This window comes from Lentibacillus salicampi (assembly GCF_004565465.1).
GTDB lineage: Bacteria > Bacillota > Bacilli > Bacillales > Amphibacillaceae > Lentibacillus > Lentibacillus salicampi.
In genome coordinates this window covers 1-55707 of sequence record NZ_SRHY01000019.1, presented here as the reverse complement: position 1 = coordinate 55707, position 55707 = coordinate 1, and the positions used below count along the sequence as shown (strand labels likewise).

59 protein-coding genes, 1 rRNA gene, 1 pseudogene and 1 other annotated feature are annotated in these 55707 nt (G+C 42.6%); of the genes and pseudogenes, 45 read left to right on the top strand and 16 right to left on the bottom strand.

Going from position 1 to position 55707, the window contains the following annotated elements; genetic code table 11:
- The first annotated feature begins 219 nt into the window (after positions 1–219).
- Positions 220–335: ribosomal RNA gene (gene rrf / locus E4U82_RS11720) — 5S ribosomal RNA — on the top strand.
- Between the two features lie 242 nt (positions 336–577).
- Here rrf and E4U82_RS11715 read toward each other — a convergent pair.
- Positions 578–760 carry a hypothetical protein gene (locus E4U82_RS11715; RefSeq protein ID WP_135110373.1) on the bottom strand — a complete coding sequence of 61 codons (183 nt, stop codon included), beginning with the start codon at positions 758–760 and terminating at the stop codon, positions 578–580.
- A gap of 78 nt (positions 761–838) precedes the next feature.
- The gene (locus E4U82_RS11710; RefSeq protein WP_135110372.1) at positions 839–2110 is read right to left on the bottom strand and encodes a BaiN/RdsA family NAD(P)/FAD-dependent oxidoreductase; all 1272 of its coding nucleotides are present in this window, start codon (positions 2108–2110) and stop codon (positions 839–841) included.
- Positions 2111–2248: 138 nt separating this feature from the next.
- On the opposite strand from E4U82_RS11710, the gene E4U82_RS11705 reads away from it, so the two are divergent.
- Together E4U82_RS11705 and E4U82_RS11700 are read left to right on the top strand one after the other, a co-directional pair.
- Positions 2249–3871, top strand: coding sequence for a putative polysaccharide biosynthesis protein (locus tag E4U82_RS11705; protein WP_135110371.1), 1623 nt, complete (start codon positions 2249–2251; stop codon positions 3869–3871).
- A 12-nt stretch (positions 3872–3883) separates the two neighbouring features.
- The gene (locus E4U82_RS11700) at positions 3884–4609 is read left to right on the top strand and encodes a pseudouridine synthase (protein WP_135110370.1); all 726 of its coding nucleotides are present in this window, start codon (positions 3884–3886) and stop codon (positions 4607–4609) included.
- 31 nt (positions 4610–4640) lie between these two features.
- Here E4U82_RS11700 and E4U82_RS11695 read toward each other — a convergent pair whose 3' ends face one another.
- Complete coding sequence (locus tag E4U82_RS11695; RefSeq protein WP_425339523.1) at positions 4641–4838, bottom strand: DeoR family transcriptional regulator; 198 nt, start codon at positions 4836–4838, stop codon at positions 4641–4643.
- A 191-nt stretch (positions 4839–5029) separates the two neighbouring features.
- On the opposite strand from E4U82_RS11695, the gene thpR reads away from it, so the two are divergent.
- From thpR to E4U82_RS11680, 3 genes are all read left to right on the top strand, one after another.
- Positions 5030–5608, top strand: a complete 579-nt coding sequence (gene thpR / locus E4U82_RS11690) for an RNA 2',3'-cyclic phosphodiesterase (RefSeq protein WP_135110368.1) — start codon at positions 5030–5032, stop codon at positions 5606–5608.
- On the top strand, positions 5592–6521 hold the full coding sequence (locus tag E4U82_RS11685; RefSeq protein ID WP_135110367.1) for an NERD domain-containing protein: 930 nt from the start codon (positions 5592–5594) through the stop codon (positions 6519–6521). The genes thpR and E4U82_RS11685 overlap by 17 nt, the downstream gene beginning before the upstream one ends.
- Before the next feature lie 297 nt (positions 6522–6818).
- Complete coding sequence (locus E4U82_RS11680; RefSeq protein WP_135110366.1) at positions 6819–7634, top strand: phosphotransferase family protein; 816 nt, start codon at positions 6819–6821, stop codon at positions 7632–7634.
- On the opposite strand, the gene E4U82_RS11675 is transcribed toward E4U82_RS11680, so the two are convergent.
- Complete coding sequence (locus E4U82_RS11675) at positions 7621–7908, bottom strand: YtzH-like family protein (protein ID WP_135110365.1); 288 nt, start codon at positions 7906–7908, stop codon at positions 7621–7623. The genes E4U82_RS11680 and E4U82_RS11675 overlap by 14 nt on opposite strands.
- A 71-nt stretch (positions 7909–7979) precedes the next feature.
- Between E4U82_RS11675 and trmB the strand changes: the two genes are divergently transcribed.
- Positions 7980–8633: a tRNA (guanosine(46)-N7)-methyltransferase TrmB gene (gene trmB, locus E4U82_RS11670; RefSeq protein ID WP_135110364.1), complete on the top strand. Its 654-nt coding sequence runs from the start codon at positions 7980–7982 to the stop codon at positions 8631–8633.
- Between the two features lie 789 nt (positions 8634–9422).
- Entirely contained in the window at positions 9423–10277 is an 855-nt protein-coding gene (locus E4U82_RS11665) for a YtnP family quorum-quenching lactonase (RefSeq protein ID WP_135110363.1), read from the top strand.
- 33 nt (positions 10278–10310) lie between these two features.
- Here the strand turns inward: E4U82_RS11665 and E4U82_RS11660 are convergent, their stop codons facing one another.
- Positions 10311–10625: a PepSY domain-containing protein gene (locus E4U82_RS11660; protein ID WP_135110362.1), complete on the bottom strand. Its 315-nt coding sequence runs from the start codon at positions 10623–10625 to the stop codon at positions 10311–10313.
- Positions 10626–10779: 154 nt separating this feature from the next.
- Here E4U82_RS11660 and E4U82_RS11655 point away from each other — a divergent pair, with 154 nt between their 5' ends.
- Positions 10780–11844, top strand: coding sequence for a M42 family metallopeptidase (locus E4U82_RS11655; protein ID WP_135110361.1), 1065 nt, complete (start codon positions 10780–10782; stop codon positions 11842–11844).
- Positions 11845–11852: 8 nt separating this feature from the next.
- Complete coding sequence (locus tag E4U82_RS11650; RefSeq protein ID WP_135110360.1) at positions 11853–12359, top strand: DUF84 family protein; 507 nt, start codon at positions 11853–11855, stop codon at positions 12357–12359.
- A 30-nt stretch (positions 12360–12389) separates the two neighbouring features.
- Here the strand turns inward: E4U82_RS11650 and E4U82_RS11645 are convergent, their stop codons facing one another.
- Positions 12390–12830: a YtoQ family protein gene (locus tag E4U82_RS11645; protein ID WP_135110359.1), complete on the bottom strand. Its 441-nt coding sequence runs from the start codon at positions 12828–12830 to the stop codon at positions 12390–12392.
- Between the two features lie 193 nt (positions 12831–13023).
- Between E4U82_RS11645 and E4U82_RS11640 the strand changes: the two genes are divergently transcribed.
- From E4U82_RS11640 to motS, 12 genes are all read left to right on the top strand, one after another.
- Entirely contained in the window at positions 13024–13338 is a 315-nt protein-coding gene (locus tag E4U82_RS11640; RefSeq protein ID WP_135110358.1) for a thioredoxin family protein, read from the top strand.
- A gap of 19 nt (positions 13339–13357) precedes the next feature.
- Positions 13358–14164 carry a DUF1444 domain-containing protein gene (locus tag E4U82_RS11635; protein WP_135110357.1) on the top strand — a complete coding sequence of 269 codons (807 nt, stop codon included), beginning with the start codon at positions 13358–13360 and terminating at the stop codon, positions 14162–14164.
- A 15-nt stretch (positions 14165–14179) separates the two neighbouring features.
- Positions 14180–14782, top strand: coding sequence for a YtpR family tRNA-binding protein (ytpR, locus tag E4U82_RS11630; RefSeq protein ID WP_135110356.1), 603 nt, complete (start codon positions 14180–14182; stop codon positions 14780–14782).
- Positions 14783–14985: 203 nt separating this feature from the next.
- Positions 14986–17241, top strand: a complete 2256-nt coding sequence (locus E4U82_RS11625; protein WP_135110355.1) for a DNA translocase FtsK — start codon at positions 14986–14988, stop codon at positions 17239–17241.
- A gap of 176 nt (positions 17242–17417) precedes the next feature.
- The gene (locus tag E4U82_RS11620; protein ID WP_135110354.1) at positions 17418–17621 is read left to right on the top strand and encodes a hypothetical protein; all 204 of its coding nucleotides are present in this window, start codon (positions 17418–17420) and stop codon (positions 17619–17621) included.
- A 99-nt stretch (positions 17622–17720) separates the two neighbouring features.
- Positions 17721–19046 carry a UDP-N-acetylmuramate--L-alanine ligase gene (murC, locus tag E4U82_RS11615; RefSeq protein WP_135110353.1) on the top strand — a complete coding sequence of 442 codons (1326 nt, stop codon included), beginning with the start codon at positions 17721–17723 and terminating at the stop codon, positions 19044–19046.
- Between the two features lie 477 nt (positions 19047–19523).
- Complete coding sequence (locus E4U82_RS11610; protein WP_135110352.1) at positions 19524–19928, top strand: DUF948 domain-containing protein; 405 nt, start codon at positions 19524–19526, stop codon at positions 19926–19928.
- A gap of 24 nt (positions 19929–19952) precedes the next feature.
- On the top strand, positions 19953–20399 hold the full coding sequence (locus E4U82_RS11605; RefSeq protein WP_135110351.1) for a YtxH domain-containing protein: 447 nt from the start codon (positions 19953–19955) through the stop codon (positions 20397–20399).
- Between the two features lie 153 nt (positions 20400–20552).
- Positions 20553–21635 carry a bifunctional 3-deoxy-7-phosphoheptulonate synthase/chorismate mutase gene (locus E4U82_RS11600; protein ID WP_425339522.1) on the top strand — a complete coding sequence of 361 codons (1083 nt, stop codon included), beginning with the start codon at positions 20553–20555 and terminating at the stop codon, positions 21633–21635.
- Between the two features lie 173 nt (positions 21636–21808).
- A complete protein-coding gene (ccpA, locus tag E4U82_RS11595; RefSeq protein ID WP_135110349.1) occupies positions 21809–22804 on the top strand; it encodes a catabolite control protein A in 996 nt (331 codons plus the stop codon).
- Between the two features lie 45 nt (positions 22805–22849).
- Entirely contained in the window at positions 22850–23665 is an 816-nt protein-coding gene (gene motP, locus E4U82_RS11590; protein WP_135110348.1) for a flagellar motor protein MotP, read from the top strand.
- The gene (motS, locus tag E4U82_RS11585) at positions 23655–24449 is read left to right on the top strand and encodes a flagellar motor protein MotS (protein ID WP_135110347.1); all 795 of its coding nucleotides are present in this window, start codon (positions 23655–23657) and stop codon (positions 24447–24449) included. The genes motP and motS overlap by 11 nt, the downstream gene beginning before the upstream one ends.
- Positions 24450–24512: 63 nt before the next feature.
- Here the strand turns inward: motS and E4U82_RS11580 are convergent, their stop codons facing one another.
- From E4U82_RS11580 to E4U82_RS11565, 4 genes are all read right to left on the bottom strand, one after another.
- Positions 24513–25679 carry an acetoin utilization protein AcuC gene (locus E4U82_RS11580; protein ID WP_135110346.1) on the bottom strand — a complete coding sequence of 389 codons (1167 nt, stop codon included), beginning with the start codon at positions 25677–25679 and terminating at the stop codon, positions 24513–24515.
- A complete protein-coding gene (locus tag E4U82_RS11575) occupies positions 25676–26326 on the bottom strand; it encodes an acetoin utilization AcuB family protein (RefSeq protein WP_135110345.1) in 651 nt (216 codons plus the stop codon). Before E4U82_RS11575 ends, E4U82_RS11580 begins: the two co-directional genes overlap by 4 nt.
- Positions 26326–26979 carry a GNAT family N-acetyltransferase gene (locus E4U82_RS11570; protein ID WP_135110344.1) on the bottom strand — a complete coding sequence of 218 codons (654 nt, stop codon included), beginning with the start codon at positions 26977–26979 and terminating at the stop codon, positions 26326–26328. Before E4U82_RS11570 ends, E4U82_RS11575 begins: the two co-directional genes overlap by 1 nt.
- Before the next feature lie 360 nt (positions 26980–27339).
- The gene (locus E4U82_RS11565) at positions 27340–30390 is read right to left on the bottom strand and encodes a transglycosylase domain-containing protein (protein WP_135110343.1); all 3051 of its coding nucleotides are present in this window, start codon (positions 30388–30390) and stop codon (positions 27340–27342) included.
- Between the two features lie 124 nt (positions 30391–30514).
- Positions 30515–30718, top strand: a binding site (T-box leader).
- Positions 30719–30768: 50 nt separating this feature from the next.
- Between E4U82_RS11565 and tyrS the strand changes: the two genes are divergently transcribed.
- From tyrS to sda, 8 genes and pseudogenes are all read left to right on the top strand, one after another.
- Complete coding sequence (gene tyrS, locus E4U82_RS11560; RefSeq protein ID WP_135110342.1) at positions 30769–32040, top strand: tyrosine--tRNA ligase; 1272 nt, start codon at positions 30769–30771, stop codon at positions 32038–32040.
- 451 nt (positions 32041–32491) lie between these two features.
- Positions 32492–32892 (top strand): annotated as a pseudogene (locus E4U82_RS20310) (SAM-dependent methyltransferase); the annotation flags it as partial.
- A gap of 519 nt (positions 32893–33411) precedes the next feature.
- Positions 33412–34098, top strand: a complete 687-nt coding sequence (locus E4U82_RS11550) for a response regulator transcription factor (RefSeq protein ID WP_135110340.1) — start codon at positions 33412–33414, stop codon at positions 34096–34098.
- Positions 34095–35894 (top strand): sensor histidine kinase, encoded by a 1800-nt coding sequence (locus E4U82_RS11545; protein ID WP_135110339.1) that lies wholly within the window; start codon positions 34095–34097, stop codon positions 35892–35894. The genes E4U82_RS11550 and E4U82_RS11545 overlap by 4 nt, the downstream gene beginning before the upstream one ends.
- Positions 35895–36095: 201 nt before the next feature.
- Positions 36096–36833: an N-acetylmuramoyl-L-alanine amidase family protein gene (locus E4U82_RS11540; RefSeq protein WP_135110338.1), complete on the top strand. Its 738-nt coding sequence runs from the start codon at positions 36096–36098 to the stop codon at positions 36831–36833.
- A gap of 191 nt (positions 36834–37024) precedes the next feature.
- Complete coding sequence (locus E4U82_RS11535; RefSeq protein ID WP_135110337.1) at positions 37025–37834, top strand: polysaccharide deacetylase family protein; 810 nt, start codon at positions 37025–37027, stop codon at positions 37832–37834.
- 504 nt (positions 37835–38338) lie between these two features.
- A complete protein-coding gene (locus E4U82_RS19895; RefSeq protein WP_167751394.1) occupies positions 38339–38488 on the top strand; it encodes a hypothetical protein in 150 nt (49 codons plus the stop codon).
- A 17-nt stretch (positions 38489–38505) separates the two neighbouring features.
- Positions 38506–38661, top strand: coding sequence for a sporulation histidine kinase inhibitor Sda (gene sda, locus E4U82_RS11530; RefSeq protein WP_245183566.1), 156 nt, complete (start codon positions 38506–38508; stop codon positions 38659–38661).
- Between the two features lie 459 nt (positions 38662–39120).
- On the opposite strand, the gene E4U82_RS11525 is transcribed toward sda, so the two are convergent.
- A complete protein-coding gene (locus E4U82_RS11525) occupies positions 39121–39435 on the bottom strand; it encodes a hypothetical protein (RefSeq protein ID WP_135110336.1) in 315 nt (104 codons plus the stop codon).
- 226 nt (positions 39436–39661) lie between these two features.
- Here E4U82_RS11525 and E4U82_RS11520 point away from each other — a divergent pair, with 226 nt between their 5' ends.
- On the top strand, positions 39662–40039 hold the full coding sequence (locus E4U82_RS11520; protein WP_135110335.1) for a hotdog domain-containing protein: 378 nt from the start codon (positions 39662–39664) through the stop codon (positions 40037–40039).
- Positions 40040–40129: 90 nt separating this feature from the next.
- On the opposite strand, the gene E4U82_RS11515 is transcribed toward E4U82_RS11520, so the two are convergent.
- Positions 40130–40543 (bottom strand): GlcG/HbpS family heme-binding protein, encoded by a 414-nt coding sequence (locus E4U82_RS11515; RefSeq protein ID WP_209300567.1) that lies wholly within the window; start codon positions 40541–40543, stop codon positions 40130–40132.
- Between the two features lie 150 nt (positions 40544–40693).
- On the opposite strand from E4U82_RS11515, the gene E4U82_RS11510 reads away from it, so the two are divergent.
- Complete coding sequence (locus E4U82_RS11510) at positions 40694–41011, top strand: hypothetical protein (RefSeq protein ID WP_135110333.1); 318 nt, start codon at positions 40694–40696, stop codon at positions 41009–41011.
- 113 nt (positions 41012–41124) lie between these two features.
- On the opposite strand, the gene rpsD is transcribed toward E4U82_RS11510, so the two are convergent.
- Together rpsD and E4U82_RS11500 are read right to left on the bottom strand one after the other, a co-directional pair.
- Positions 41125–41727 (bottom strand): 30S ribosomal protein S4, encoded by a 603-nt coding sequence (rpsD, locus tag E4U82_RS11505; RefSeq protein WP_135110332.1) that lies wholly within the window; start codon positions 41725–41727, stop codon positions 41125–41127.
- A gap of 396 nt (positions 41728–42123) precedes the next feature.
- Positions 42124–42606: a GAF domain-containing protein gene (locus tag E4U82_RS11500; protein ID WP_135110374.1), complete on the bottom strand. Its 483-nt coding sequence runs from the start codon at positions 42604–42606 to the stop codon at positions 42124–42126.
- Between the two features lie 165 nt (positions 42607–42771).
- On the opposite strand from E4U82_RS11500, the gene refZ reads away from it, so the two are divergent.
- The 6 genes from refZ to E4U82_RS11470 all read left to right on the top strand — a co-directional run bounded on the left by refZ (position 42772) and on the right by E4U82_RS11470 (position 48306).
- Positions 42772–43395: a forespore capture DNA-binding protein RefZ gene (gene refZ / locus E4U82_RS11495; protein ID WP_135110331.1), complete on the top strand. Its 624-nt coding sequence runs from the start codon at positions 42772–42774 to the stop codon at positions 43393–43395.
- Positions 43396–43603: 208 nt separating this feature from the next.
- Positions 43604–45295: a septation ring formation regulator EzrA gene (gene ezrA / locus E4U82_RS11490; protein WP_135110330.1), complete on the top strand. Its 1692-nt coding sequence runs from the start codon at positions 43604–43606 to the stop codon at positions 45293–45295.
- 1 nt (position 45296) lies between these two features.
- Positions 45297–45608: a hypothetical protein gene (locus tag E4U82_RS11485; RefSeq protein WP_135110329.1), complete on the top strand. Its 312-nt coding sequence runs from the start codon at positions 45297–45299 to the stop codon at positions 45606–45608.
- A 63-nt stretch (positions 45609–45671) separates the two neighbouring features.
- Complete coding sequence (locus tag E4U82_RS11480) at positions 45672–46811, top strand: cysteine desulfurase family protein (RefSeq protein ID WP_135110328.1); 1140 nt, start codon at positions 45672–45674, stop codon at positions 46809–46811.
- A gap of 6 nt (positions 46812–46817) precedes the next feature.
- Positions 46818–48020 carry a tRNA uracil 4-sulfurtransferase ThiI gene (gene thiI, locus E4U82_RS11475; protein WP_135110327.1) on the top strand — a complete coding sequence of 401 codons (1203 nt, stop codon included), beginning with the start codon at positions 46818–46820 and terminating at the stop codon, positions 48018–48020.
- 79 nt (positions 48021–48099) lie between these two features.
- Positions 48100–48306, top strand: a complete 207-nt coding sequence (locus E4U82_RS11470; RefSeq protein ID WP_090081903.1) for an alpha/beta-type small acid-soluble spore protein — start codon at positions 48100–48102, stop codon at positions 48304–48306.
- 107 nt (positions 48307–48413) lie between these two features.
- Here the strand turns inward: E4U82_RS11470 and E4U82_RS11465 are convergent, their stop codons facing one another.
- Positions 48414–49214, bottom strand: a complete 801-nt coding sequence (locus tag E4U82_RS11465; RefSeq protein ID WP_135110326.1) for an NAD kinase — start codon at positions 49212–49214, stop codon at positions 48414–48416.
- Between the two features lie 766 nt (positions 49215–49980).
- Here E4U82_RS11465 and E4U82_RS11460 point away from each other — a divergent pair.
- The 6 genes from E4U82_RS11460 to E4U82_RS11435 all read left to right on the top strand — a co-directional run bounded on the left by E4U82_RS11460 (position 49981) and on the right by E4U82_RS11435 (position 54571).
- Positions 49981–50556, top strand: coding sequence for a DUF2953 domain-containing protein (locus E4U82_RS11460; RefSeq protein ID WP_135110325.1), 576 nt, complete (start codon positions 49981–49983; stop codon positions 50554–50556).
- Positions 50557–50573: 17 nt separating this feature from the next.
- Entirely contained in the window at positions 50574–51128 is a 555-nt protein-coding gene (gene ytfJ, locus E4U82_RS11455; protein ID WP_135110324.1) for a GerW family sporulation protein, read from the top strand.
- Positions 51129–51234: 106 nt separating this feature from the next.
- Entirely contained in the window at positions 51235–51735 is a 501-nt protein-coding gene (gene tpx, locus E4U82_RS11450) for a thiol peroxidase (RefSeq protein ID WP_135110323.1), read from the top strand.
- A 117-nt stretch (positions 51736–51852) separates the two neighbouring features.
- On the top strand, positions 51853–52830 hold the full coding sequence (locus E4U82_RS11445) for a class I SAM-dependent methyltransferase (protein ID WP_135110322.1): 978 nt from the start codon (positions 51853–51855) through the stop codon (positions 52828–52830).
- 23 nt (positions 52831–52853) lie between these two features.
- On the top strand, positions 52854–54044 hold the full coding sequence (locus E4U82_RS11440) for an acetate kinase (RefSeq protein ID WP_135110321.1): 1191 nt from the start codon (positions 52854–52856) through the stop codon (positions 54042–54044).
- A 14-nt stretch (positions 54045–54058) separates the two neighbouring features.
- Positions 54059–54571 (top strand): MogA/MoaB family molybdenum cofactor biosynthesis protein, encoded by a 513-nt coding sequence (locus tag E4U82_RS11435; protein WP_135110320.1) that lies wholly within the window; start codon positions 54059–54061, stop codon positions 54569–54571.
- A 145-nt stretch (positions 54572–54716) separates the two neighbouring features.
- Here E4U82_RS11435 and E4U82_RS11430 read toward each other — a convergent pair whose 3' ends face one another.
- A complete protein-coding gene (locus E4U82_RS11430) occupies positions 54717–55151 on the bottom strand; it encodes a universal stress protein (RefSeq protein WP_135110319.1) in 435 nt (144 codons plus the stop codon).
- 215 nt (positions 55152–55366) lie between these two features.
- Between E4U82_RS11430 and E4U82_RS11425 the strand changes: the two genes are divergently transcribed.
- Positions 55367–55519: a hypothetical protein gene (locus E4U82_RS11425; protein WP_167751393.1), complete on the top strand. Its 153-nt coding sequence runs from the start codon at positions 55367–55369 to the stop codon at positions 55517–55519.
- The last annotated feature ends 188 nt before the right edge of the window (positions 55520–55707 follow it).

Genomic DNA, 55707 nt, shown 5'->3' with positions numbered 1-55707 from the left:
TGAGGTGGATAGGTCCGAGGTGGAAGCGTGGTGACACGTGAAGCTGACGGATACTAATCGATCGAGGACTTAACTAACGTTTGGCCGTTGAATGGCTCTCTTATTTAGTTTTTAGGGTACAAATGATGAAAAATCCCTTGCATTTTTCATCAAAAATGCCTATAATAATGCTTGTCTATAAAAATAATACGTTCTGTAGATAGCGCAGAACAATATAGGTCTGGCAGTAATAGCGGAGAGGACACACCTGTTCCCATGCCGAACACAGCAGTTAAGCTCTCCAGCGCCGATGGTAGTTGGGGTTTTACCCCTGCAAGAGTAGGACGCCGCCAGGCATAATAAAGGAGGCTGATCCAAGAAATTGGATTAGCCTCTTTATTTTTACCCGGAGATTTATAGAACAAAATAATGTTCACCTTATCAGCCACGTCCACCTCCAATCATAGAGCTGCAGCAGATGGAGACGAGCCCTTGACGCAGTCCAAGACGCCTCGACTACGATAAGCGAGCATCGTAAGTAAGAGATGGTTCGGGTAAAGAAAAGCGCACCCCTGTCAGAGTGCGCTTTTTATGGTGCCTAGCTCATGCCATTTGCTCCCGGGCTTTGCTGAGGTCCGCCATTCATTTGGGAAACAATCGGGACCATTTGCTGCATGGCTTGTCCAAAGTTACGGTTATTTCTTGTCATGCTATAGTATGTTGCTGCTCCGACGCCAACAGATGCAATTAACGGAAGCCACATATTGTTGTTTTTTTGCATGATCACTCAGTCCTTTCTAAATAATACATCTCCAGACATTATTAGAGTGGAATAAAACGTATTGAAATATGTTAGGTATCAAATGCCAGTTTTTTGCATGGCTTCATTGGCGGCGTTCATACCTGCAATCCTTCCTGTAACTAAAGCGGACGTTATATTGTAGCCGCCAGTATACCCGTGGATGTCCAGAATTTCACCACAAAAATACAGTCCGTGCATTTGTTTTGATTGCATAGTCTTTGGAGCAATTTCTTTTATTGAAATTCCCCCGCCTGTAACAAACGCCTTTTTAAGTGGTAATGAGCCGTTGACTGTGAATCGAAAATGCTTCAGGTGATGTATGACTGTCCGAATGGTTTCCGTTGCGACTGTTGCTGCTTTTTGCTCTGCATTAATTTTATGTGACGTCAGCATGAAGTCGAGAAATCTTTCAGGTATAATGCCTTTTAAAGTATTTTTGATGGATTTCTTTGGGTTTTCCTCCATTGTCTTTAAAATGGATTGTACCAACTGTTCCTCGTGTTTATATGGCAGCACATCGAGCAACATAGATACTTCTTCACGGCCTTTAATCAGTTCTTTTACGACAAATTGTGAACAACGTAGAACAGCAGGGCCTGAGATGCCAAAATGTGTAAAGATCATATCCATTTGATGGGTGATCATTGGCTTACCCTTTTTATTTAGAACGGACAGGGCGACATCCCTTAATGATAATCCCTGCAGGCTTTTATTCTGAATAAATGTTTCCCCGGAAGTAAGCGCAACTTCTGTTGGATATAATTCTGTGACGGTATGGCCTGCTTTTTTGGCCCAGGCATAGCCATCACCGGTTGAACCTGTGTGTGGGACAGCTTTTCCCCCGACCGCAATGACAAGTGAAGCCGTATTTACTTTTGAGCCGTCTTCCAGCATAACGGTATGTTCTGTATCATCATAGTGAACGGCTTTTACCGGGGTCTTCATCCGAACTTCCACCCCTAGTTCAGCTAGCTTATCAATTAATGCGTTGACAACCGTTTTGGCTGAATTTGTGACTGGAAACATGCGCCCGTGGTCTTCTTCTTTTAAACCGACTCCCATTCCTTCAAAAAAATCGATGATATCGTAATTATTAAAAACGGAGAAGGGGCTGTATAAAAATTTTCCATTTCCGGGGATATGTTTAATCACTTCATCTTCGGGCAGGCGGTTTGTCACATTACAGCGGCCGCCCCCGGATATAGCCAGCTTTGTTCCTAATTTCCTGCCTTTTTCAAACAGTATTGTTTTGGCACCATTTTCGGCTGCGGCAATGGCTGCCATTAATCCTGACGGCCCGCCACCGATGATAACGACATCATATGACATTTGGCTTCATCCCTTTCGATAGTAGCATATCACGTTTGGATTCATGACAAAAACAGTTCCTTTGATAAAAATGTGAGGTGCATCGCGATGATCTGTGATAAAATGACACTAAGTTCTATTTAAAATGCAGGTGAAACAATGTCGAATATTGTCAGAAGCACCATGCTGCTTACTGGTGCAACATTTTTATCCAAATTCCTGGGAATGATTTATGTCATCCCGTTTAATGAATTAGTCGGGGAAACAGGAGTAACCCTATTCTCCTTGGCTTATACACCGTACAGTATTTTAATCAGCATTTCTACAATTGGCGTACCTTTGGCTGTTTCAAAGTTTGTTTCCAAATATAACGCGTTACATGATTATGAAACCGGGATGCGGATATTTAAAGCGGGAATCATGCTTATGGCTGTAACAGGGTTCCTTGCTTTTTTAACGTTATTTTTTAGTGCGGAATTACTGGCTGGCTATATGATTACCAACCAGGCTGAAGGCAGCATTGATGTAGCAGATGTTACGATGGTTATTCGGATGGTGAGCTTTGCTTTATTGATCATACCGTCAATGAGCATCGTCAGGGGCTTCTTTCAGGGCTATCAGTCGATGGGCCCTACTGCTGTTTCACAGGTGATTGAACAAATTGTTCGAATCGGGTTTATTTTGATCAGTGTGTTTATCGTCGTGGAAGTGGTCGGCGCATCGATACCCACGGCAGTCGGATTTGCTACGTTTGCTGCATTTGTAGGGGCTTTTGCATCGGCAATAGTGCTGCTTTTTTATTGGCGCAAGCGGAAGAAAAACATCGAAATGCAAATACAACAGCAATCGTACACATATGATATACCCACAAAGGAATTGCTTTCTGAATTATTCCGTTATGCGGGCCCGTTCATCCTAATTGGTATTGCTGTCCCACTGTATCATCTGGTGGATCAGTTTACGCTTGAACGCGCGCTGACGGCGATCGGTCAAAAAGAATTATTTGATACTGCTTATGCGGCGATTAATTTTAATGGGCATAAATTAGTGATTATTCCGGTCACGATAGCAACGGGAATGTCCCTGGCTATTATACCGGCTTTAACGAAAACATTCACACAGCAAAATCACACATTACTTTACCAGCAGATTAATCAGGCACTGCAGATTGTCCTGGTGCTTGTTGTGCCAGCTGCCGTTGGGCTGTCAACACTTTCCGATGAAGCATATGGAGCACTTTTCGGTGGTATGGAAAACATTGAAACCACTGGAACGCTGCTTGGCTGGTATGCCCCGGTTGGGTTGCTTTTTGCGTTATTCACGGTATCTGCGAACATTCTGCAGGGGATTGAACAACAGCAATTTGCGATTATCAGTTTATCTGCCGGTGTGCTGGTCAAAGTATTATTGAATATTCAATTAATCCATACTTTTGGTCCAAAAGGGGCAATCTTTGGCACAGCCCTTGCAGCTGGGATAGCTGTGGCATTAAATCTATGGCGGATTCAATCATCCATTGAATTTTCATTTAGACAAACGTTTAAACGTTTTCTACTGATTTGTATTTTCTCTGTGTTTATGGTGATTACGATTTTCATAACCAAAGTGGTCTTTGGAACGTTTCTGGACTACGAGACATCACGCGGATCGGCCGTGATCATGCTTGCTGCCGGTGTCTTAATCGGTGGTAGTGTCTATTTATGGTTCAGTTACCATTCAACACTGCTTGAACGTGTATTGGGTGACCGGGTCAGGGTTCTGGACCGGCTATTTCACAGGTAACGGAGGATAGCAATGCGACTGGATAAATTGTTGGCGAACACTGGATATGGGAGCCGAAAAGATGTCAAGGCGCTGATTAAGAAAAAGCATGTGACCATCAATGATCATATCGTTAAAAACAGCGCTTCCCAGGTTAATCCGGAAAAAGATAGTGTGAAAGTCAATCATAAAACATTACACTACCGGGAGTATATTTATATCATGCTGAATAAGCCTTCTGGTTATGTTTCGGCGACAGTTGATGACCGGGATAAGACAGTGATCGATCTCCTGTCTTCTGACTATCGGTTATTTAACCCGTTTCCGGTCGGCAGGCTTGATAAAGATACGGAAGGGCTTCTTTTGATTACGAATGATGGCAAATTGGGGCATCAGCTGACATCGCCAACAAAAGCGATCGAAAAGACCTATTATGCTGAGATCAACGGGGACGTAACAGAAGCGGATATCGCGCAGTTTTGGCTTGGTGTTCAGTTGGATGACGGGTATACAGCAAAACCGGCAACGTTAGATATTCTGCAAGCCGGGGCAAGGTCCCACGTGCATGTAACAGTTACGGAAGGGAAGTTCCATCAAGTTAAACGGATGTTTGAAGCCGTCGAGAAACAAGTTGTTTTTTTAAAACGAATCCAAATGGGGAACCTCGTGCTGGATGATCAGCTCAAGCCCGGGCATTACCGTGAACTAACCGGCACTGAAGTTGAGAATTTAAACATTTTGTTCCAAAAAAAGAGCTGACAGACAGGTGTCAGCTGTAACTTCCTGATAATCAGGAAATGTTGACTGGTTTAGCTGTGGTCTTCCATTTCCCCCGTACTGGGCTTTTCACCAAGCCATTATATGTCAAAATATTCAGGTCCCGTTGTACGGTCCGGTCGGTTGTTCCGAATTCTTCAGCAATTTCCTGAGTTGAGACTGTCCCTTTTTCCCTTATGTAAAGGTAGACAGCTTTCACTCTTGTCAGCATACGAGATGTTGCATGATTCAAAAAACCACTCCCTGAGGAATATCTTTTTCTGTGTTGCAACTAACGGTGCTGTTAATCTAATTTTACAGCTAATTTGGCTCGGATAAAAGTGAAAAGTCATTTTGTTGTGAAAATGGGACCACATTTACTAAAAGTATACGGTATCAATCGGTCAAAAATGAGGGATATATATGAATTTGCCGCATTATTTTATAGCTCTTCCGCTTCCGGATTTTCTTAAGGAGCAGTACGCCAGCTGGCAGCGTGCGCTAAAAGATAAACTGCCTTATAAGCAATGGACACATCCGGAAGATTTACATATCACGCTGAAATTTCTCGGAGCAGTTGAAGAGAAACAGTTCCAAACGTTGAAGCAGTCAATAAAGACCATTGAAAATGTTCATGCCTTTCCATTGACGGCGGAGCCTTTAGGGACTTTTGGTCATCCTGAAAAGCCGCGCGTTTTATGGGCGGGTGTGGAACGAAAACATGAACTGATTCGCTTACAGAAAACTATTGAAGAAATCGCTGTAAAGGTAGGGTTACAGCAGGAAAAGAGAGCCTATTTACCACATATCACATTAGCAAAAAAATGGACAGGCGGGGCTCAGGACCTGTCCGGATTGAAACAAAACTATACAGGGCGGCAAACGTTTAAGGTGAAACAAGTCGTCATTTACCGGATTCATCCAGGAAAAAGTCCAACGTATCAAGTTGTGGCCGCTTATGATTTGACAAGGGGAGGAGACGTCAATGGCACAGCTAATTAAGCTGGAAGACTATATATCGCGCTATGAGTGGAATATCTATCGGTACCCAAGTCAATTTATCCGCATGAAGCAGGATCATTGGAAAAAACTTCATGATATGTGGCTAAACGGGGAAATACTGCATGAAGCGGTGCAGGAGGAGCCACCTGTTTCTGTGTTCTCCAGATGGAAGTCATTTTTGACACCAGGCCGTTCGAAAATGGAACCTGTACCCCAAGACGAAAATTATGTCCCAGAGACCGAAACTGACTTAAAGCATTATTTTCTTGATAAATTATTCCCACAGCAATTGAAATGGGCGTCATCAACGGTCACAGATGTTTCGTTTATGGCTGAAAACTATTATGAAAATGACCGGTTGAAATATTATCTCCAGCGTTTTCCCGATACGTATTTACTAATGTACTATCCTATTTTCACGATTAAAAAAGCGCCGGTTGACGGGGAAATTATTTTAATCAGTCCGATCGGCATTGACATTATTTATATGGTTGAAAAAACGCCCGGTGCAGTCATCACAGCTGAGGGGAAACGTTCCTGGCTTATAAAGGAAAGAAAGGAAAGAACAGAAGGAGAGTCAAAAATGCTTAGCCCGATACTTGCTTTAAAACGGACAGAGCAAATCGTCAAAAGTGTCCTGAACCAGGAGAATATTGAATTCCCAATTAAAAAAGTGGTGTTATCCCGGACAAATGATATCGTATCTCATGCCGAACCTTATAACACAAAACTTATCGGCAAACATGACTATAAGGACTGGCTCACTGAAAAACGGAAACTTCATTCTCCCTTGAAAAATCTTCAGCTGAAAGCAGCAGAGGGATTATTGAAAAATTGTCAAATAACCGCTGTTAAACGACCGGAATGGGAAGACGATGACGATCACACATTCACCGATAGCGGTGGAAGCTGAATGTTAAGTATTGGGATGTATGGGGGCCCTTTAGGGTGAAAATGAGTTCTTGCGAGAGTAATCCATCGGTTATTTTTTAAAACAAAACGGGTCTATCAACAGCATGGGAATATAAGTTTCGGTTGAAAATAAAACGAATTTCCGATAGTCTAATCTCATCTCTGTTTTTTACAACGTCAGAAAGTATAAATTATGGTTGACCTTATAAGAAAAACTTCGGCACTCGCTATAAGACGAGGCGAATGCCGAGTTTTTCTAAAATGAAGATGAATTTAATGATGATTTGGGGTATTTACAGTGAATTGGCTTCAACAAGCAGTCGGGAAAGAATGGACGATTACCCCTGCAGGTGGATTAACAGGCGATGCCTATATAGCCAGTAAAGAGGACAGGCGCTTGTTTTTAAAACGAAATTCTTCGCCGTTTCTGGCAGTCTTGTCAGCAGAGGGAATCGTACCAAAGCTCGTATTAACAAAACGAATGGAAAATGGTGATGTCATTACGGCCCAGGAGTGGCTTGACGGCCGGGAGTTGAAAGCAGAAGAAATGCAACATCACCGAGTAGCCGATTTGCTCCGTAAAATACACGGATCATCTGAGCTTCTCCATATGCTGATGCGTTTAGGTAAAAAACCGTTCACACCGGATGAGCAGTTTGGGGACATCACAGCCCGGCTTGAAGCAAACAGTTTGCTGGGTGAGTATGGTGAGGTTCAGGCTACCATGACTCAACTGCAACGCCTTCTTCCGGATGTCCGCAATCAGCAGCAAGCCGTGTGCCACTGTGATTTGAACCATAACAATATTATTTTGACCACAAAGAGCCAGCTTTACCTGATTGATTGGGATAATGCCATGATAGCAGATCCTGCAAGGGATTTTGGCTTTTTATTGAAATGGTATGTACCCAAGGGAGACTGGGATGAGTGGCTGAACCGATATGGTGCTGCCGGCAATAACCATTTATTTGAACGGATATACTGGTATTTAATCATGGACGCCCTGTATGAGCTATCCTGGTATTACGAGCGCCATGAATTGACGAAGGTCGAAAGTCGATTAGCTGATTTGCGCAATTTAAATCATGATGTCGGAAATGTTATTCTGCGTTAGTCTGCTGAATGGCATTTACCCATGCTTCGATATTTGTCCGATTTGAGAGAATGTGTTCTTCGTCATTGTGAGCAATTTCGCCCTGGCGTCCATAATTGTATATTTCAGGCAGCAGCTGCAGCAGTTGCTCGTCCGAGATACTGTTGTTGGCCATCATGGCCTGGACAAGGCGTTTGATTTGCTGATACTCGGAAATCTCACCACAGCAATCTTCCGTCTGTTCTGTTAAAATATCATGCAGTAATTGTAATTGATTGTGTATTGTCAACGTCATTTAAATCACCTCAATTAACAGTTTTGACCAATATGATTAATTATATGCTTCAGGATAAAGGAGAAGAAAGAATGCGACAGCGTCATAAGCCGTGGGCAGATGATTTTCTAAAAGAGAATACACACGTGATCATACCGAATGCGGCGGAGAAAAAGGGAAAGTGGCAGGCATTGTTTGGAAATGACCATCCGATTCATGTTGAAATCGGTACAGGGAAAGGCCAGTTTATTTCAGGAATGGCTGAACAGTACCCGGATATCAATTTCATTGGCATTGAACTTGCTAAAAGTATTATCGTGATGGCCGGCAGCAAAGTGAAGGAGGCGGGGCTGGATAACGTCTCGCTTGTCTACCAGGATGCCGCTGATTTACACGAACTGTTTGCTGAAAATGAGATTTCGGTTATCTATTTAAATTTTTCCGATCCATGGCCCAAAAAACGCCATGCTAAAAGACGTCTGACCTTCCATACATTTTTGGAACAGTATCAGCACATTTTGCGTCCGGATGGTGAAATCGTGCTTAAAACGGATAATCAGGGATTGTTTGAATACTCTCTCGTCAGTTTTTCCCAATTTGGTCTTAAACTGAAAGAGGTTAATCTCGACCTTCACGATATAGAAGACCCTGAAAATGTCATGACCGAATATGAAGAAAAATTCTCAGCCAAAGGACAGCCGATATACCGTTGTCGGGCACAATTTTCCCGGGGCCCTGTTGATTAAGAAGCGGCCGGATAATCCCGGAAATTGGCCGTATTCCAACCAAAAATACCGTAATCTGTCACGATGAAATTGGCCTTCAAAAAAGGGAGAATTGATCGAGAGAAGGCTTGTCACGATGAAATTGCCCTTCAAAAAAGGGAGAATTGATCGAGAGAAGGCTTGTCACGATGAAATTGCCCTTCAAAACGGCGAGAATTGATCGAGAGAGGTCTTGTCACGATGAAATTGCCCTTCAAAACGGCGAGAATCGATCGAGAGAGAGCTTGTCACGATGAAATTGGCCTTCAAAAAAGGGAGAATTGATCGAGAGAAGGCTTGTCACGATGAAATTGCCCTTCAAAACGGCGAGAATTGATCGAGAGAAGGCTCGTCACGATGAAATTGCCCTTCAAAACGGCGAGAATTGATCGAGAGAAGGCTTGTCACGATGAAATTGCCCTTCAAAACGGCGAGAATTGATCGAGAGAAGGCTCGTCACGATGAAATTGCCCTTCAAAACGGCGAGAATTGATCGAGAGAGGTCTTGTCACGATGAAATTGCCCTTCAAAAATAGGGGAATCGATCGAGAGAAGGTCTGTCACGATGAAATTGCCTTTCAAAACGGGGAGAATTGATCGAGAGAAGGCTGGTCCTCTTCAAAACCGTTAGAATCCACAGAGAGAAGAGCTGTCACTGCCAAAACCTGAGTCGGGTTGGTGCGGTTCTCTTTTTCACATTTTCTGATGCAATCGTTTACATGATGGACAGGATTCGCTAAACTTAGAACAGAGGCAAAGGAGGAATCGTAATTGGAAACACTGCAGATTGGCCGGGCAAAACTGACGTGGCTGAACGGCGGCGTGAATTTTCTTGACGGCGGAGCCATGTTTGGTGTTGTTCCGAAAGCGCTATGGGGAAGAAAATATCCATACAATGATAAAAATCAGATCGAATTGCGGACAGATCCCATATTGCTGCAAATCGACGGCAAAAATTATTTAATCGAATCGGGTATGGGGAACGGCAAATTAACGGACAAGCAAATCCGAAATTTCGGTGTAAAGGAAGAATCGTCAGTTGACGGGTCACTTGCTGAACTGGGTCTAACCCCGGATAATATTGACGTTGTCCTGATGACACATTTGCACTTTGATCATGCATGCGGACTGACGAAACCTGCTGGCGATGGCTATGTGTCTGTTTTCAAAAACGCCGCGATTTATGTTTCGCAGGTGGAATGGGATGAGATGCGCCATCCGAATATCCGTTCAGCCAATACATATTGGGAAATGAATTGGCAGCCCATACAGGAGCAGGTCAATCCGTTTCAAGAAGAGCTAACGGTGACAGACGGCTTAAAAATGATCCACACCGGCGGGCACAGTGACGGGCATTCAATCCTTGTGTTTGAAGAAGGTGACACTACGTGGATCCATATGGCTGACAACATGCCAACACATGCCCATCAGAATAAACTGTGGGTGCTTGCCTATGATGATTATCCGGTCACATCTGTCCATCAAAAGGAAAAGTGGATGGATTACGGCTATCGGAAACAGGCATGGTATACGTTTTATCACGATGCGTATTACCGGGCGATCAAGTTTGATGAATCCGGCCATAAAATAGATGAAGTTGAACGCAAAAGATATGAATATGAATAAAAGCCATCTGCAATAGATGGCTTTTTACTGTCATTACGCTGTTTCAACCGAATCAATCACGGCGCCGGAGTCAACGTCGATGTAAAATTCATATTGTTTGTTTTCACCGTCGATCGAACGTGTGACACCGCCGCGGTAGGCGTTATACATCAAGCCGTTTCGCTCGACTTCCTCGGGTTTCATGTAAATCCAGGAACCGCTGATCGGGCCCTGCTTTTTGAATGTTTCTTTTGCCTGTTTTAAAGCCTTCTCAGGAGTGATGTTCTGATAGCGGTCAAGTTGCTGTTTTACTAAAAATCCTGCCGCGAGTCCTGCCCCGGCAGCAATAACTGCATTTCTGGCTTTCATAATGGGTCACCTCTAAGTAAATTATTGAACGCTTACGTTATTATATCTACTATTATAACGGAAACAATCCAAAATAAAAACCGATACACTGGTGGAAAGTGTCACATATTTTCCGTTATACTGAAACTATACCATATACTTGGAGGGAATACATATGAATCAGGAAACGATGGATTTATTTAAAAACCTGACCGAACTGCAAGGCGCGTCCGGGAATGAACGAGACGTCCGTAATTTTATGCGTGGCGAACTCAAAAAATATGCTGATGAGGTGATCCAGGATAATCTGGGTGGAGTTTTTGGCGTCAGAAATGGTGATGGGCCGCGTGTCATGGTCGCCGGTCATATGGATGAAGTCGGCTTTATGGTCACCCAGGTGACAACAAATGGTATGATCCGCTTCCAGACATTGGGTGGCTGGTGGAACCAAGTGCTGTTGGCCCAGCGTGTACAGGTGATGACTGCTAACGGTCCGGTTATCGGTGTGATTGGCTCGACACCCCCGCATAATTTAACACCTGAGCAAAAGAAAAAACCGATGGACACGAAAGATATGTTGATTGATATCGGGGCCGATGACAAAGATGACGCTGAAAAAATCGGTATCAAACCGGGACAGTCGATTGTACCGATTTGTCCATTCACACCGATGGCCAATGAAAAGAAAATCCTTGCCAAAGCATGGGACAACCGTTATGGCTGCGGGTTGTCAGTTGAACTGTTAAAAGAACTTCAGGGTGAAGCCGTGCCAAATAAGCTTTATTCTGGTGCGACGGTCCAGGAAGAAGTCGGATTAAGAGGTGCAAAAGTTGCCGCTAATATGATTCAGCCGGATATTTTCTATGCCCTTGATGCCTCACCCGCCAACGATATGGCCGGAGATGATCAGGAATTTGGCCAGTTAGGCAAAGGTGCACTACTGCGTATTTTTGACCGGTCAATGATCACCCATCGCGGCATGCGGGAATTTATTCTGGACACAGCGGAATCTAACGATATTCCGTACCAGTATTTTGTCTCACAGGGCGGCACGGATGCAGGGAGTGTTCATTTGTCCAATAGCGGTGTCCCGTCGGCAGTTGTCGGTATCTGTTCACGCTATATCCATACGTCATCATCGATCATTCATGTTGATGACTACCAGGCGGCTAAAGACTTGCTGATAAAACTGGTTAAATCAACTGATCAAAGTACAGTTGATTCGATTAAATCGAAGTAGGGTGTTATATGAACGTTGTGATTGGGTCGAAAAACCCCGCTAAAATAGCAGCGGTAAAGGATGTGTTCACTGAGGCTGCGGTAACAGCAAGAGATGCGCCCTCACTGATCAGTGATCAGCCCTTCTCCGATGTGGAAACGAGACAAGGGGCGGTCAACAGGGCTTCACATAGTCTTAAAGTTGCTTCAGCTGCCATCGGTATCGGTCTGGAAGGCGGTGTTATGTACGTCGATGATGAGCTGTACTTATGCAATTGGGGTGCGCTCATCACGAGGGATAAGGCCATTTTCACCGCCAGCGGGGCAAGGATTTTGCTGCCGGCAGGAATTGAGTGCGAACTGAAAAAAGAGATTGAGCTTGGCGATGTAATGGACGCGCATGCGAGGCGGCGGGATGTCCGGAAAAAAGAAGGCGCCATTGGAATTTTCACGAATGATCATATTTCACGAAAAGAAATGTTCGTTCACGTTGTCAGGATGCTGCGTGGCCAATGGGAATACGCACAGAAAAAATAAATAAGCAGCGGTGTTACACCGCTGCTTTAATCATTCATAAATATAAGACAATACATCAAGTGCCTGATCAACGGTCTCCACCGTTACATTGGCTTTGTTGGACAACTCTTTCAGTGGGTGGATTAATGATTCCGGCCGTACAATAATCGTCGGTTTACCCATCGTGATGGCGGCACTTGCATCCATTGCCGTATTCCATTGTTTATATTTTTCCCCAAACAGGGCAATGACGATATCCGATTTATGCATCAATACCTGTGTCCGCAGGTTATTAATGCTTGATGCCGCATCATCTTTATACACGTTACCAGGCTGCTCGCCCAGAATGTCCTCACCGACATTATCAGACCGGTCATGGTTCGTTTGTGGCGCGACAAATGTGAGCGGGAGATTTTGGTCCTTTACTTTTGCTTTCAGATCTTCACGCCAATCATCGTGAATTTGACCTGCCAGATAAACCGTTAGTTCCATTGCAATCCCTCCATCATTTATTCTAATTCTATCTTATCTTTTTTCGTCAACAACGCAAACGAAAAAGTCTGAATTCATCCAATTTATTTTGCCGGGTTACGAATTCACCATCATAACGAATTATCACAGCAAGATGATTGAATCCAGCGCGAATCAAGGATATGATAGTCAGTACAATGGAGGTTGATGTTAGGTGAAAACAATTGAAACAGAACAACAATTGAACGATTTAATACAAAATGACAATGTAGTAGCAGTATTTTCAGCTGGCTGGTGTCCAGATTGCCGTGTTATCGAACCAGTCCTGCCGGAAATAGAAGAAGCCTATTCGGACTTTACGTTTGTTGAGGTTGACCGTGATCAGTTCATTGACGTCTGTCAGAAATATGACGTATTCGGAATCCCAAGCTTTCTCGCATTCAAGAATGGTGAAGAAGCCGGCAGATTTGTCAGTAAAAACCGAAAGACCAAAGATGAAGTGATGGCATTTATGGACGACGTCAGCTGATAAAAGGGGGACACACAGAATGAAAATGACCAGTTTGAAAATGAAAAAGATCCTTCAGGAAAGGTTATCTGACGAGGCTTACAAAACATCCTATAACCGGGACAAAGACACCTTTCGTATCGAATGGAAAGATACCGGACAAGGGATGACGATCACCCTTCCGAATGTCGTTTCAAAATATAATGCGCGGGGTGAAGCAGCGATTGATGATCTTGAGGAGCATGTGTCGGAAGCACTGCGCATTATGCATGAAGACCACCATCTATCAGGAATGGAGAAAAAGATTTTTCCAGTTATTCGGGCCACATCATTTACGACGGAAACCAATAGCGGTCAGAAACTGATTCACAAAGACCATACGGCTGAAACACGAATCTATTATGCCCTTGATTTAGGGAAATCCTATCAGTTAATCGATGAGACGATGCTTGAGGAAGAAGGCTGGACACAGGAGCGGATTGATGAAATTGCGACCTTCAACATCCGGTCATTGGACAACGACTATAAACAAGATACCGTTGCCGATAATGACTTTTATTTCGTGGCCACACAGGATGGCTATGATGCGAGCCGGATTCTGAATGAGGCCTTCCTCGAAGAAATGCTGGCAAACGCAAAAGGCGAGCTTGCGGTGGCGGTCCCACATCAAGATGTATTGATTTTTGCTGACATTCAGAATAAAGCGGGCTATGATATACTAGCACAAATGACGATGAAGTTTTTTGCGGAAGGACGTATTCCGATTACGTCATTATCCTTCATTTATGAAAATAAAACATTGGAACCGGTCTTCATTATGGCCAAGAACCATCCGGAAAAGAAATAGAAAGGGCTGAAGGGAATGGATGTTTTTTACAATAATCAAGGTATAGGGGATGTTCTGATCGTCCCGCTCTCAGACGGTGATCGTTATGACATCGCGCACGAAACATTTGGAGATATCACAAAGATAACCGACAAACAGGGCACCACTTTGGGCTACAATATTTTTCAAGCATCCGTGTATTTTGACGTAACCGATCATGGAAAAATTACCATGACAGAGAACATGCTGAATCAAATGAAAGAAGCATTCAGTCAAAACAAGCTGGATGATGCGCTTGATTTTGATTTAAGTCCGAAGTTTGTGGTTGGCTACGTCAGGGAAAAGTCACCCCATGAGAACGCTGATAAATTAAGTGTCTGCCAGGTTGATACAGGGGATGAGCAGCTGCAAATCGTCTGTGGTGCCCCAAATGTTGATGCCGGGCAGAACGTAGTGGTCGCAAAGGTTGGTGCAGTCATGCCAAGCGGATTATTGATTCAACCGACAACATTACGCGGGATTCCATCGAATGGTATGATATGTTCACAAAAAGAACTTGGACTGCCAAACGCGCCAAGCGAAAAAGGCATATATATACTGGATGATTCTCATACAGCAGGTGAACCATTTAATTTTTAATGTAAAAACAACCTGAGTCCAAAGACAAGGGTTGTTTTTTAGTGTGGTGGTGTGATATTTGTAGCAGCCCGACCCGATTTCATGTGAGCGTGAACCGATCTTGTGACCAATTCAGCGGATCAGCAACAAACTGATGGTGCATTACAATTTCGTCCAAAACTGCTAAAATAGGAATAGCTATTTGAAGAAATGAGTGAATACATATGTGGGATCGATGGAAAAAGAAAATCAACCATTTTCTTTTTGAAGAAAGAGAAGAAAACGATGATGTGCTACCCGACGAGACGACTCACAACAAGCAGGATATCCGAACGAGAATAACGTATCAATATCCCGCTGAGAAATCATTTCGTTTTCCTGTCATCCCGGATCAGCCCCATCGGAAAAATGAATCTGAAATACCGGCATATCAGCGAAAACGAAGCCGTGACAGGGACCGGGAGGGGACCCCATCAGAAAAGCCTGAAGACGATGATAACAACGAGGAAACGCAAAAGGTGTATAAACCAGAATCGGGAAAGCCATTTACACCGAGTGACGTGCCTTCACCTATTTATGGTTTTCAGAATCGCCATAAGGAGACAACGGTTGAGGACGTACCGGCTTTCCAGCGCAAACAGTATGATGATCGCGATAAAGAGACGGATCAGCGCAAACAGTATGATGATCACGATAGGGAGCCGGAACTGCCCAAACAGCAAGATGATCACGGTAGAGAGCTGGAGACAGCAACACAGCAGGCTGAGCCATTGACAGAAGAGCATGTCGACACCGAAGAAGCCGCGAATGCCGTTATTGCAGGAGATCGGACAATTCATGAAAATACCGCTGAAACTGTCAAGCCGGTTAATGCGGACAAACACGAAACACATGAAACGGCAAAACCTTTGAACCGTGATCAGGGCAGGCGACATACTCGAAGGCAACATAAGAACCAGAGCAATCCGGGCACACCGCCCTTTAACGTTTTGATGTCCGCGAATGATAAGCTGAAGCAAAGCAAGAAATCCAATCAGCAGACGGTTACTAAACAGGAACCCGGCCAGAAAGGCGCCGTACCTTACCATTTATTGGATGACCCTGTACCAAAAACAGCACAGGACCATATATGGCAAAGAAATCAGCAACAGCTTCTGGAAAAAACGTTAAAATATTTTAATGTACGCGCAAAAGTGGTCAACACAACCCAGGGCCCATCCGTCACACGATTTGAGGTACAACCGGAACTTGGGGTGAAAGTAAGTAAAATCAAAAACCTGAGCGATGACCTCAAGTTAAATATGGCTGCTAAAGATATCCGGATTGAAGCACCGATTCCTGGAAAAAATACGATCGGTATTGAAATCCCCAATCAACATGCTCAAACGGTAACATTGCAGGAAATTTTTGAGAAGGAAAGCTTTCAAACAAGCCATTCACCGTTAACGATTGGTTTGGGATTAAGTATTGAAGGGGATCCGCAAGTTACAAACATCCAAAAGATGCCACACGGTTTAATTGCCGGAGCGACCGGATCCGGTAAAAGTGTTTGCATTAATACGATCTTAATTAGTCTTTTGTATAAAGCAAGTCATGATGAGGTCAAATTTTTACTGATTGATCCCAAAATGGTGGAATTGGCACCGTTCAATGGGATTCCACATCTGATTTCGCCGGTGATTACGGATGTCAAAGCCGCCACTGCTGCTTTGAAATGGGCAGTCAGGGAGATGGAAGAGCGTTATGAAGCATTTGTCCGTGAAGGTGTCAGGGATATTGAACGATTTAATCAAAAAGTGATCAAACAAAATCGTCCGGAAGAAAAGATGCCGTTTATTGTGATTGTCATTGATGAACTGGCCGATTTAATGATGGTTTCGCCGCAGGATGTCGAGGATTCCATCAGCCGGATTGCCCAGAAAGCACGCGCGTGTGGTATTCACTTGCTGCTTGCCACACAGCGGCCTTCTGTTGATGTCATTACCGGACTGATTAAGGCCAACATTCCAACAAGAATTGCTTTTAGTGTATCGTCACATGTTGATTCCAAAACGATTATTGATACAGGCGGTGCCGAAAAGCTGCTAGGAAAAGGGGACATGCTGTTTACGGAAAATGGAGCCGGGAAGAGTGTCCGTCTGCAGGGGGCGTTTGTATCGGATGAAGAAATTGAACGCGTGACAGACTATGTCCGATCGATTGCAGAGCCTGATTATCAATTTGAACAGGAACAATTGCTTGAGGAAGCCGTAAAAGACGATCAGGAAGACGCACTTTTGCATGATGCCATTTATTTCGTAGTCGAGCATAACAGTGCAAGCACTTCTCTTCTGCAGCGCCAGTTTAAAGTCGGTTATAATCGGGCAGCCCGGTTAATGGACGCGATGGAAGACAGAGGAATTATCGCGCAACAAAACGGAAGTAAACCACGAGACGTACTTGTGTCCAGTGCACAAATCGAAAATCAGGATGCTTTCTGATTGGCATCAGGGGGAAATGATTTTAGAGAAGAGCGGGTGTGTGGTTGGTTTGCCTTTTGGGAGGCATTTTTCACGGCATTGTGCCAGGAAGAACATCCATCCTAGTGAATGTATATAATGGCGTAAAAGCAGTTCCTCCGCCAGGGAATAGCCGTTTAAAATTGATGGGCGATCGAATGAGGCGTTTATCCGAAAGACGGGTGATACTGCGACTTTTTACCGGGAATCAACAGCCTGGGCCACACAAGCCGGAACAAAAAGGGAATATCCCGCATGTCGTGATCCGGCTGTCTATTCATGGTGTGTTGCAGGGAAGTAGTGGATTGACGGGGGAGCTCCCGGATTCTGCCGTTAAGCCAATGTTACAGCGCCTTTTTTAAAAGCATTTTATTCTCCGTCATAATTTGCTATAATAACAAAATAGCCGTGAAATGACGATGGAAAAAAGAGTTCAGATATAAATTTGGAGGTTCTTTTTTATGACAACTTACCATTTTATTGGTATTAAGGGAACCGGAATGAGTGCACTTGCGCATATACTTTATGACTCCGGGGAGAAAGTCCAGGGGTCTGATGTTGAGAAGCGTTTTTTTACACAAAAAGCCTTAGAGGAAAAAAACATTCCCATTTTCCCTTTTTCAGAAACGAACATCAAGGAAGGTCACACCATTATTGCAGGCAACGCTTTTTCAGATAGTCATCCTGAAATTAAAGAAGCACTTAACAAGGGTCTGACATTTTATCGATACCATGAATTTTTAGGTGAATGGCTGAAGCAGTTTACAAGCATCGCTGTAACAGGCGCTCATGGGAAAACATCGACGACGGGTTTGCTGGCGCATGTACTGGACCAATCCTACCCGATTTCATATCTTATCGGTGATGGTACAGGAAAAGGACATGTTGACAGCAAATATTTCGTGTTTGAGGCATGTGAATACCGGCGTCACTTCTTAAGGTATGAGCCGGATTATGCGATCATGACCAATATTGATTTTGATCATCCGGATTACTTTACGAGCATTGATGATGTTTTTGATGCATTCCAGTCGATGGCCGAACGGGTGAAAAAGGGCATCATTGCCTGTGGTGACGATGAACAATTGCAGCAGATTCAGGCTAAAGTACCCGTTGTTTATTACGGTTTTTCCAGTACGAATGATTTTCAGGCGCAAAATGTAACGGAAACAAAGCATGGTACTGAATTTGATGTGTTTGTACGCAACACGTATTATGATACATTTACTATCCCGATGTACGGGGATCATAATGTGCTGAATGCCTTATCGATTATTGCCATTTGCCATTATGAGAATATGAAAGCAGACACGATGAAAGCATTAAGTCATTTTGAGGGTGTCAAACGGCGGTTTACGGAAAAGGCATTCGGCAGTCAGATGCTGGTTGATGATTATGCCCACCATCCAAGAGAAATCAGGGCAACGATTGAAACAGCAAGGAAAAAATACCACGATAAACCGATTATCGCGATTTTCCAGCCACATACATTTACACGCACGCGCACATTTTTGCAGGAATTTGCTGACAGCCTGAATCTTGCTGATCAGGTCTATTTGTGTGACATATTCGGATCGGCAAGAGAAGAAAGCGGCAAACTGACGATTCAGGATTTGCAGGAGCTTGTTGATAACAGTAAAATTTTGGATTTAAGCAATATAGAAATATTAATGGAACACCCGGATAGTGTATTGCTGTTCATGGGGGCCGGAGATATTCAAAAGTTTCAGGAATCCTATGAAAGCCAGGTTGAATTTTTGAACAATAATCAGATAAAAAAAGCCTAGTAATAAAAAGAGCCAACTTTTTCAGGCTCTTTTTTTGTAAAAAGTATAGAATTTTAGCCTCTACCACGGTGTTATGCTTGGAAATTTTCTTTTTACATTTGGAATCAGACAAGCAGTCCTTCATAGAGCTATAATGAGGACCTGAAGAGAGGCGAAAAATGAGTAAACAAGTCTTCATCCACGTAATGAGGAACTTGTCCGCAGTTTTTTGCGTTTCTTACGTTAGCATCTATGGACCAACTATGGGTTTATGAACACGTGAATTTGAGTTTTTTATACATATTTATCGAAATTTTAGTGGAAATCCGTTATAGTAGAGAATATAGGTTATTATAGGGTGTGTTCGGGTTTTGTTGATATGTCGATCTATATGTTTATACGATCATGAATGGGGAAAAAAGGTAAGAGGGCTCTTATTAATTCATAATGCACGACGTTACCACACCGAATATCGTTGACACGAAGGAGCTGAAATCGATGGAAGTCTTATTGTACATTGCTGCGATTATCGCCGCAGCAGCATTTGTTGTACTTGTTGTTTATGTGATTATAACCCTGAAAGCGACACAGCGGACCATGACGAATGTATCAAACACATTGGAAAATCTGGAAACCCAGATGCAGGGAATTACGACTGAGACGACTGAACTGCTTCATAAAACCAATGATCTGGCGGATGATGTCAATCAAAAATCAGACAAGCTGGATGGACTGTTTGACGGGGCTAAAAGTGTCGGGAATACAATAAACGAGTTTAACGGCTCAGTACAAAAGTTATCAGCCAATATTTCCAGGGTGGCTTCCAAAAATCAGGAAAAGGTTTCCGAAGTTCTTAAATGGGGTAATTCGATTGTAGACTTTTGGAAAAAGAAAAAGAATTAATAAATTTTTTGAGGAGGAATCAGGATGGGAAACAGTGACAGCAACATGAACAGTAAGGATTTTATGATTGGATCACTTATCGGTGCGATGACAGGGGCTGCCATTGCCTTATTGTGGGCGCCAAAATCCGGAAGAGAGTTAAGAGAAGATTTAAATGACGGGGCTTCACAGTTAAAAGATCGTGCCAGTGAGTGGAAAGATACGGCCTATGAAAAAGGGAGCGAATGGAAAAATACTGCCTATGGCAAAGGGTCGGAATTAAAGGAAAAAGCGTATCTGAAAGGATCAGATCTCAGAACAAAGGCAGTTGACACGACGTCAAAACTGTCACAGAAAACGCAGGAAAAAACACAGGAATTGTCTGAAAGTTTACAGGAAAAAATGAATGGAAATAACAGCAGTGAACGAGAAGCTGCAGAAGAAGCCATTGATGAAGCAGCAGCAGACGCTGAAAAATCCGAAACAAAATAAATGCGAAAAAAGTCAGTGATGATCCACTGGCTTTTTCGTTAGCAAAAAAAATATTATTTTAATGGTGACAAAGTCTTCAGTTTTCGGTATAATAATGTCTAATTATTTTTATATATTCTTTAAATTAGACGAACTATTTCGGGAGGGGTTATGTTGAGTAATGAATTAGAACAATTGCGCCAACAATTGGATGGCGTTAACAATGATCTTTTAGAATTGATTAATCAGCGTGCTGAAATTGTTCAGCAAATTGGTCAAGTAAAAAACAAGCAGAGCATTAATCGCTTTGATCCGGTAAGAGAACGTAAAATGCTGGATGAACTGACACAAAAAAATCATGGTCCATTTGAGAATTCGACCATTGAGCATATTTTCAAGGAAATATTTAAAGCAAGTCTTGAACTGCAGGTCGATGATCACCGGAAAGCACTGCTGGTTTCCAGGAAAATGCAGGCGGAAGATACGATTATTGAGATTAAAGGCGAGAAGATCGGTGATGGCAATCTCCATCATATTATGGGACCATGCTCAGTCGAAAGCTATGAACAGGTTTCCCAAGTTGCCAAAGCTGTTAAACAAAAAGGACTTAAAATGCTCCGCGGCGGGGCGTTTAAACCAAGAACATCCCCATATGACTTTCAAGGGCTTGGTGTTGAAGGACTTCAAATTTTGAAGCAGGTTGCCGATGAGCAGGATCTGGCGGTTGTCAGTGAAATCGTCAACCCGGCACATGTAGAAAAGGCACTGGATTACGTTGACGTGATTCAAATTGGTGCCCGCAACATGCAAAATTTTGAATTACTAAAAGCGGCTGGCGAAACCGATAAACCTGTACTGCTGAAGCGGGGACTGTCTGCAACAATCTCCGAATTTATAAACGCAGCCGAGTATATTATATCAAGAGGCAATCGGAACATTATTTTATGTGAGCGTGGTATCCGGACATACGAGAAAGCTACCAGAAATACGCTGGACATATCGGCGGTACCGATTTTGAAGCAGGAAACACACTTGCCTGTCATGGTTGACGTTACCCATTCGACAGGTCGCAGAGACATTCTGCTTCCGGCAGCAAAAGCAGCGGTCGCAATTGGTGCAGACGGAGTTATGGCAGAAGTCCATCCTGATCCTGCAGTTGCATTATCGGATGCCGCTCAGCAGATGGATATCCCGACATTTGATCGTTTCATGAATGCACTTGATGAATATGCACCACGTGTCAGTATGCAAAAATAAGCGCTTTGTATTTCACTGTTAACCCGTCTCTGTTAAAATGTAATATAGCCGGGTATCCTTTAAAGGCTGGTCTTCTTTAAGATCAGTCTTTAAATTTTTTGTGTTTTATCGCATGATAGCGTATTATAATGACAAAGCATACGTTTTGGTAATCATTAGGAGGTAGATTTGACATGACGGTAACAATATATGATGTTGCAAGAGAAGCAAATGTATCAATGGCAACTGTTTCGCGTGTTGTGAACGGTAATCCAAATGTAAAACCGGTCACACGTAAGAAAGTACTAAATACAATCCAGGAGTTGGGGTATCGGCCGAATGCTGTCGCACGCGGGCTGGCAAGCAAGAAAACAACGACTGTTGGCGCCATTATCCCGGATATTTCCAGTATCTTTTTTGCTGAATTAGCAAGAGGTATTGAAGATATCGCGACTATGTACAAGTACAATATGATTTTGAGCAACTCCGATCAGAACAAGGATAAAGAGTTGCAACTGATCAATGCCATGCTGGGAAAACAGGTGGACGGTATTTTGTTCATGGGCGGAGATATAACGAATGAGCATGTAGAACAATTTCAGACATCATCCGTGCCGGTCGTTCTGGCTGCAACGTATGATAAAACCAATTCAATCCCCTCGGTGAATATTGATTATGAAGCTGCTGCATGTGAGGCAACATCGTATTTACTTGAAAAAGGAAATGACAAAATAGCCTTTATCTCCGGTGTTGATGACACATTGATCAACCAGGAGAAATACAGCGGTTATGCACGGGCTTACAAAGAAAAATCAATTAGTCTGAACGATGACTATATATTAACCGGCGATTACTCATATGATTCCGGATTGGAGGCTGTCAATCAGCTGCTGGCAATGGAAGAAAAGCCAACAGCCGTCTTTGTGGCTTCGGATGAAATGGCGCTCGGTGTTATTCACGGTATACAGGACAAAGGTTATAATGTGCCGGATGATTTTGAAGTGTTCGGTTTTGATAACACAAGACTGGCAACAATGGTACGTCCGACATTGTCGACAATTGTTCAGCCGATGTATGATATTGGCGCAGTTGCGATGCGTTTATTAACCAAATATATGAACAAAGAAGAAGTGGAAGAGAAAAAAGTCGTATTGCCGCATCGAATTATCGAAAGAACTTCAACAAAATAGTATTTATGCCGATATTAGAAGCAACAAGCTTTGGGGAGCGAGAATATGAGAAAAAGAGACCTTTTAACACCAATCGGCATTACATTGGGGTTTATTATGATCATGCTGGCAATCCTTTCCAAAGGCGGTATACAGGGTGTTCGTTCCTTTTTGGATATTGCTTCCATATTTGTTGTAATTGGCGGTTTAGCGGCATCCCTGCTGATTAATTTTAAGCTGGATCAGATAAAACTGACAGGTAAAGTTATTAAAGAAGCGTTTACCCAAAAAGACCAGCGGATTGGTGAACTCATCAGGATGTTTATACGATTGGCAGACCGTGCCCGCAGAGAGGGCATTTTGGCATTGGAAAACGAAATGGATGAAGTGGATGATGCATTTATCAAAAAAGGGGTGCTGCTTGCGGTTGACGGGATTGAACCTGACGTCATCAATGATATTATGAACGCGGAAATTACGGCGATGGAAGAACGGCATTACAAAGGTCGGGTTATCCTTGAAAAGGCAGGCGAATATGCCCCTGCCTGGGGGATGATCGGGACACTTGTTGGGCTGGTGCTAATGCTTAACAATCTGACTGATCCAGCAACGTTGGGCCCTAATATGGCGGTGGCACTTTTGACCACCCTTTACGGAACCGTTTTGGCTAATCTGGTATTTACTCCGATGGCCAGTAAACTGGCAGCTAAAACAGAAGATGAGATGTTTATCAAACAAATTATCGTTGAAGGGGTTATCGGTGTACAGTCGGGTCAAAATCCGCGTATTCTGGAAGAAAAACTGGGGGCATTTCTTCCCACTGACGTAAAAGAAGAGACGGAAGAAGAAGAATTCGCGGGAGAGAGCGTCCATGAAACGTAGACAGGTAAGACAGGAGAATCGTTCCGGTGCACCGAAATGGATGGTTACATACTCCGATATGGTCACATTGATTCTTGTCTTCTTTATTTTACTATTTTCTGTATCACAAATTGATATGGTTAAATTTGATGCGATTTCCGAATCATTCAAGAACCGGATGATTTTTGACTTTTATCCGTCTCCTGTCCCGATGGAAAACCCGACTGAAAATACGAGTGATCAGGAAAGCGGCAAGAATTCAAATGAATTTGAAAATCCGACACAGCTGGAAAATATGAATGACCGGGACGACGAGACAGAAGACGATCAGGATGCGCTGGACGAATTGATGGAGCAAGTTGAACGCTATTTACAAGAGCATAACCTGACGAATGTTATTTCGGCCAGCAGAACAGACCAGGGTGTTGTGCTTGTATTGCAGGAAAGCATTCTGTTTGAGACGGGAGAGGCAGACATTCTTGATTCAGGGAAACCTTTTTTAGATAAAATAGGAAAATTGCTCACGAATATCCCCAATTATGTTAAAGTAGAGGGTCACACGGACGATCGCCCAATTTCCAATTATAAATTCCCGTCCAACTGGGAGTTGTCCGGTGCCAGGGCAAGCAGTGTCATTCGTTATTTAATTAATGAAAATGACTTCGATGAATCTCGTTTTACATCAGTCGGATATGGTGATACAAAGCCAATCGCGCCCAATACATCTGAAACGAACTGGCGTCAGAACAGACGCGTTGAAATGGTGATACTGGAAAGTGATGGAAAAAATCAAGGGGACAAATAGGAGAGGGAGATGACCGTAACGATCATCTCCCCTTTTAATGGGTTCAAATGCACGAGCTGACTCTTATGGATGGATTTGTTTGTTTATGGCGTATTTCAGTGTACTTTCCAGGATTTTTTTGTTTTTTTCTGTGATGTCGGCTTTTCTGGGAATTGTTGGCACCATTCGTTGATCATCATGCCAACTGCCAGGCAATGTGAGTGGTGATTCTGCTTGCCATCTTGACTGCCATTCAGGCGGAAGCATACCTTGTTGAATGCCCCCTGTTTTCATGACACTCCAAATCTGTGCCCAAGCGCGGGGTACGGTCCGCCACATGTCATATCCACCGCCACCGAGAGCGATCCAGCGGCCATTACAATACTGGTGGGCTAAATCATGAGCAAGCATTGGGATGTGATCGAAAGTCGCCATGGTGGTGCATAAATGGGTCAGCGGATCATACATATGAGAATCTGCACCATTTTGAGTCAAAATCACATCAGGGCGGAAATAGTCGACAATTTGTCTGAAGGCAGCTTCATAAACATCTATAAACGATTCATCCTCGGTAAAGGCATCGATTGGCAGGTTAAAGGAGTATCCGTGGCCTTCTTTTATGCCGCGCTCATTTACCTGGCCTGTTCCAGGGAAAAGGTATCTACCCGTTTCGTGGATTGATAATGTACAGACATTCGGGTCGTCGTAAAAGGCCCATTGGACACCATCACCATGATGGGCGTCGGTATCAACGTATAAAACCCTCAAATCATATTTTTCCCGGATATATTTGATGGCTACCGCGCCGTCATTATAGATACAGAACCCGCTTGCCTTCCGTTTACATCCATGGTGGAGACCACCGCCCAGGTTTAGTGCATGATCAGATTTGCCCTGTAATACGGCGTCAACTGCAGCCAGTGTCCCGCCAACAAGATAACTTGATGCTTCATGCATATTTGGAAATGCAGGTGTATCCTCTGTTCCGATACCGTATTCCATGCTTTCGTCCTCTGACAAGCCAGTATCCCCCGCTTTACTAACCGCATTGATATAAGCCTTGTCATGAACAAGCTCAAGTTCTTCCTGCGTGGCCCTCCGTGGTTCTATGATATTATTTTCGGATAATAAATGCGCTTTTTCCAGTAAATCCTTTGTTAATAAGATGCGTTTTTGGTTAAATGGATGATCCGAATGAAAATGATAGTCAAGAAATTTAGTTGAATAAACAAAAGCTGCCTGACACATCATATTTTTGGCTCCGCTATGTTGTTCGGCCACATCAATTCATAGCCGGCATTTCGCAAGCCTTGGATCACGGGCAAGGGGTTCATTGTCTGGATACGAAAGACAAGAATCTTGTAATTCGGATCATCGTTATACGGGTACATAAGCACGGACGTTATATTTGTCCGTTGTTCGCCAAAGATCGATGCCACTTCCGGCAAAATTCCGGGTCTATGGGGAACTTTGACTTCAACCTGTGAGCTTTGAACATTCGTACCGGTTAATTGGATCAACGTGTGCAGCATATCTTTTTCCGTAATGATGCCAATTAATTGATTGGTGCGAACAACCGGCAAACAAGCAAATTCCTCATCGTAAAAAACACGGGCGATTTCTTCAACCAGATCCAGTGGGTGTACGGTTGTGACCGGTCGACTCATAATCGAATGAACTTCATTACGGAATGCCTGATGATTGGTATGTTCATCAAATATCGATGGTGTGGCATCACGCACATCACGGTCAGATATTATACCGATTACCTGATTTTCATTGTCAACAATCGGTATATGCCTGATAGGGTTTTCCTGTAACAATTGTAAAGCATCAGCTATGGTTGCCGTTGGCGGAAGCGTTATCACTTCTTTTTTCATGATTTCCTCTACAAGCATTAGAATCCCTCCCTCATATTGCGGTGTTGATGCCGCTGTAAAAAGCGTAGTTCATCAAATTGTTTAATGGATTCTTCCGGTACGTTGCTGCCAACCCGAACCATCAGGCAGTTAGCCGGATGAGAGATGATTTCAGGGTCGTCAGTCGGTGCTGGCAGGAGTCCGCCTGCTGCCATCATTTTCTCCATTACTTTACGATAATTCCAGACACTCAGGCGGGTCCCATTCAGATCCCAATGCCAATAATATTCAGTGGAAATGATAATATAGTTTTCCATATAATTATCCAACATGGAAACCTTCAGTAACTCTGAGGCGACACCTGCACCTCGGTAATCTGGAATAACTTCGACGGCCCCCAATTCCATCAGATCCACCATATTGAATTTTGACCAGCGTTCAAGTGGATCGGGATGTAAATAGGTGACATAGCCAATAATGGTATCTTCAGTTCTTGCGATAATGATCCTACCCTCCGTAAAATCCGCGATACTTAAGATAGCCTCGAATTGTTTTGGAGCCGGACGGAATGCGGTAAGTTGCTCATGAAAACGATACTTTTTCAGCTCATTGGATGGGATCGGTCCTTCAATGACGATCGAGCTGTTTGGCGTACTTCGTGTTCTTGAATAATATGTTTTCGTGTGATCCATCTCGTCACCACCCTTATATGGGATCAATCATAGCGCTTTCATTAGTTTTATTATACAGGATTTTGGTTTGGATTTTTAGTGGGAAACATGAAAATATCGTATTAATTTAATAAAAGTCAAAAAAAAAGAGGGTGGAACAAAAAAATAGCATCAAAACAAAAATCCGAACAATGATTAAAATTCCTTAGAGAAATTTATAATCTGTTCGGATTTTATTATATAGTCATAGGTCTTTCAACTAGCGGAATATTTTTCCGGAGCGATGATGGTTAGCACATCCTAACTAAAAACTAAAATAACAAATGCTCGTTCGTTTTTTATATTAAATAGTCGAGTTTTGTCCCACCCTCTTTACATGAATTAATCCTCGCTATTTTTGTTTTTGTTCTCACTATCCTTGTCGTCATTGGCGTTATCATCGTTGTTATCATCATTGTTGTCGCCATCGTCGTCATGATTACCGTTATTGTCATCACTATTTGAATCATCCGAATCGGCATTATCTCCACCAGACTCTTCCTCACCATCGGAATTGGAAGCATCACCAATAGCAGTCTCATTGGAGGCAGATGATTCGAGTCCGAAGTAGTCAACGGCTTTCACATGGTAGATCGCATCACTGTCAGGCACGGTGAAGCTTGTCCCAGTTGTACTGCCGATAAGGTTAAAGGAACCATCCGGGTTGTTGGCCCGGAAAATCCGATAACCTACAACATCACTGCTATCTGAATTGTTCCAAGAGAGTTCACTGCCTGATGCTGAAATGGACTCTGGGGCGGCAGGTTTTTCCCCATCGTCCTGGATATCAGCGCTGATGACATCAGATTGCGGCACCCCAATCTTTTCCCATGCTTCACGGTTGGTACGCGGGAAGAGAATAGAAAGATCGCTGAGCTTGTCATAATCGTTACGTTTCAGGAATTCCGGATTGAACCTCAATCCATCACCTTCAACAAACTCTTTTGGCGTCTTTTCGTCGGCTGTTACCGCTTTGCCATCGACCTTGACATAAGAGCCCTTGATAAGGCTGTCATCTTCTTCAGTCGGCACATATTTTTCGTTAAACAAATCTGTTTTAACTAATCCAGCCTGCTCACACAAGTCTGACGGTAGCTTTCCGGAGACGGCACAATAGCTGCGTGATACGATGCCGTCAGGACGATCAAAACTTTTATCGGGTGCAACCAGTTCCGGATTAATGTCAGAGGCTGCATTGACTAATTCGGCCCATAATTTCTGGGTTCGTTGGCTGTAGCTCAATGAACATGAAGGGCATTGAATGCTTTTTCCTTCATCATAACCAAGCCATACGCCCATCGACACATTCGGATTCACGCCGACAAACCAGGCATCTTTGTATTCCTGAGATGTACCGGTCTTGCCAGCCCAGTCAACACCGCTGTATTTAATTTGTGAATTCAGATATGCACCAGTTCCTTGATCAAGTACATCACGCATGATATCCAATGTCAGATAGGATGTTTCCGGTGAAAAAACGGTGACCGGATCGGGCTCGTGTTCAAAAATGACATTCCCGTCCTGATCGGTAATTTTTTCAATCATATAACCATCAGAAAATTGTCCGTTATTGCCTAGTGTGGAAAATGCATTCACATTTTCCTCTACCGTGACACCGTTCGTCGCGGCCCCTATTGATAGAGAAAGATTGGCATACTCTTTGTCACCAATGGTCGTGAAGCCCATTGGTTCGAGAAATTCACTTACAGGATCCTGATCATAGATCCGGCTGTACACGTCAACTGCCGGGATGTTATAGGAATTGTAAAGAGCTTTCCTGGCCGAAACAATGCCATGGTATCCGCCGCCATAGTTGCTAAGGGTGTATCCGCCAGCAAATGTTTTAGGAACATCAGCTATCGGTGTCCCAGGCTGAATGATGCCTTTTTCAAATGCCGGAGCATAGGCAAGTATCGGCTTCATCGTACTGCCGTTTGAGCGTTTGGCTTGTGTAGCATAGTTAAATTGATTTTCCGGATTGGAATCCCGGCCGCCTACAAAACTGATGATTCGTCCGCTCGTATTTTCAATTAAAATACCGCCAGTTTGTATTTGTTGGGTCGTTTCAACCTTTTCACCTGTTTCAGGATCTTCCACATAACCGGTCCAATCCGGGCCATAATATTCGTAGTTTTGAGTAATTTCCCTGAATTTATCGTGCGTTTTCTGGTCGATAGTTGTATGGATGTTGTAGCCATTTTGCCGCAAAGCGCGGTCAGCTAGAATATTGTATTCTTCTTTCAACGCGTCGTTCTTATTTAAATCTTCCATGGAATAGCCGTCTTCCTCTGCCAGATGTTCCATTATGATATCACTGGCACGCTTTTGCGCTTCATATGTTAAATGCGGGTATTTCTCGACCGGTGACTGAGACTCCTTGGAAAAATCAGCCGTTAAGTCGTAGTCCAAAGCTTCATCATACTGTGCTTTTGTAATATAATCCGATTCATACATTCTGTTTAATACAGATTTCATCCGGTTCAACCCCGGCTCTAAACCTTTTTCCCCTTTTAATCCGCCATTATTTTTAAAAGGGGTATAATAAGTGGGACTTTGCGGCAATCCGGCCAAATAAGCTGCCTGCGCAAGATTCACTTCTGATGCGTCAATACCGAATACACCCTGTGCTGCCGTTTGAATTCCGGCGATATTGCCGCCTGAAGCATCACGCCCATATGCGACAATATTCAAATACGCCTCCAGGATTTCATCTTTTTCAAAAAAACGTTCCAGCCGCATGGCAATCAGGATTTCCTTCGCTTTGCGCTCGAAAGATACTTCGTTTGTCAGAATCTGATTTTTAACCAGTTGCTGGGTCAGCGTGCTCCCGCCGGATTGAGTCCCCGAATTGGTGACTTGCTGAACAAGCGCGCGGACAATCGCCTTTGGCACAATCCCCTTATGTTCACTGAAGTACTCATCTTCGGTTGCAATAACAGCGTCTTTCAGGACATCCGATACATTTTCCAGTGACACTTCTTCCCGGTAGATATCAGATCGGATATCACCAATATATTTCTCATCCGCGAAATACAGTGATGATGTTTCTTCATAATTGTAAATATCTTTCTCCATACTTTCATAGTCACGCACCGGTTCATCCTTGACCAACGATGCAAAATAGCCGGCACCGACACCGCCGGCAAAAAATCCGCCAATCACTGCGATAACAATAAAAAATAGCAAAACACTCCAAATGACGTCGTAACTGATGCGTGATGATCTTTGGATTTTGCCGGTTCCCCAGATTGACATTGCTTTTTTAACGTATGGATATGATTTGAGACTTCTCCAAAGTGATCTCGTTTTTTCAGCATATGGATAAGATTTGAAGCTTCCCCAAACTGATTTCATTTTATCGATATATTTTCTGAACAATTGCTTAAAGTCCACTTTAAAACCTCCCCCCGAACCAAATCTAATTATAGCACAGCAGCCAAATCAGTTGAATGAAAATTTTCAATCTGTATATTGCATTTGTGTTACATTTATGGTATAAATAGATAATAGTAAATATTAAAAGACGCTGAAGGATCGCAGTAGCTGTGCAAATCCCTTTTTCAGAGAGCCGGCGGGTGGTGGAAGCCGGAAAATATTTGCAGGCGAATTACAATCCGGAGTTTCTTCTTTTGAAAGAAGACGGTGACAGCACCGTTAACAACCCCAAGTGGCATTGATATGTGCAACAAGGGTGGTACCGCGAAGTGAACTCGTCCCTTATTTTTTTAAGGGGCGGGTTTTTTATTATACTTTGAATGGAGTGGAGAGCACATGGACATTTTACATGATCTTGAAAACAGAGGCCTGATTCAGCAAACAACCGACAGGGAGGCCCTGGAAAAACACCTTTATGAAAACCAGGTGACATTATATTGCGGGTTTGATCCCACGGCTGACAGTCTGCATATCGGCCACCTGCTGCCGATTACCATACTGAAGCGATTCCAGCGGGCAGGCCACAAGCCGATTGCCCTGATCGGCGGGGGAACGGGTATGATTGGCGACCCGAGCGGACGTTCCACCGAGCGTTCACTGAATGAAGCATCGGTTGTACATGGTTACAGCGAGAGAATTAAACAACAGATGGCCAAACTGCTTGATTTTGATCATGGTAAAAATGCGGCGGTCGCCCGAAACAACCATGACTGGCTCGCGAACATGACGATTATTGACTTTTTGCGTGATGCAGGCAAGCATTTCGGCATCAATTATATGCTTGGCAAGGAATCTGTGTCAGCCCGGATTGAGCAAGGTATTTCCTTTACCGAGTTCAGTTACATGATCCTGCAGTCGCTGGATTTTCTGAAACTTTATGAACAGGAAAACTGCACATTGCAGATCGGCGGCAGTGACCAGTGGGGAAATATCACGGCCGGTATGGAACTGATTCGCCGCTCCCGCGAAAACGAAGATGAAGACATCAATGTATTTGGCCTGACCATGCCGTTGATTACGAAAGCAGATGGCAGTAAATTCGGTAAAACAGCAGGCGGCTCAATATGGCTTGATCCAGAAAAAACAACACCATATGAGTTTTATCAATTCTGGATAAACGCTGATGATCGTGATGTGATGAAATTCTTGCGCTACTTCACCTTTCTTGAAGAGGACGAATTGAATGAGTTGCAAATTGAACTTGAAAACAATCCCGAAAAACGAATGGCACAAAAGCGTCTCGCTGAAGAAATGACCATTATGGTGCATAGTCGGGAAGCTCTGACACAGGCGCAAAAGATTACAGATTCCCTGTTCAGCGGTGATTTGAAACAGCTGTCAGCCAGCGATATCGAACAAAGCTTTAAAGATGTCCCGACCTATGAAGCACCCCGGGAAGACACCGGTCTGATCGATTTGCTTGTGAATGCATCGATTTCATCATCCAAACGCCAGGCAAGGGAAGATATTCAAAACGGTGCGATCTACATTAATGGCGAACGTCATCAGGATTTGCAATACGTTGTAAGTGAAGCCGATCGAATTGCTGATCAATTCACCATTATCCGGCGCGGGAAGAAGAAATACTTTTTAGTACGTTTCAGTTAAGACAGAGGGAGACCTATATCGCGTGAAAAATAGACCTTCCTTCATCTCTACAATCGAAAAGAGTTTGGTTTTGGGGGCACAGAATTTTGATAAATTTTATGCCCCTTTTTTTGAGTTTGTTTCGATTATAGGAGTAGAAGGGAGATCAGAAACGGAATTCTCCGCCCAAATTTTGTGCCAGTGAAGCTGAGCAGAGATCGTTAATTTTTGAAAGGTGGTGGGATCAGTGGGAGATTGAATGGGAAAGCAGGAGTGTGTTTCGAAAAAGAACAGCCTTTTTTAGACTGTTCTTAACCAAAATAGAGCCGTTGTATTTTAACGGTTTTTATTACTTATCACAAACATTAAAAATGAAGGCTAAAAAGGCTATTGTATCCTAACATTTCATATAACAAATTAGTGTGTAAATTGTAATACACCTTCGAATCAAAAACCAATTTTTATTCTCCTGATTTTTTTGAACCAACACGAATCGTATTCACCACAGAACTAAGAAGGATTATTGCAGATAAAGGGACTTTCCTTACCCAGCAAGTAGGAGGTGTAGATTGCTCACAAATAAATGAACAATTTGATGCTCCTTTAAATAAAGAATTTAGTAATTGGAGCTTGAATGGGGCATTAAAAGAAAGTAACTTTGAAGTCTTGTATAGCAAAGAGGAATTTCCTGTTCAACGTTTTTATGATATTGGGGCTTTAGTTTATTATTTAAAAGCAATACCTTGGCAAATCCCAGATTTTTATACCGATAAATATATAGAAAAATTATATAAGGTACATCAAGTTATTGAATCAAAGGGTTATTTTGACGTAAATCAACATCGTTTTATTATTAAAGTCAAGGCCATATAAACAGCGGGGTTCTTGTTTGAACCCCATTAAATTCGGGATATATTAAACGCTTAGAATCGTGAACATGCGGGGGATTTTTATTAAACTCTAACGTTACAACGGAGGACGGGAATGATGGAACCATGTTTCCTGAAACCATCCCGTCAACAAATCCTGCGTGCGTCAAGGCTGACAGGCTTTGGGGTATGAAGCACAGGTGATTCAGCATAACGAAGATGGATATGGTTAGAATGTTGCAACGGGGCGAACTGACAAACTTCCGAAATTAAGGGTCTAAAGTTAAAACATAGTGTAAAGCTATGTCCCAACCAACGTTGGGGTGAGAGGTGTAGAGTAAAACTGCTCCCTCTGAAATACACTATACCGGACAACGGCGGTATCCTGCTCACAATTAATCATCAACGATCCCTCAAGAGGGTTTATCAGGAATGATATCAAGTTAACATCTTTATCTAATCTTTACATCGTTATGCTATCTTTTCATAGGTACTAACCTTTTAGACATTGCGAGGGAGACAAATGCAAAAAACAATATTAATTGTAGAAGATGAAGACATTTTACGTGAAATAGTTAAGGATTATTTATTAGATGCAGGATATGAAGTATTAGAAGCAGTAGATGGAAATGAAGCTTTAGCTATTTTTGAAGAACATGAAGTACATTTAATTATTCTGGATATTATGTTGCCGGAGTTAGATGGATGGTCCGTTTGCAGAAAAATACGCAAAACTTCCAATGTGGCGATTATTATGTTGACAGCACGTGCGGATGAAGATGATACACTGCTAGGTTTTGAATTAGGTGCTGATGATTATGTCACAAAGCCATACAGTCCGCCAATATTATTGGCAAGAGTAAAACGATTAATTGATAGCCGTTATGCCCAGGCAGGTAACTTACCTGATGAAGATACTTTAATCAGTAATGGTATCTGTGTCCACTTCCCTACACGGACAGTGACAGTAGATGGGGAAAGTATCAGTTTGACATACACGGAGTTTGAAATATTAACCTATTTAATGCAAAATCAGGGGATTATTATTACAAGGGAACAACTTATCACTAAAGTCTGGGGCTATGAATTTGCCGGTGATGATCGCACAATCAATAGTCATATCCGTAATTTGCGGCATAAGTTAGGCACTAAAGCAAATTATATTGTCACGGTTATTCGGGCTGGCTATAAATTTGAGGGAAAAACATGAAAAAAGGCATTGTATTAAAATTATTTTTGCTGACAACATTATTGTGCATGCTCATTTTAGCAACTATTTATATTGGACAAACTGTATTTTTCAAGCAATATTATGCAACCCAAAAGGTAAATGACATTAAAACGAGTATTGAATCTTTTAAGAAGGAATACCTGAAGGCCGGGGAAAATGTACAGGCAATTAAAAGGCTGGAGCAGGATTTCTACCAGGAACATTCGACGTGGATTACAACGTTGGATAGTGCAGCAAATATTAAATACACAAATGATTTTTCTGTGAAAATTCGTTCAGATGCTTCTCTGAACAACGACCTCGCTAATCGTGATTTTACCATCCCTTTGTACAGTTTTATCGGTTTAGAAGATTTAGAAAGGGAGAAGTTTGATTTAAAACAGGGAAAGCGTATTATGATTGATGGGGTAATGAAAGATGATACAGTAGTTCCTGCCATTTTAACCAGACGAAACACGAATTTTGTATTAGAGAATAAGCTGCTTTCGGAAGAGTTATATGGAAACAGCACTAAAACCGAACCCGCTGAAATAGAACCTTCACCAGCAGGAGTCTCACGGATATATTTAACGGGAAAAATTAAGAAATTACAATTACCTACAGGATCCGTACGTTCAACTATTTACACAAATCGTGTGTTTATCGAACAAATCAAACAATTTCAAGTGAATCTGCTATTTAATGATAATTATAATGACCATACGAAAACAATGGACTTTGAGCAAAATGATATTAACTACAAAATATTAATCAGACCGATAAAAGATGTGAATGGTGAAACGGCTTATATTTTTGCTATGACGTCGTTACAACCAATTGATGAAGCTGTACAAATGTTGGAAGACTATTATGTATACTTAATTATATTTGTTCTACTTCTGATTGTCCTGGTTTCCTTCTATTATTCAAAAAAAATCGCCAACCCATTGCTGCAAATAAACGATACGACAAGCAAGATTGCCAACTTGGACTTTTCAGAGACCATACCTGTCAGGTCAAAGGATGAAATTGGTGTGTTATCACACAATATTAATAGCCTCTCGACCACGCTACATTCGCATATTAATCAATTGCAGGAGGATATCGAGAAGGAAAAACAACTGGAACATACACGTAAAGAATTTATTTCCGGTGTGTCACATGAATTAAAGACACCTTTAAGTATATTGAAAAGCTGTATCTCCATTTTAGAAGATGGTGTCGCTAAGGATAAAAAAGATTATTATTTTAACGCAATGGCAAAAGAAGTCGATAAAATGGATACGCTCATTGTTGATATGCTCGAATTGGCAAAATTTGAATCCGGCACGTACAAAATGGAAATGGATGTCTTCTATATTGATCAGATCATCGAGCATATTTGCGAACAATTAGCTTTAGACATCGCTGACAAGCAATTACATGTTCATAAACACCTATCCGGGACAAAGGTCGTTGCAAATCAGCATCGGATTGAACAAGTGATTACGAACTTTATTACCAATGCGATTCGTAACACACCGGAAAATAAAAACATTATTATTTCCACTCAGAGTGAGCAGGATTGTGTAAAAGTAAGTGTGGAAAATAATGGGGCTCCTATCGCAGAAGAACATTTAGAGAAAATATGGGATCGTTTTTATCGCGGAGATACGTCTCGCGGGCGTTCGGAAGGAAGTACGGGCTTAGGGCTTGCTATTTCAAAAAATATTTTAGAACTTCATGGTGTGGAGTATGGTGTAACGAATACGGAATATGGCGTGTTGTTTTACTTCTATTTGAATAAAAAAGAGTAGATATTTTAATTAAGAATGTAAGCCATCCGTTCAATGGGGTTGAAGGGATGGCTTTTTTTGTGCGGAATGTCCGCAAAGCTGATTTCATCCAGTCGCGAAATTTTTATACGGTATTGATCTTATCTTCACTTAATCTTTACATCTGTCTATTAATCTTTAAAACGTACAAAGATACTTTGAAAGAGAAAGGATAGATGAAAGATGGTATTTCAACGGACAAATGGGAGAAATCACAGGACACGGAATATGTTAGTTGTTACATTGCTCATACTTCCAATTCTAATTTTATCGGCTTGCTCCGGCAACTCCGACAACAACAATAATGCTAAGGACAATAGCAGTAATAACAGTGAAAACAAAAACACAGCTTTTAAGGTGGTAATCGATCCGGGACATGGCGGTAAAGATAACGGGGCAACAGGCGCCGGCGGCCAATATGAAAAGAGTTTCACGTTAAGTTTGTCAAAAAAAATGGAAAAAATGTTGGAGCAGGAATCGGAAATGGAAGTTTTCATGACAAGAACAGATGACAGCTTTATTTCGCAGGAAAGCCGCTACAGACCAAAATATGCCAATAACCATAATGCGGATGTATTTGTATCTATTCACGGCAACACGTTTTCCAATCCGAGTGTTTCAGGCACCGAAACATTTTACTACCACAATAATTCCCGCCAGTTTGCTCAGATTTTACAGAAACATGTGGTTGAAGCTGGCGGATTCAGGGATAGAGGAATCAAGAAGAAAGATCTGTTCGTTGTAAGGGATACGAATATGCCGGCAGCTTTAATAGAAGTAGGTTACCTGACGAATCCCGATAATGAGTCAATAATGCGTACGGACGGTTTTCAATCACGTGTCGCTGCTTCAATTGTTGAAGGGATTAAAGAATACAAAGAACAGTCGGATAAACAAGGCTTTTTAAATTGGGGGTCTTAAGACCAGACCTAAAATCAATACAGCAATTAAAGCGCAGCATGCCATCCAATTTTTTGACGTTATATGTCACTAAATTGGATGCCTTTACATTTCATCCAATCTTTAGTTCAATTCCATTTCATCTTCATTTCGTCTTTATCCCACTTTATTAATCTATCTACAAGATTAAAAAATGGATTAGAGGTCTTTACATGAAAAAGCTTATACTATTTATTTTCCTTGGCTGTTTGGTTATTTTTTATGGCTGTAGTACAGATTTAGAACCTAATAACAAAACAGCTGAGTTATATCCGGAATATAAAGATTCACCAGATTCCCGAAAAACACAATCAGATAAGTCACAGGCAAATAATGATTCCCCAAATGCAGAAAAGACTGTCTACTTAACCTTTGATGACGGTCCTACTTCAGCAACAACAGATATTTTAGATACTTTACACCAATTCAATGCTAAAGCAACATTTTTCATGCTGGAACCTTCTATGAGGGAATTACCAGAAGTTGTAGACAAAATCGTAGAGCAAGGTCATTCTGTGGGTTTACATGGTGTGACCCACGACATAAACCACTTTTATAAATCTGAACAATCTGCTCTTAAAGAAATAACTGCCGCACAGGAGACACTTCAAAAAATTACAGGAGTTAGGTCCAATCTGATTCGGACACCTTATGGCAGTGTTCCGTATTTAACTAAATCATATCGGGAGGTTTTAGACAGCAATAGTTTTAAATTGTGGGATTGGAATGTTGACAGCAGGGATTGGTCCTTATCCAGTGATCAATATTTAGATACGGTTATTGGACAAATAGAAGAATTAGGAAATGCAGGAGTGAAGCCAATTATTCTTATGCATGATAAACAAAATACAGCTAACCATTTGTCTATTCTATTAACCTATCTATCGGAACATGGATTTCAAACTAAAAAAATTGAAGAAAACACACAGCCCTATAACTTTAACTGTTATCAACGTTGTCATCGAATATCCACACAGGAATAAGATAAACAAGAATTGAAGGAGAGAGTTAAGTGAGTCTCCCCCCTGCCAGCAGTTGTTAAGAACTTGCTTATCACCGACTTTCAAGTTCATTATTTGTTACTATTCAACAGTTTACTCATAAAATCGATTTGAAAAAACTGGATCGCTTGGATTCAGTAGAAGATTGCCCGAATGAAAGGAGAGCCGATTCCTGCTTTGGGGACAATCCAAAAAGGCAGTTATATGGAAAGGAATATGCCAAAGAGGAGTGAAAAATTTTTACGGACATTTACTTGTTTTTTGTTGTTGCCCACACTGGCTTTGCAATATTATTAGCATTATTTCAGGTGTGTATTTTTCTAAAGAGGAACGAAATTGAAAAGCTTCGGCAATCGGGCTGTAATCGAATTAGAGCAGCGCCCATATTTCTTATAAGGGCCAGATTGTTGATTTGTTGTGTCAAAAGTAAGAAAATATTTGTAGACGCTTTAGCTTCATCTTAATCCCCAAGAGGAGGGGGGATTTATGAATGACAATAAATTGTATAATCAACTCGTAGAAGACTTTGAACGTCAACTTAGACGCACACTATCCAAAAAGAAAGAAACTTTTGTTCAATGGATGGCTACACATCAAAATAGTGTTGATTGTGACAATAATAGAAATGGTGAGTGATTAAAAGTGATTAAAATATGTCCCTGAAACTATTGTCTAATGATGTCCTTTCAGAGGCTTATGAAAAGGCAAGGCAGGGAGGTTTAGATGAGGATTTTATTGACTTGCTTAAAAATGAATTGAATCATCGTGATTTATTGGATTCGGATCAGGATGTTGTTATAAATAATTAAACAAACGGGTGCCAGTCGACAAGTTCTGTTATAAGCGTGCTTAAATGTGAAAAACAGGGGAGATTGTTGAAGGAAAGCTATTTTTTATCAACAAAAAACACCGCGTTTTGCGGTGCGATTTAATATATATTTTAACCTGCAATTTAATTTGCGAATTAGAGTTTTGCGATGGAAACGGAACCCGTTAGTTGTATTTATTGCTTTATTCTTTCAGCCTCTTTCGTTCGTATTAATTTTGGTTGTTCGGTGGAGACATATTCATCAATGGCGACGGCAGCGGCAGGGGTCCACGGCCACCCTCTGCCTGATTGGTTTATATAATGCGATTGGCTATTTTAGAAACGGCGGTAGTCGTTAGAGGGATGGGGTCTATTGAGACAGCGAGGTGCAACATACCGTACTTTTTCATGTTGGGTTTTGTTTGACTAAAAGTTGAATAATTCTATTCCGCAGATTTCATCAAATAACGATTCGGACGACCGCTGCAAAGGCAGCTACAGAACTAATTCCCATGGCGAACATCCATTTTAATAGTTTGACCTGATTTGCCTGTAACGTTGCTTCTATTTTTTTATGAAAACTGTCCAATTCTGCTTTGGTTATAAGCTCCTTTTCTTTAATCAATTCATCGATTTTTATAATGACATCCTTTGTATCCGGTTTCGTTTTCAAGGATTGTTCCAGTACTTTCAGCCGGGCTTCTATTTCATATAATCTTGATTCATCACTCTTTTGTTCATCTTTTGAATCCTGTATCGTGACCACCCCTTTCATGCTCACCTTCACGCTTATGGTATGTTATTCGGCGCAACTATAAAATGGAAAGGCAGTTAACAGACGATGCGTGTCTAATTTCGACCAGCTGCTGTATCGCTGGGGATTTATTCCGGATCGATTGCATCATTCTTTTTGCCTGAGTTATGGTAAAATTTGAATACAAAGATTATTTGTGATGAGATTGTGTACTGTCGATACCATGTTAGCACAGGGGGAATTTGTATTGGGACTGAACGTGGGAGATACTATAAGTTTTGAACGAACATTCATTAAAGAGGATGTCGAATTGTTTACAAAAATATCCGGCGATGAAGGGGACCATCATCTTAATCCTGATGAACAAGGCAGGCTTGTTATCCAGGGGTTGTTAACGGCTACGTTGCCGACCAAAGTTGGCGGAGATAATAATGTACTTGCACGTACTATGAATTTTGAGTTTTTAAGACCAGTGTTTACTGGAGATACAATCGTTTGTGACGTAACAATTGAGGAGCTTGAAAAACAGGATCGCAATCGAACCGCTATTAAAGCATCCTTTCAGTGCACAAATCAACATGCGAAAAAAGTGCTGGAAGGTAACTTTGCAGGCGTCATACTATGATGAAACCCGGCTGTACCTATGGAGCGCATAGCAAATATAGGTTGTGATAAATACGGCACGATGACTAAAAAATAAAAAGATGCTACAGGGTTATTTTTCTTTTTCAAAAGTCTTTACCGCCGCTTCTGCCACCTGAACATCCTGTGGAACGGCCCCACCACTGACACCGATTGCGCCAATCACTTTTCCGCCCTTTTCAAGAGGGATCCCACCACCGAATACGACAATTTTTCCTTGATTGGTTGTGTTTAGCCCCCAAAGTTCTGCTTTTGGCACTGTTGCTTCTTCCAGATCGGATGTCGGCATTTTTAAAGCCACGGATGTCCAGGCCTTATTATGGGCAATATCGATACTTGCCAGCCATGCATCATCCATCCGATGGGTTGCCACCAAATTACCGCCATCGTCCAGTAAGGAAATGACCATTTGTACGCTCGTCTTTTTTGCCTCCTGCTCAGCACTATCAATCAGTTTCTTTGCTGTTTTCAAATTGAGTTTTTCCACTCTGTCCATCCTTTCTATGTCGTATTTTCCCGTTCAATCCTAGTACTTCTCATAAAACGTTTCCCATCTTCATGAGGAATCAAACGCATACATGGTAAAAATTTATTAAATTTGTGATTATTCAGTTTCAGGGAGGCCCTCATCAACGGTGTGGGCCTGAATATCAACGGTAGAAGTGCCCTCATCAACGGTGGAGATCTGAATATCAACGGTAGAAGTGCCCTCATCAACGGTGTGGGCCTGAATATCAACGGTAGAAGTGCCCTCATCAACGGTGTGGGCCTGAATATCAACGGTAGAAGTGCCCTCATCAACGGTGTGGGCCTGAATATCAACGGTAGAAGTGCCCTCATCAACGGCGGAGATCTGAATATCAACGGTAGAAGTGCCCTCATCAACGGTGTGCGCCCGAAAATCAACGGTAGAGGCACCTTCATTGACGGTATAAGCCCGAAGATCAACAATTAAAGCACAAAATTCAGCGGGGGGAGGGGCAGACCACAGTAAATAAATAAGCCCTCAAACTCTTGATATACAATGGGTTTGAGGGCTTTGAGTTTTCTGTTTTGCGAAACTCTAAATTAACGTGAGTAGAACTCAACGATAAGGGCTTCGTTAATTTCTGCTGGCAGTTCGGAACGTTCAGGATAGCGTGAATAGGTTCCTTCTTTTTTGTCTTCATCAAACGTCATGTATTCCGGTACGAAGTTGTTCACTTCGATGGCTTCCTGAATGATGTCGAGATTTTGTGAACGTTCACGCAGACCGATAACCTGACCCGGCTTCACGCGGTATGATGGAATATCAACACGTCCGCCATCGACGGTTACGTGGCCATGGTTGACCAGCTGACGTGACTGGCGGCGTGTACGTGCCAGGCCAAGGCGATAAACAAGGTTATCCAGGCGGGATTCAAGCAAAATCATGAAGTTCTCACCATGGACACCTCTCATTTTACCCGCTTCTGTGAACAGGTTACGGAATTGGCGTTCGTTCAATCCGTACATGAAGCGGAGTTTTTGTTTTTCCTGCTGTTGCAGACCATATTCAGACATTTTTTTGCGCTGATTAGGTCCGTGCTGTCCAGGAGGGTAAGGACGTCGATCCAGTTCCTTACCGGTCCCGGTTAATGAAATGCCGAGGCGTCGTGATTTTTTCCAATCTGATCCGGTAAATCGTGACATAGGACATTTCCTCCTTTATAAGTTTATTTGCATAAAATAAACGACCGTGTTCCTGATCATTGTCCATTTTATTTTCATGTACCATCGCTCCAGCAGCAGAGAGTTACACGATACACCTTCCGCCAAAGAATCAAACCTTGCAGAAGGAATAAAATGGGGGCAATGCCGGTTCACATAGGCTACCTTGTTATTTTACACAACGAATAGTATATAGGCTATGAAGCTGTAAGTCAACCATTTTCTGTGTGTTGATGCAGACATCGCTTATTGATTTCGCTCAAGCCATCATAAATGCGGCTCGAATCCATAATTCATCCGCCTAAACAGCGTTCGTCGCGCCTTAGTTCGCAATAACATAAAACTGCACTGGTGATACAATCGCCAACCGCATACGTTTTATTGCAAAAGCTTCTCAAGCTCTCGTGCGAATTTTTCCAAATAGACTTTATCTGTTTCATCAAACCGGCTCATAGTCGGGCTGTCGATATCAAGCACACCATAGATTTCATCAGCCACTGACAGCGGTACAACAACTTCTGATTTGCTGGCACTGTCACAAGCAATATGCCCGGGGAATGCCGTGACATCCTCAACAAGCTGTGTGCTGCCTTCCTTAATGGCCGTTCCGCAAACGCCTTTGCCATATTCTATCCGGATGCATGCAGGTAAACCCTGGAATGGCCCAAGCACCAATTCATCGTTCTTCCATAAGTAGAAGCCGACCCAGTTTATATTATCAAGAAATTGATTTAATAAAGCGGATGCGTTCGATAAAATGGCTAAAGCATCCGTTTCATCTTCAGAAAGTGCAGTTAATTGCTTTAATAATAATTCATAATCCTTTATCCGCTGACCGGAATAGGCTGTTGCCTGAAACATTGACATTCATTTCCTTCCATTTATCCCGTTAACGGGTAGTATAGCCCCACGCCGAATGAAGTTTCACTTTAGACTTCGACAAAAAGCTGTGGTAATTGTCGAGCGAAAATTGCAGGGATTTTCCTTATTTCGTCGTAAAATAGAAGTAAGGGGGCGTGTGTTTCGATGAAAAAAAATCCGACGAAACAAAAAGTGATCGATGCCGCATCTTCATTGTTTTTTCAGAATGGTTTCCATGGTACATCAGTAAGGGATATAGCTGATAAAGCCACTGTCAATGTCTCGCTGATCAGTTACTATTTCAAAAGCAAACAAGGGCTTCTTGAGTATGCCGTAACACAATACTATGAGGCTTATCTTGAAACGATTGAAATATCCCGGGAGAAAAATGACTCATTATTACCGTTGGAAAAACTGAAAAAAATGATTAAAGTTATTATACAGTACAAACAGCACAACCATCAATTATCATGTTTTATTCATCGTGAGTTATCGCTGGATTCTGTCTTTGTCCGGGAAATGACAGTCACGTATCTGGCAAAAGAGAACTATGTTATCAGTAATGCCTTTCATGCCATTTTTCCGGATCAGAAAAAACAGCACCTGGATAACCAATTTTTACTGATGCAGTTAAAAGGAATGTTAACAACCCCATATCTGATGCAGTATGAATGGAAAGATCAGGTTGTCGGGGATTTTTCACATGATCAGTTTGTGAAGAATTACACACGGATGGTCGGGAAATGGCTAGATTTTGTGGTGGAGCAAAACAGAGAAGCGATTAGGTGAATTCGGAATATAGGCGGGTCATGTGTCCTGTTTTATTCTTAGTCCAAAAAAATTGTGTCGAAACACGAATTTATTTCATTTTTTTTAGCCAAAAATGCCAATAACGTGGTATTATTAGTATAAGGATGACTATTTTTTGTGGGCAGATTTCTTATACATATATTCAGGGAACAATTCCTCTTATAAGAATGAAGTTAGGGGGGCATTTATGGCGTACATCATCGGAAGTATTCTCGTTATCATTGCAATCACGATCACCGGGTTAATTATAAGGAAAAGGGTTTATGATGTTGTGGATCGTCTGGAAGCCTGGAAAATGGATATTATGAACCGTAATATTGCGGCTGAACTGGCACGTATTAAAAACCTGAATTTATCCGGTGAGACACAGGAAAAATTTGAGTCATGGAAAGAGCGATGGGAATCTATCGTAACAAAAGAACTGCCGGATATTGAGGAGTATTTGTTTGACGCGGAAGAAGCCTCGGACCGGTATCGTTTTCCGAGTGCCAAAAAGACACTGCGTACAGCGGAGCAGACGCTGCAATCTGTTGAGAAAGAAATTGATCAAATGCTGGAAGAGCTCGATCAACTGATGGAATCAGAGGAAGCGGGGCGTAAAGACATCGAAAGGATAGAACCTGATTTAAAAGGTTTACGCAAAAATCTTTCACAGCGCCGCCATCAGTTCGGTAAGGCAGACGTACGGTTTGAAACCGAACTTGACGAGCTGGAGGCAGACCTGGGTCATTACCATGAATTAGTGGATGCCGGCGAGTATTCAGAAGCGCGGAATCTGGTGGAAGCACTGAAGCGGAAATTAGATGATTTAACTTTAGAAATGGAAGAATTCCCGGCCATTTACCAAAAATGTAAGCATGGTTTACCTGAGCAGTTGAATGAATTATTCAAAGGTCTGCGCGATATGAAGAATGACGGCTACCGGATTGAACATCTTGGGTTTGAAAAAGAAGTCCAGCATTTCCAGTACAGGCTTCTCGAATGTATGGGATCCCTGGAAAAAGGTGATACATCAACCGCAAAAGAGATGATCCCTGAAATCGAAGAACGAATGGCCGAAATGTATCAGCTCCTTGAAAAAGAAGCACTGGCAAAAAATTATGTCGATACGAAAATAGCCCCTTATCAAGATGCAGTGACCGAAATGGAACATAAATTCCATGTGACGAAAGAGGAAGTCGAGACATTGCGGGAAAGTTACTATTTTGAAGATGGGGATATGGAAAAATACCTGTCCATCGATAAATCCATGACCAAGTTACGCAATCAGCTGGATGATATAAACGAGTCAATGGAACATGATAGTACAGCACACTCGGAACTGAGAAGTGAACTTGAAAATGGATTCGAGGAACTGGAATCACTCAAAGAAAACCACGAAGCATTTAAGGAACATATCCAAAACTTGCGGAAAGATGAAACCGAAGCTAAGGAAAAATTGACAGATATGAAAAAACAGTTATATCATGTTAATCGCCGGTTGAAGAAAAGTAACATCCCGGGTGTGCCAAGTTTTATCTGGAATAAAATGGATGAGGCGACAGAGCGAAATAATCGGGTTTTTTCAGCATTGGAGAAACAGCCGCTTGATATGACAGAGGTCCAGCATGCGTTATCTGAAGCGAAGACTACCATCGAGTATGTGAGAGAGCAGACCGAAACACTTCTTGATCAGGCCTACTTTACGGAACAGGTTATCCAGTATGCGAACCGTTACCGCAGTCAGGATCCTGCGCTTGCCGGAAAACTGTCGGAAGCAGAGCGCCTATTCCGTTCCTATGAATATGAACTGGCACTTGAACAGGCAGCTAGAGCCGTTGAAGAGGTTGAACCTGGTGCTCTGAAACATATTGAGGAGTTTCAGGAGGCGGCGAATTAACATGAAAACCAATTTCCGTGTCCTTTTACTATTTCTTGGTACAGGTGTTGTAAGTGTGTGGGCTGCCGTATTATTTTTGTTTTTTTTCAATGACCAACCACCGATTAAGGCGGAAACACACAGGAAAGCACAAATTGGTACAACGGAGAATAAAGAAATGGCGTTTGACGGTGAACCGGGTGGATCCGGGAGCGTATATGCCATTCACAAGCAAAAGAAATATCATCCAGGAAAACTTTCCAATATAAATATAACAAACGAATCCGGCAAGGTCTCGATTGACAGGCTGCTGGAGGAATTGAAATTACAGTGAAAACAGATGTAAAGGCTGCCTTTCTGATAAGCAGCCTTGCTTATTGTACAGGGAGTTATGGACATGATTTATTTAGACAACAGTGCAACAACAAAACCAGATCCTTACGTATTAAGTAGTTTTCAGCAGGCATCCGAGCGTTTTTTTGCCAACCCGTCGAGTATCCATCAATTGGGCGGAGAAGCCGAAAGACTGCAGACAAAAGCAAAGGTCCAGGCGGCTGAATTGCTGCACGTGCAGCGTGAAGAGATTGTGTTTACTTCGGGCGGAACAGAGGGTAACAATCTGGCCATTAAAGGTATTGCACTCGAACATCAGGGGCGCGGCAAGCACGTGATCACGACATCTGTTGAGCATTCTTCAGTCGATGAGGCATTTAAAGGTCTGGAGCAGCTGGGATTTGATGTCACGTATTTGCCGGTGGATGACAAAGGTGTCGTTTCTCCCGGTGAATTGAATGACGCCATCAGGGAGGACACGATTCTAATCAGCATCATGCATGTGAATAATGAGCTTGGTTCGATTCAGCCTGTTCAGGAAATTGGCAGAATAGCCAAACAGCATCCCAAGTTATTTTTCCATGTTGACCACGTTCAGGGAATGGGTAAAGTGCCGCTGAAACTTGCTGACAGTGGAATTGACTTATGTACCATTTCGGGCCATAAAATTCATGGATTAAAAGGAACGGGGGTTATCTATGTCAAAAAAGGCACTACTTTATTTCCGTTATTCCATGGCGGCGATCAGGAGGAGGGGATGCGCTCCGGCACTGAAAATCTCGCCGGCGCTGTTTCATTTGTTAAAGCACTACGGCTGGTAACTGAACGGCAAACTACGGGAATCAGGCATATGCGTGAATTGCAGCAGGTGCTGCGACACAATCTGAGTGAGATGGATGGTGTAGAAATTAACACGCCCGAAGAAGCCGCACCCCATATTCTTAATATTTCGGTGCCTGGCTTGAAGCCGGAAGTGATCATTCACACTCTTGGTGATCAGGAAATTTATATATCGACAAAATCCGCTTGTTCATCCAAACAGACAGATGAAAGCAAAATTCTCTCTGCTTGTGGCCACGGTAAAGACCGTTCAGCCTCGGCACTGAGGATCAGTTTGTCCTATGATACAACGGAAGAAGAAATCAGCGTATTTTTGAAAGCATTGTCCGAAGCAATCGATCAATTAAAAGCAATACTGGAGTAGATAATGATGCAATACGATCATATATTAATTCGTTATGGTGAAATAGCCTTAAAAGGCAAAAACAGGAAAAACTTTATTTTACAGCTTCAACGCAATCTTCAGCAGCAATTGAAGGGTTTTCCGGGAACAAACGTGAAACGGACGCAGGGCAGAATGTTTGTGTTATTGAATGGCCATGATCCGGAGCCTGTTATGGAAAAATGCAGTCAGGTATTCGGCATCCAGAGCCTAAGTCTTGCCATAAAAGTCCAAAATGATGAAACGGCCATCAAGGAAGCTGCATTGTGGGCATTAAAAAACGCGACAAACGTCCGGTCGTTCAAAGTTGCCGTGAAGCGAATTGATAAAGCATTTCCGGTACGTTCGCAGGAGATGAACCAGGTTTTGGGCGGATATCTGTTATCCCATACATCTGGCTGTACAGTTAATGTTCATCAGCCTGATTTAGAACTGAAAGTGGAAATCAGAACGGAAGCAACGTATATTACGTCGAGTGTTGTTCCAGGATTGGGTGGACTACCGGTCGGGACTGCAGGGAAAACGTTGCTGTTGTTATCCGGAGGGATTGACAGTCCTGTTGCCGGATTTCTGGCGATGAAACGCGGGGTGGAAATCGAAGCCATTCATTTTCATTCACCGCCATTTACGAGCGAACGCGCTAAGCAAAAGGTTTTGGATTTAGCGGAAAAATTGACCCACTATGGCCATAAGGTTAACGTTCATGTCGTGCCATTCACGAAATTACAGCAGCACATTTTCCGTGAGATGCCCGATAATTATGCGATGACTATTATGCGCCGGATAATGCTGCAAATAAGCGAGCAAGTTTGCAAAAATGAATCAATTTTATCGATGACGACCGGTGAAAGTCTTGGACAGGTCGCCAGCCAGACGATGGAAAGCATGAATGTAATTAATGAAGTAACCGATTATCCGGTTCTCAGGCCGTTAGTGGCCATGGATAAAGAGGATATCATCCGGATTTCCAAAGATATTAATACGTATGATATTTCAATTCGTCCATATGAGGATTGTTGTACAATTTTTGTTCCCAAGTCACCGAAAACGCGTCCAGTTCGGGAAAAAGTGAATTACTTTGAGTCGCAAACTGATTTTTCCGGATTAATAGAGGAAGCAGTGAATGGCATTGAAGTTGTGACATTGACTGGCAAGCGCGAGGCGGAAAAGAAATTTGACGATCTGCTATAATTGATTTGCTGACAACAACTACCAGTTTTAAAATCACCCGATAGTACACACCATAAGTGTACCAAGGAGGTGATTGAATATGCCAAGCAACAACAGTTCAAATCAACTGGTAGTACCTGGTGCAGAGCAAGCTTTAAACCAGATGAAGACTGAAATTGCACAGGAGTTTGGTGTACAACTTGGTGCAGATACTACTTCCCGTGCTAACGGTTCTGTAGGCGGGGAAATTACAAAACGCCTTGTAAACACTGCTGAACAACAATTTGGCGGTAACATGCCACAGTAACAACAACGGATAATAATGGCTAAAGGGCTATCCTTGCGGGGATAGCCCTTATTTTGGTGTCAGAAAAGGGAAGAGTCGTCTGACCTCGGACCTTTAATACGGTTATCCTATAGAAACGTCCGCTTCACCCTATCCCAATACGAGTTATTTTTTAGCTTGACAGTTTTAATGACTTTATCACTCAAGTTGACGGTCAGGTTTTGAATATTTCGGATTGAATAAGCTTCATTGTCCAGCCCGACAACTGGATAATCATTCCCATCCTGCACAATTTCCATTGTTAACGTACGATCTTTATTCAAGACAAACGATGAGCCTAGCGTACGATAACGGTTATTATTAAGTGATGCAATTTCAGACACCTGAAAACATGGTATTTTAGGATCGATGACAGCCCCCTGTGTCGATTTATTATACCCGGTACTGCCTGTTGGTGTGGCCACAATTAGCCCGTCACCGCGGAATGTTTCAAAATGCTTATCATCAATGTGTACATCAATCACGATTGATTTGATGATCGTCGAACGGATACTGGCTTCATTCAGGCATTGGAAAGTGGATTCGCCGTTTACTTGCACATCGATAACCGGAAAACGGCGCACCTCCATCTCTTCATGTTGCATTGTGTGTAACATCCCGTCAAAGTTGTCCATGTTAAAATCGCAGTATAACCCTGACTCATTTGAACGGGTAATGCCGGTATATAAGCAATCCTGGCGAAATCCGGTTTTACGCACAGCCTGCAGGAACGCGCCATCACCTCCAACACTCACAATAACGTTCGCATCATTGGGATTGTCTACGATTTGGAAGTTGTTATCTTTTGCCAGTTTAAATAACGGTTCTAATTTATGCTCAAGGTCATGATCGGCGGGGTAGTAAAAATACAGATTATTCCGGATCGGCATACAATCATCCCTCCATTTATCAATTACCTTTATTCTATCACGCGTTCATATATTAACCCAACTATGTGTAAAAAAGGAAATTTGCGGCATTCTAAGATTTAGGATGTTTTCTAAAGTAATGCTTGTTTTTGACGTAAAATCCATAAACTGCGACATAACTTTGTGAGTATCTTCCTCATTTCTATCGGAGCTATGTGCTGAATCGCCGCTGCGGAAAAATACTCGCGCACCTTAGGGGAACGCTTCAGCCTCCTCGCTCGCAAAGACCGCTCACTGCGGGGTCTTCAGACTGTTCCTTTCCCGCAGGAGTCTCGCATTTTCCCGCAGCTTAGTGTTGTGTTCTGTCCTGGTGAGGAAAACCCCGTTAAATGCTGATTTCAGGTGTTTTAGCCTTTAATATGCAGAACGTGACTGCCAGCGGAGGCAATATACGTAGACTCCTATGGGAACAGCACGCATCCGAAGACCCCGCAGGAAAGCATGGTTCAAAGGCTAAGAACGCCACGTCCTGTGGCAACGCCTTTGTGACCAACGTCCTGTTGGCCCGAGGCCGTGCCCATGTAAAGCGACGAGCCAAAGCTTCCGCCGAATACGCTACGAGTTGCGAGGAGTGCTGCTTCCCGCAATCACTTGCAACACGACGAGCACCAAGTGTATTTCCGCAGCGGCAGTTTAACACTCATGCAACGTTACGTCGCATTTTATCTCAACTACGTAAAAAGCAACAAAATTTACAAAGGGAGCCAAGCTTGAAAGAGGTGAGTGAATGTTGGTTATTGGGATTGTGGGATTTCTTTTTGTTTTGTGTGGTATCATATTATATTCAAGAATTAAAGTGGTCAGCTCCATTACGTTAAATCAGGAAAAGCAAACCATTCGGATAACCTGCTATTTTTACCGGATTCGGCTTTTGGAAAGGTCCATTGATTTAACCGAAGAAACTGATCAGACACTGTCATTTCAGGAGACATCATCACTATTACATAAGGCCAGTCGGGATTTTGTGCAAAAAATAAAGGATTTTCATCAGGCTGCAACCCTTATTTTAGAGCGGCTGCAGGTTCATGAGATTGCCTGGAAAACGGACGTCGGTACCGGTCAAGCACATACAACAGGGATGGCTGCCGGCGGGATATGGAGCACAAAAGGAGCCGTGCTAGGCGTATTGTCTGCTAAAAGCCATTTACATTGCAAACCGTCGATTGTGGTAACACCTCTTTATAACCAAAAATGGATCGGATCGACTTTTGACTGCATGATATCGATAAGAGCGGGGCAAGCTATCTATGCATTGCTGAAAATAATTCGGATATTCTCTGTGAAACGGGAAGCGATCATCTAAGAAGAAGGAGGATAATCATGGATGAACATCCAATACAAGGCTTAATGACAACTGCAATGGAAAATTTGAAGGACATGATTGAGGTTAATACCATCATCGGGGACCCGGTGGAATCTCCTGATGGCAGCATGATCATTCCAGTGTCAAAACTGGGATTCGGGTTTGCAGCGGGTGGAAGTGAATTTAATGGGAACTCCTCCGGTGAATCAGGCGGAACAGATTCCATGCCTTTTGGGGGTGGCAGCGGTGGTGGTGTATCGGTAACACCTGTTGCCTTTTTGATTGTGAATCCAAAAGGCATTAAAATGATTCATCTTGACGAGAATACACACATATATGAAAAAATGATGGATTTTGCGCCTAAAGCAGTAGAAAAGATCCAGCAGTTACTAAAAGAATCGGGGCTGCCGGAAAAGATGAAACAGCAATCCTCTCAGCAAGGGAAAAACGAAAGTCAGGGTAACCAACAGCAGGACAAACAGCAACAGGATCAGCAACATCAGCAGGAGCAAAAACGTAAACGAGATTCGCAACAGTTTGATGATGATTTCGACCAGGATTACGATATTTAAGTCACAATTTTTTCACAGACTTAAGCATCTCTAACAGTGGACATCCATGACCATTCCATTCATAATAAGAGTATATCTTAATATTAGTGAGGGAGGAATGATTTGGATGGCAAATGTTACATTCAACCAGGATCCGGTCACACTGTTGGGAAACGAAATAGCAGTTGGTGATAAGGCACCGGACTTTACCGTTTTGTCCAATGATCTTCAGGAAGTCTCGCTCAGTGATTATCAAGGAAAAGTAAAATTAATCGCTGCTGTACCGTCTCTCGATACAGGCGTTTGCTCTGAAGAGACGAAACGCTTTAATGAAGAAGCAGACAAGCTGGATAATGTCCATGTATTAACCGTCAGTATGGATTTGCCATTTGCCCAGACACGCTGGTGTGCAGCCAATGGGGTCAAGAATCTGGACACATTATCCGATCACCGGGATGCCGATTTCGGTGAAAAATACGGTGTGCTGATTAAAGAACTCCGTCTTCTGGCGCGGGCAGTGTTTGTGGTTGATTCGAATGATCAGATCACGTATGTGGAATATGTCAGTGAGGCCACGAACTTTCCTGACTATGACAGTGCTTTGCAAGCAGCACAAAAAGCAGAATAAGTTACCTGTGTCTCTCCTGTTGCTGAACCTGGCAGGGGAGCTTTTTATTTTTGGATCCGTTAATCATTTGATACAATAGAAACGCTTTGTGAGACAACGGATCGGAGGATTTGTGACATGGAAAAGTCGAACGTGGAGCAATTATTTGAAGCGATTGATCATTTAACAAATACTGTCCAGGACTCAATGAATGAAACGTATTTGGACAGTCTGACCATAACACTTGATAGTTTGTTTTACCAGGAACCTCCCGAGAATATGGACCATAGTTTAACAGAGAAATTGCAGCTGATACCAGACATAACGGGCTACGATGTTGTGGAAATTCGAAAAGCTGTTCAACTGGCCATCTTAAAAGGGATGAAAGGTGCTACCCAGCAGCAACATTTAATGACGCCGGAAACGGTCGCCATGTTTGCCGGTTATTTGGCTGAAAAGGTTACAAAAGGAGAAGAGAATGTTCGAGTGTTTGACCCTGCTGGCGGAACGGGGAATCTCTTAATGACCGTCGTTGAGCAGCTGGCCAATCTGCAACATGTGGCGGCGGGGGAAGTCGATCAGACCCTGATAAAGCTTGCCGTATTGAATGCCAACCTCCAGCGGAAAGAAATCGAGTTTTTCCATCAGGACAGTTTGCGGCCATTTTTGATGGACCCGGTTGATTTAGTTGTCAGTGATTTGCCGGTTGGCTATTATCCTGATGATATCCGGGCGGGCGATTATCAATTGAAGGCAGACGAGGGCCATTCGTATGCCCATCATTTATTTATCGAACAAAGCATGAATTATACGAAAGCGGGCGGCTATTTAATTTTTGTTATTCCGGAGTTTCTTTTCGACAGTGACGGGTCTGATAAACTGCATGCCTATCTTCAGGAGAATGCCCATATGATCGGCGTTTTGCAGTTGCCGGAATCAGCATTCAAATCAGATAAGAACCGGAAAAGTATCTTGATGCTGCAAAAGAAAGGACCGGACACTACTGCCCTCAAACAACCATTGTTAGTTCAAGTTCCGTCGTTTAAAAATACGAAAGCCATGAACGATATCTTAGCACAGATGAATCATTGGTTTTCTGAAAATCTGAATATGTAACAGCATGAAGGAGGTTCATAAGGATGTCTAATGTACTGGCCATCAATGCGGGTAGTTCCTCGCTGAAATTCCAGTTAATTCGCATGCCTGAGGAAACCGTTTTGGCAAAAGGGCTCATTGAGCGAATCGGGCTTTCCGATTCGATTTTTACAATTGAAGTGGGTGGTGAGAAAGACCGATCAACAATCGATATACCGGACCATGAAACAGCAGTCAAGCAGTTACTTGAGAAACTTAAATCGTCCAGGGTCATTGAATCCTTGGATGAAATCAATGCGGTTGGCCATCGTGTTGTCCACGGTGGTGAAAAGTTCAGTGATTCGGTTGTTATAACGGAGAACGTCATTCAAACGATTGAAGAGGTCTCCGAGCTGGCACCGCTGCATAACCCGGCAAATTTAACTGGTATACGTGCGTTTCAGGAAATTTTACCGGATGTGACAATGGTTGCTGTGTTTGATACGGCATTTCATCAATCGATGCCGGAGAAGTCATATTTGTACAGTCTGCCATATGAGTATTATCAGGAATATGGTATCCGTAAATATGGTTTTCATGGCACATCTCATAAATATGTCTCGCAGCGTGCATCTGAAATGTTGGGCTTGCCTGTGAACCAGTTACGTTTAATTTCCTGTCATTTAGGAAACGGGGCAAGCATTGCTGCCATCGATAAAGGTATATCAATTGATACATCGATGGGATTCACACCATTGGCGGGTGTTACTATGGGGACGCGGTCAGGAAATATTGATCCCGCTTTGATTCCATATATTATGGATAAAACGGGAAAAAGTGCTGAGGAAGTCGTCACGGTTCTAAACAAAAAAAGTGGCATGCTTGCATTGTCCGGATTTTCAAGTGACTTACGTGATATTGAGCAGCAGGCAGGTGAAAATGACCGTGCTGAATTGGCATTGGACGTTTTTGCGGAACGTATTCACAAATATCTCGGGTCGTATGCTGCCAGAATGTCTGGTGTCGATGCGATCATTTTTACAGCAGGTGTTGGTGAGAATAGTGATGTGATCCGGGAAAAGGTATTGAACGGCCTTGAATTTATGGGAGTCTATTGGGATCCTTCCCGCAATAAATTCCGCGGAAAAGAGGCATTCATTAATTATCCGCACTCACCGGTCAAAGTCATGGTTATTCCGACGAATGAAGAAGTTATGATTGTGCAGGACACGGTACGGCTGACGGCGTTATCTTAAAGGGGGAGGATGTTTTGTCAGTTCAGCAGCATAAGCGAGGGGCAGAACCGGTCAATTGTATGATCTTAACGGTAAGTGATACAAGAACGCTGGAAACAGATAAAAGCGGCAATGTGATGGCCGATTTATTGGCCGAAGCGGGTCATGTTGTCAGTGAATGGGCGATTGTTCCTGATGAAAACAGTGTCATCCGGTCAAAAATATTAGATGGCTGTAACAAGAAAAATGTGGATATCGTCTTAACGAATGGCGGCACAGGTATTGCCCATCGTGATGTAACGATTGAGACGGTACAGCCGATGCTCGATAAGGAAATGACCGGTTTTGGTGAGCTTTTCCGTATGCTAAGCTACCAGGAAGATATTGGTTCCGCTGCGTTGTTATCAAGAGCGATTGCCGGTGTGATTGGCAGTACTGCCATATTTGCAACGCCTGGCTCATCAGGTGCTGTGAAATTAGCCATGAACAAGCTGATTGTTCCGGAAATAGCGCATGTCGCACATGAATTGAAAAAAGACGTCCGGTAATGCTGCCACGATCGCAAGCCGGACGTTTTATTTTTCATTGGTAATAAAACATTACCCAATGACAGCTAACTTGAGTATGGCAGGCAGCGGCATCACACCGCGCCAGCAGAGCGCACATGGAGCTGTAACAATGCGCTCTAATGTATCAGCGGACAACCAGTACATCACAGCTGGCATAGCGTGTAATGCTTTCGGAAACACTGCCTATCAGGAAGCGTTCGACGGCTCCCATACCTGTTGCGCCACAAATAATCAAATCGGCTCCGAAGTTTCCTGCGATGTCCTTGGCGATCTTTACTTTAGGTGAACCGTACTCCACACACCTGACTAAATTGGTGATCCCGGCTGCTTTCGCATTTTCCACGTAACCGTCTACGAGATCTTTCGCATATTCTTCGGAGCGTTCAGCGAGCGTTCGGTCGTATGCTTCCGCTGTTGCAAATGTCCGTGAATCAACGACATGCGCTAATATCATACGGGCATTATTCCGTGTGACAATATCCAGCGCTTTACGGAATGCCTTTTCAGAAGCTTCAGAACCGTCAACTGCAACGACAATATGTTTGTATTCAGAATCCACGTTTCAGCCCCACCTTTTCTAATGAGATGTTGTTCAAAAAGTCCGGTAAACATGACGCATCAAATTTCTTGGTCCTTTCATCTTCCTTTTTGAGCTCGTACTATTAGTTTAATACCCGTTTTAGCTTTATGACAACCGCATTTACCAAAACTGGAAATATAAATTGCTTTTTTTGTGTACTGATTGTGAACATACTAAGACTGGAGGTGATGATATTGGCTAAACAAAATAAATTATTTGAAGACAAAAAAGGCATTTCAACAGTACGAAATCAATTGTTCGAAAGCTATCAGAGCGGTGTCATTGAAGATAAAGAAAACCTTTCCAATAACAGGAGCATTCACACGTATAACAACCAAAAAAAATAATGCGAATCAATCCATCCGAATAGGGTGGATTGATTTTCTGCCTCATACGATTATATTATGTTATAATAATTAAGGAAAGAATTGCAGTTGAGCCAGAAAAAAACAGAACATCTTTTCAGTTCTGTTTTTTAGGTTCAATTGCAATTTTTCCTATTGAACAATAGTCGCAAACCCACTTTTCTATCATT

What these genes read in the sequence shown, in the direction of transcription:
- motP (WP_135110348.1), top strand. Translation starts at nt 22,850, where the DNA reads ATGAGAAAAAGAGACCTTTTAACACCAATCGGCATTACATTGGGGTTT.
- trmB (WP_135110364.1), top strand. Translation starts at nt 7,980, where the DNA reads ATGCGACAGCGTCATAAGCCGTGGGCAGATGATTTTCTAAAAGAGAAT.
- ezrA (WP_135110330.1), top strand. Translation starts at nt 43,604, where the DNA reads ATGGCGTACATCATCGGAAGTATTCTCGTTATCATTGCAATCACGATC.
- E4U82_RS11465 (WP_135110326.1), bottom strand. Translation starts at nt 49,214, where the DNA reads ATGCCGATCCGGAATAATCTGTATTTTTACTACCCCGCCGATCATGAC.
- E4U82_RS11540 (WP_135110338.1), top strand. Translation starts at nt 36,096, where the DNA reads ATGGTATTTCAACGGACAAATGGGAGAAATCACAGGACACGGAATATG.
- motS (WP_135110347.1), top strand. Translation starts at nt 23,655, where the DNA reads ATGAAACGTAGACAGGTAAGACAGGAGAATCGTTCCGGTGCACCGAAA.
- E4U82_RS11535 (WP_135110337.1), top strand. Translation starts at nt 37,025, where the DNA reads ATGAAAAAGCTTATACTATTTATTTTCCTTGGCTGTTTGGTTATTTTT.
- E4U82_RS11625 (WP_135110355.1), top strand. Translation starts at nt 14,986, where the DNA reads ATGTGGGATCGATGGAAAAAGAAAATCAACCATTTTCTTTTTGAAGAA.
- thpR (WP_135110368.1), top strand. Translation starts at nt 5,030, where the DNA reads ATGAATTTGCCGCATTATTTTATAGCTCTTCCGCTTCCGGATTTTCTT.
- E4U82_RS11710 (WP_135110372.1), bottom strand. Translation starts at nt 2,110, where the DNA reads ATGTCATATGATGTCGTTATCATCGGTGGCGGGCCGTCAGGATTAATG.
- E4U82_RS11460 (WP_135110325.1), top strand. Translation starts at nt 49,981, where the DNA reads ATGTTGGTTATTGGGATTGTGGGATTTCTTTTTGTTTTGTGTGGTATC.
- E4U82_RS11655 (WP_135110361.1), top strand. Translation starts at nt 10,780, where the DNA reads ATGAATCAGGAAACGATGGATTTATTTAAAAACCTGACCGAACTGCAA.
- E4U82_RS11650 (WP_135110360.1), top strand. Translation starts at nt 11,853, where the DNA reads ATGAACGTTGTGATTGGGTCGAAAAACCCCGCTAAAATAGCAGCGGTA.
- E4U82_RS11695 (WP_425339523.1), bottom strand. Translation starts at nt 4,838, where the DNA reads ATGCTGACAAGAGTGAAAGCTGTCTACCTTTACATAAGGGAAAAAGGG.
- tpx (WP_135110323.1), top strand. Translation starts at nt 51,235, where the DNA reads ATGGCAAATGTTACATTCAACCAGGATCCGGTCACACTGTTGGGAAAC.
- E4U82_RS11550 (WP_135110340.1), top strand. Translation starts at nt 33,412, where the DNA reads ATGCAAAAAACAATATTAATTGTAGAAGATGAAGACATTTTACGTGAA.
- sda (WP_245183566.1), top strand. Translation starts at nt 38,506, where the DNA reads ATGTCCCTGAAACTATTGTCTAATGATGTCCTTTCAGAGGCTTATGAA.
- rpsD (WP_135110332.1), bottom strand. Translation starts at nt 41,727, where the DNA reads ATGTCACGATTTACCGGATCAGATTGGAAAAAATCACGACGCCTCGGC.
- E4U82_RS11580 (WP_135110346.1), bottom strand. Translation starts at nt 25,679, where the DNA reads ATGATGTGTCAGGCAGCTTTTGTTTATTCAACTAAATTTCTTGACTAT.
- refZ (WP_135110331.1), top strand. Translation starts at nt 42,772, where the DNA reads ATGAAAAAAAATCCGACGAAACAAAAAGTGATCGATGCCGCATCTTCA.
- E4U82_RS11685 (WP_135110367.1), top strand. Translation starts at nt 5,592, where the DNA reads ATGGCACAGCTAATTAAGCTGGAAGACTATATATCGCGCTATGAGTGG.
- E4U82_RS11700 (WP_135110370.1), top strand. Translation starts at nt 3,884, where the DNA reads ATGCGACTGGATAAATTGTTGGCGAACACTGGATATGGGAGCCGAAAA.
- E4U82_RS11675 (WP_135110365.1), bottom strand. Translation starts at nt 7,908, where the DNA reads ATGACGTTGACAATACACAATCAATTACAATTACTGCATGATATTTTA.
- ccpA (WP_135110349.1), top strand. Translation starts at nt 21,809, where the DNA reads ATGACGGTAACAATATATGATGTTGCAAGAGAAGCAAATGTATCAATG.
- E4U82_RS11620 (WP_135110354.1), top strand. Translation starts at nt 17,418, where the DNA reads ATGAGGCGTTTATCCGAAAGACGGGTGATACTGCGACTTTTTACCGGG.
- E4U82_RS11485 (WP_135110329.1), top strand. Translation starts at nt 45,297, where the DNA reads ATGAAAACCAATTTCCGTGTCCTTTTACTATTTCTTGGTACAGGTGTT.
- E4U82_RS11440 (WP_135110321.1), top strand. Translation starts at nt 52,854, where the DNA reads ATGTCTAATGTACTGGCCATCAATGCGGGTAGTTCCTCGCTGAAATTC.
- E4U82_RS11715 (WP_135110373.1), bottom strand. Translation starts at nt 760, where the DNA reads ATGCAAAAAAACAACAATATGTGGCTTCCGTTAATTGCATCTGTTGGC.
- E4U82_RS11705 (WP_135110371.1), top strand. Translation starts at nt 2,249, where the DNA reads ATGTCGAATATTGTCAGAAGCACCATGCTGCTTACTGGTGCAACATTT.
- E4U82_RS11480 (WP_135110328.1), top strand. Translation starts at nt 45,672, where the DNA reads ATGATTTATTTAGACAACAGTGCAACAACAAAACCAGATCCTTACGTA.
- murC (WP_135110353.1), top strand. Translation starts at nt 17,721, where the DNA reads ATGACAACTTACCATTTTATTGGTATTAAGGGAACCGGAATGAGTGCA.
- E4U82_RS11500 (WP_135110374.1), bottom strand. Translation starts at nt 42,606, where the DNA reads ATGTTTCAGGCAACAGCCTATTCCGGTCAGCGGATAAAGGATTATGAA.
- E4U82_RS11575 (WP_135110345.1), bottom strand. Translation starts at nt 26,326, where the DNA reads ATGCTTGTAGAGGAAATCATGAAAAAAGAAGTGATAACGCTTCCGCCA.
- E4U82_RS11470 (WP_090081903.1), top strand. Translation starts at nt 48,100, where the DNA reads ATGCCAAGCAACAACAGTTCAAATCAACTGGTAGTACCTGGTGCAGAG.
- E4U82_RS11545 (WP_135110339.1), top strand. Translation starts at nt 34,095, where the DNA reads ATGAAAAAAGGCATTGTATTAAAATTATTTTTGCTGACAACATTATTG.
- E4U82_RS11635 (WP_135110357.1), top strand. Translation starts at nt 13,358, where the DNA reads ATGAAAATGACCAGTTTGAAAATGAAAAAGATCCTTCAGGAAAGGTTA.
- thiI (WP_135110327.1), top strand. Translation starts at nt 46,818, where the DNA reads ATGCAATACGATCATATATTAATTCGTTATGGTGAAATAGCCTTAAAA.
- E4U82_RS11605 (WP_135110351.1), top strand. Translation starts at nt 19,953, where the DNA reads ATGGGAAACAGTGACAGCAACATGAACAGTAAGGATTTTATGATTGGA.
- ytpR (WP_135110356.1), top strand. Translation starts at nt 14,180, where the DNA reads ATGGATGTTTTTTACAATAATCAAGGTATAGGGGATGTTCTGATCGTC.
- E4U82_RS11525 (WP_135110336.1), bottom strand. Translation starts at nt 39,435, where the DNA reads ATGAAAGGGGTGGTCACGATACAGGATTCAAAAGATGAACAAAAGAGT.
- E4U82_RS19895 (WP_167751394.1), top strand. Translation starts at nt 38,339, where the DNA reads ATGAATGACAATAAATTGTATAATCAACTCGTAGAAGACTTTGAACGT.
- E4U82_RS11610 (WP_135110352.1), top strand. Translation starts at nt 19,524, where the DNA reads ATGGAAGTCTTATTGTACATTGCTGCGATTATCGCCGCAGCAGCATTT.
- E4U82_RS11645 (WP_135110359.1), bottom strand. Translation starts at nt 12,830, where the DNA reads ATGGAACTAACGGTTTATCTGGCAGGTCAAATTCACGATGATTGGCGT.
- tyrS (WP_135110342.1), top strand. Translation starts at nt 30,769, where the DNA reads ATGGACATTTTACATGATCTTGAAAACAGAGGCCTGATTCAGCAAACA.
- E4U82_RS11445 (WP_135110322.1), top strand. Translation starts at nt 51,853, where the DNA reads ATGGAAAAGTCGAACGTGGAGCAATTATTTGAAGCGATTGATCATTTA.
- ytfJ (WP_135110324.1), top strand. Translation starts at nt 50,574, where the DNA reads ATGGATGAACATCCAATACAAGGCTTAATGACAACTGCAATGGAAAAT.
- E4U82_RS11660 (WP_135110362.1), bottom strand. Translation starts at nt 10,625, where the DNA reads ATGAAAGCCAGAAATGCAGTTATTGCTGCCGGGGCAGGACTCGCGGCA.
- E4U82_RS11570 (WP_135110344.1), bottom strand. Translation starts at nt 26,979, where the DNA reads ATGGATCACACGAAAACATATTATTCAAGAACACGAAGTACGCCAAAC.